The organism is Acidobacteriota bacterium (assembly GCA_034211275.1).
Taxonomy (GTDB): Bacteria; Acidobacteriota; Thermoanaerobaculia; order Multivoradales; family JAHZIX01; genus JAGQSE01.
Genome location: JAXHTF010000035.1, coordinates 1 through 42951 on the forward strand (window position 1 = coordinate 1; position 42951 = coordinate 42951).

Annotated in this window: 30 protein-coding genes and 1 other RNA gene; 18 read left to right on the forward strand and 13 right to left on the reverse strand. The window is 63.5% G+C overall.

The annotated features are described in order from the left end of the window. Positions 1 to 419, forward strand: a 419-nt coding sequence (locus tag SX243_08180) for a hypothetical protein (protein ID MDY7092934.1), incomplete at its 5' end; no start/stop codon positions are given. Positions 420 to 860: 441 nt separating this feature from the next. Here the strand turns inward: SX243_08180 and SX243_08185 are convergent. From SX243_08185 to SX243_08225, 9 genes are all read right to left on the reverse strand, one after another. Further along, on the reverse strand, positions 861 to 1643 hold the full coding sequence (locus tag SX243_08185; protein ID MDY7092935.1) for a serine protease: 783 nt from the start codon (positions 1641 to 1643) through the stop codon (positions 861 to 863). A gap of 45 nt (positions 1644 to 1688) precedes the next feature. After that, on the reverse strand, positions 1689 to 5639 hold the full coding sequence (locus SX243_08190; GenBank protein MDY7092936.1) for a tubulin-like doman-containing protein: 3951 nt from the start codon (positions 5637 to 5639) through the stop codon (positions 1689 to 1691). 28 nt (positions 5640 to 5667) lie between these two features. Next, complete coding sequence (locus tag SX243_08195; GenBank protein MDY7092937.1) at positions 5668 to 6087, reverse strand: hypothetical protein; 420 nt, start codon at positions 6085 to 6087, stop codon at positions 5668 to 5670. Positions 6088 to 6105: 18 nt separating this feature from the next. After that, positions 6106 to 7944: a hypothetical protein gene (locus tag SX243_08200; GenBank protein MDY7092938.1), complete on the reverse strand. Its 1839-nt coding sequence runs from the start codon at positions 7942 to 7944 to the stop codon at positions 6106 to 6108. Next, positions 7941 to 8285, reverse strand: a complete 345-nt coding sequence (locus SX243_08205; protein MDY7092939.1) for a hypothetical protein — start codon at positions 8283 to 8285, stop codon at positions 7941 to 7943. The genes SX243_08200 and SX243_08205 overlap by 4 nt, the downstream gene beginning before the upstream one ends. A 947-nt stretch (positions 8286 to 9232) precedes the next feature. Then, positions 9233 to 11218 (reverse strand): hypothetical protein, encoded by a 1986-nt coding sequence (locus tag SX243_08210; GenBank protein ID MDY7092940.1) that lies wholly within the window; start codon positions 11216 to 11218, stop codon positions 9233 to 9235. Next, positions 11215 to 14103 (reverse strand): Hsp70 family protein, encoded by a 2889-nt coding sequence (locus SX243_08215; protein MDY7092941.1) that lies wholly within the window; start codon positions 14101 to 14103, stop codon positions 11215 to 11217. Before SX243_08215 ends, SX243_08210 begins: the two co-directional genes overlap by 4 nt. A gap of 201 nt (positions 14104 to 14304) precedes the next feature. Further along, positions 14305 to 16764, reverse strand: a complete 2460-nt coding sequence (locus SX243_08220) for a serine/threonine-protein kinase (GenBank protein MDY7092942.1) — start codon at positions 16762 to 16764, stop codon at positions 14305 to 14307. Between the two features lie 62 nt (positions 16765 to 16826). Then, the gene (locus tag SX243_08225; protein ID MDY7092943.1) at positions 16827 to 17423 is read right to left on the reverse strand and encodes an ECF-type sigma factor; all 597 of its coding nucleotides are present in this window, start codon (positions 17421 to 17423) and stop codon (positions 16827 to 16829) included. A 214-nt stretch (positions 17424 to 17637) separates the two neighbouring features. Between SX243_08225 and SX243_08230 the strand changes: the two genes are divergently transcribed. Next, positions 17638 to 19014, forward strand: coding sequence for a hypothetical protein (locus SX243_08230; GenBank protein MDY7092944.1), 1377 nt, complete (start codon positions 17638 to 17640; stop codon positions 19012 to 19014). A 77-nt stretch (positions 19015 to 19091) separates the two neighbouring features. Here SX243_08230 and SX243_08235 read toward each other — a convergent pair whose 3' ends face one another. Next, a complete protein-coding gene (locus SX243_08235) occupies positions 19092 to 21167 on the reverse strand; it encodes a hypothetical protein (protein MDY7092945.1) in 2076 nt (691 codons plus the stop codon). Positions 21168 to 21239: 72 nt separating this feature from the next. Next, on the reverse strand, positions 21240 to 22994 hold the full coding sequence (locus SX243_08240) for a CHAT domain-containing protein (protein MDY7092946.1): 1755 nt from the start codon (positions 22992 to 22994) through the stop codon (positions 21240 to 21242). Here SX243_08240 and SX243_08245 point away from each other — a divergent pair. The 11 genes from SX243_08245 (at position 22890) to SX243_08295 (ending at position 35999) form a co-directional block, all read left to right on the forward strand. Beyond that, entirely contained in the window at positions 22890 to 23246 is a 357-nt protein-coding gene (locus SX243_08245; GenBank protein MDY7092947.1) for a hypothetical protein, read from the forward strand. The two genes, SX243_08240 and SX243_08245, sit on opposite strands and share 105 nt — an antisense overlap. A 248-nt stretch (positions 23247 to 23494) precedes the next feature. After that, on the forward strand, positions 23495 to 25486 hold the full coding sequence (gene uvrB / locus SX243_08250; protein ID MDY7092948.1) for an excinuclease ABC subunit UvrB: 1992 nt from the start codon (positions 23495 to 23497) through the stop codon (positions 25484 to 25486). Between the two features lie 318 nt (positions 25487 to 25804). Continuing rightward, positions 25805 to 27601, forward strand: coding sequence for an excinuclease ABC subunit UvrC (gene uvrC, locus SX243_08255; GenBank protein MDY7092949.1), 1797 nt, complete (start codon positions 25805 to 25807; stop codon positions 27599 to 27601). A gap of 70 nt (positions 27602 to 27671) precedes the next feature. Then, on the forward strand, positions 27672 to 29234 hold the full coding sequence (locus SX243_08260; protein ID MDY7092950.1) for a DnaJ domain-containing protein: 1563 nt from the start codon (positions 27672 to 27674) through the stop codon (positions 29232 to 29234). A 43-nt stretch (positions 29235 to 29277) separates the two neighbouring features. After that, positions 29278 to 29682, forward strand: an RNA gene (rnpB, locus tag SX243_08265) — RNase P RNA component class A. Positions 29683 to 29761: 79 nt separating this feature from the next. Continuing rightward, a complete protein-coding gene (locus SX243_08270) occupies positions 29762 to 30625 on the forward strand; it encodes an LD-carboxypeptidase (GenBank protein MDY7092951.1) in 864 nt (287 codons plus the stop codon). Between the two features lie 46 nt (positions 30626 to 30671). Next, complete coding sequence (locus tag SX243_08275) at positions 30672 to 31460, forward strand: cyclic nucleotide-binding domain-containing protein (protein ID MDY7092952.1); 789 nt, start codon at positions 30672 to 30674, stop codon at positions 31458 to 31460. A gap of 38 nt (positions 31461 to 31498) precedes the next feature. Next, positions 31499 to 33562: a helicase-related protein gene (locus tag SX243_08280; GenBank protein ID MDY7092953.1), complete on the forward strand. Its 2064-nt coding sequence runs from the start codon at positions 31499 to 31501 to the stop codon at positions 33560 to 33562. Further along, entirely contained in the window at positions 33559 to 34824 is a 1266-nt protein-coding gene (locus SX243_08285) for a glycosyltransferase family 4 protein (GenBank protein MDY7092954.1), read from the forward strand. Before SX243_08280 ends, SX243_08285 begins: the two co-directional genes overlap by 4 nt. Before the next feature lie 16 nt (positions 34825 to 34840). Then, complete coding sequence (locus SX243_08290; protein ID MDY7092955.1) at positions 34841 to 35320, forward strand: hypothetical protein; 480 nt, start codon at positions 34841 to 34843, stop codon at positions 35318 to 35320. 382 nt (positions 35321 to 35702) lie between these two features. Continuing rightward, a complete protein-coding gene (locus SX243_08295) occupies positions 35703 to 35999 on the forward strand; it encodes a hypothetical protein (GenBank protein ID MDY7092956.1) in 297 nt (98 codons plus the stop codon). Positions 36000 to 36046: 47 nt separating this feature from the next. On the opposite strand, the gene SX243_08300 is transcribed toward SX243_08295, so the two are convergent. After that, on the reverse strand, positions 36047 to 37423 hold the full coding sequence (locus SX243_08300) for a lysine 2,3-aminomutase (protein MDY7092957.1): 1377 nt from the start codon (positions 37421 to 37423) through the stop codon (positions 36047 to 36049). A 262-nt stretch (positions 37424 to 37685) separates the two neighbouring features. On the opposite strand from SX243_08300, the gene SX243_08305 reads away from it, so the two are divergent. Genes SX243_08305 through cmk form a run of 5 tightly spaced genes read left to right on the forward strand, consistent with a single transcriptional unit; the run spans position 37686 to position 42113 of the window. Then, positions 37686 to 38636, forward strand: coding sequence for a glycosyltransferase family 2 protein (locus tag SX243_08305; protein MDY7092958.1), 951 nt, complete (start codon positions 37686 to 37688; stop codon positions 38634 to 38636). A gap of 25 nt (positions 38637 to 38661) precedes the next feature. Then, positions 38662 to 39450 (forward strand): segregation/condensation protein A, encoded by a 789-nt coding sequence (locus SX243_08310; protein ID MDY7092959.1) that lies wholly within the window; start codon positions 38662 to 38664, stop codon positions 39448 to 39450. Next, the gene (scpB, locus tag SX243_08315) at positions 39447 to 40352 is read left to right on the forward strand and encodes an SMC-Scp complex subunit ScpB (protein MDY7092960.1); all 906 of its coding nucleotides are present in this window, start codon (positions 39447 to 39449) and stop codon (positions 40350 to 40352) included. Before SX243_08310 ends, scpB begins: the two co-directional genes overlap by 4 nt. Continuing rightward, entirely contained in the window at positions 40345 to 41427 is a 1083-nt protein-coding gene (locus tag SX243_08320) for a pseudouridine synthase (protein ID MDY7092961.1), read from the forward strand. Before scpB ends, SX243_08320 begins: the two co-directional genes overlap by 8 nt. Then, a complete protein-coding gene (cmk, locus tag SX243_08325) occupies positions 41424 to 42113 on the forward strand; it encodes a (d)CMP kinase (GenBank protein ID MDY7092962.1) in 690 nt (229 codons plus the stop codon). Before SX243_08320 ends, cmk begins: the two co-directional genes overlap by 4 nt. A 28-nt stretch (positions 42114 to 42141) precedes the next feature. Here cmk and SX243_08330 read toward each other — a convergent pair whose 3' ends face one another. Continuing rightward, the gene (locus SX243_08330; protein ID MDY7092963.1) at positions 42142 to 42831 is read right to left on the reverse strand and encodes a CADD family putative folate metabolism protein; all 690 of its coding nucleotides are present in this window, start codon (positions 42829 to 42831) and stop codon (positions 42142 to 42144) included. Between the last annotated feature and the right edge of the window lie 120 nt (positions 42832 to 42951).

Consider the following 42951-nt stretch of genomic DNA (forward strand, 5'->3'; position numbering starts at 1 on the left):
ACGAAGTAGCGGTAAGTGCTCGGGGAGCTGTTGTAGAGTGTTGTGGTCTCAAAGCCTTCGGAGTGGAGATAGTCGATGTCCAGCTCCGCGAGCAGGGTACCGGCATCGCTCTCGACCTGTTTGTGTCCGAAATAAGCATGAGGTTTCGAAACCTCGGCATCGGAAAGCTCGAGGAGGGTATGCGCATCGAGGTCTCGTGGGTTTTCGCCCCAGTCAAGAATCAGGCGGGCAGCCTCGCCGGCCGTCAGAACTGGGGAGAGGGGGAGCTGGAGCCGGATGGTCTGCCCGGGGGCGGTAGCGAGAGTTCGCTCGCCTCGGCAATAGCCTGGTGCCTCGCCGGCCAGCTGGTAGTCTCCCTCGGGCAGGAGCAGTTCATATCCTGTCTCGATGGAGCGTGGGGAGGCCGGGGGCTGATCTAGCCGGGCTTCGCGCAAGGGGTCGCCCGTGCGCCCGTCTACGACTTCCACCAACACTCGAGTGTGTAAGGACTCCAAGGCCACCTCCTGGCGGGTGAGCTCTAAGGGGGCGGCTAGGAATTCTGTCGTCGCGGGGCGGAAGCCCTGAATTTGGACTTTCAGAGACTGCGGGCCGCTCTGGATGCGGTCGATCCAGACGCGTTGGGAGCCCCCCTGCGATGTCACCGGTTGAGAGAGAGCGGTCCCACGGCGTTGATCGGTAATCGTCGCCACGGCTCCAGTGAGATCCTGCCCGAAGGTAGAATCTGCCACCACGAGCTCGATCTGAGCGGGCTCGGGAAGAAACAAAGGCACCACAGTCGCGACAACGGCCACGAGCCACAGAGCTAAGAGTAACCAGCGCACATCTATCCCCCCTTACTAGTTCCTAGCGTGCTTCTGTGCTCAAAGGGGTCGTCCGATGCGGTCCTCATAGAATTGAGCGAGCACTGAGCTGGGTACCACGAGCCCCAAGCCCTCGCCCCCTTGGGCCGCGTCGCCCTTTTTGCTGGCGACTCCCAGTACTGTCCAGTCCGTCATGATGAACACGGGGCCACCGCTGTTGCCAGGGTTGAGGTCCATGCCGGAGGTGAAGAAGACTCCGTCGCGGAAGCTTGAGATCAATCCTGCCCCGGAGATCGCGGATTCGTCCACCGTAGAGGCCCCAGGGGGATAGCCGATGGTGATCACCTCGACGGCGCCGGCGGCTTGCTCGAAGAGAGAGGAGTTGGAGAGGGGTAGGGAAGCCAAGTCCTGGTCGCCGAAGGAGAGGAGGGCTAGGTCCAGCTGGGTCTCGTCGGAGTAGCCAGCAAGCTCGGCCGGGTATTCGAGACCTCGATAGTCCACTAAGACCATCTCGCTGCTGCAGGCTTGGTGATCCTTGACCACATGAGCCGCTGTCGCGACATATCCTGGGGCCACAACGAAGGCCGTTCCGGAGGACAGCCCGGTGCCGTCACAGTTTGGCACACGGATGTTAAGGATACTCTGCTTAAGTCGCTGGAGATTCTCCGGTTGGATCGGGATGTTGTCGGAGGGGGTGTCCGTGGGTGAAGCTGCTCCTGGGGGAATGAGCACATAGTGCCAGCGAGTGGCGTCGAGCCAGGCCAGTACCGTTGTGACGGGAGCAAGCAGCAGGAGTACGACCAAAAGGATGGTCAGAGGGGTTCGGGATTCTTGGCGATGCATCTGGTTTTCCTCCGAGAGCGAGACGAAGTCCATACGAAGTCAGATTCAAAGTAACCCGTCACACACAGAACATTTAGGACCGGGGTCGACCATGGAATAGCAGGTTGGGCACTCCACTTTTTCGGTGTCCGGAGAGGAGGCCATGACTTCTGCTTCAGCAGGTGGAGAGGGGGGATGCTCCTGGGTATTGGAAACAGTAGCTGCGGTCGTGGAACCATTGGCCTTTTCCATGCTGCTTGTTACAGGCTCTGGAGCGGGGGCTGCGAGGTCATATCCGCACACCTGACAAGGAAAGTCCTCCTTGTAACCCGACCAACTGAAGCACTGGGGACATTCGATCTTGGAGTCTTGGCGCATGGGTGTACCACAGCTCCAGCAATGGCTTAGATCATCGGGGACCCTTTGCTCGCCGCAGTGCTCGCAGGGCACATGGCTCGCGATGGTTTGGCTGCAGTGAGTACAGAAGACTGCCCGAATATCGAGGATCTCGCTGCAGTTCGGGCAGGGACGTTCGCCTTCGGGGCGAAGATTTTCTTGGGAGCTCGGTGCCGCGGGTGCCGGATAGGATCGATCTGCACCCATCAGTTTCTGGCGGTCGAGAACCGGCGCTTCGAGGAAGGCCCGCTGGTCCACTACGACGCTCTCGGTCTGAACTTCGAAGCGGCCGGCCATGCGCACGTGGGGTCCGAGAGCCTGCAGATACTCCTCATAGGTCATTTCCTCTCCTTGCTTGCCACGGCGCTTGGCATCCAGGGCCTCCCGGAGCTTCCGCCGCTCCACCTCGGAGGGAAAGATGTTCTGAAGCTCATCCCGGGCGCTTGCCAGTACCGCATACTCTGGCGAGTAACGCATGAGGGTCAGGTTGGAAACCCAGCCCTCGTCTCGGAGAGGCGGATAGACGTGGTAGAGGTAAAAGTCCAGGAGGAGTCCATAGACCCACAGCAGACTTTGGGAGCGCAAGGCCTGGAGGCTCTCCTCCGCAGCCAGGAGGAGCTGGCGCCGATCCGTTTCGTGGGCATCCCGAGCATCACGGAACAGGGCATCGATGGCCTGGTTCTCTGTGCCCAGATGCACATCTTCATAGCCCAGAGCTATCTGCCGACTGTAGCTATAGTGCAAAGTCGACTGGTTGCTTCGATCAGGGATTTCCTTGATTTTCAGCAAGCCGAGCACGCGAGCCAAAACAAAGGCCTTGACAGAGTTGGCATACCGCTTCGCCTCCGCCGCTGTCTTCGGCAGTAGATCGCCGAATTGGAAGCGATTCTTGTCGAAGTGCAGATCGTCTTTGTCTTCAGTGCCCAGATAGGCACTACGCATGCCTCCGGGCCGGGTAATAGCACCAGGATAGAAGATCGGCACTCCAGCCAACTCGTTGTAGAAGAGGATGGCGTTGCCGTTGGATTTGCCGGTGTTCTGAAAGCTTGGCGGCGAGTCACCGGAGGATCGAATCGTGTCGATCAACTGGCGGAATTCGGGAAACCGTAGAGTGTTGTCCTTATCGACACCGATGATGCACGGGCGCTGGTCGGCAACTACGGGACGAATTCCTACGTGATCAACGCCTGTACCTGCGGGCTCAAGCCACACCTTCGCCAATTCGTAGGCATTGCGCACCAGGCGCTCTCGACGTCCGTCATAGCGCTTATCCATCAAGATCTCTAGGGCTTGTGGTTGTTCTTCCTGGGAGATGAAGTAGTCCTTACATTGAGCGAGGATCAGGTCCTCAAGCTCTGCCGGTGAGGTGTGCTGGATCTGCGCTATGGCAGCGCTCACGGTGTCGACCTTGAAGACTCTTTGGAGCAATTGGTTCCCCACCGATTGCAGAGTGTCTTGGTGCTTTGCTCCCTCACCGGTCCACCGCTGGAACCATTGGTCGAAATCGCTTCGTTGATAGAGGCTCACAACAAGCTCTGACTTACGCTCCGCCGCAAAGTATTCCTCCTTCTTGCGAAACCTCTCCTCGAGTTGAGCGAATCCGGAAAGGAGCTTCCAATACCGTCCGAGCAGACCATTCCCCGTGACATCGTCCTTGCCTAGGAAGTCGTCGACGGCTTCGCAGATCGACTTGCCACGCTTGGCAATCTGCTTCTTGGTCCGCGAGTAGTAGTAGCCGTAGAGAGCTCCCGGTGGTGCCTCTTCGTCGGCCCCGGCCAGCTGGTCCAGATCCCAGCTCAGATTAGCTTTCCGGAAGAGGGTCTGCTGCTCGTGACGGTTCATATCGAGTTTGAGCTGTTCCAGCCGGTACCCTTGCCGCTGGATTTCGTCGCGCCACGTCTCGATCTCGGTCTCGAAGTGTGAGAGGTAGGGGAAGTTGTCGCTACGCAACAAGCTCTTGAGCTCGCGGAGTAGCGAGAGAGTGTAGGCGACTCCATGCTTGGGGTTGTCCGCGGTTGCTCGAGCAAGCTTGTCGATTCCGCCGGTGACTCGCTCCAAGTACTCGCGGCGGTTTGTTTCGAGTTGCCGAATGGCCAAGCCCCACTCGTCTGAATCTTCGCTGTCTTCCCGGGCATAGAGTTTGTCGAGTTCCTCCAGTTGCTGCTCGAGGACTCTGCTCTTCTGGCCCACGGGAGTGGCTTCCAGCAGCTGACGGATCTTCTGAGCCTTGCTCCAGAGGAAGCTGTTGAAGGTCCGCCCGCCTTCCTCCTGGTAGACCGAAAGAGCATCTTCGATGTCGGATCGTTCGATAACCCCTCCACCGTCCCGGCGTTCCAGCCGCCCTTGAGCGAACCGTACGTCCTCGTTCGTAAGAAAGCGGGTGAACAGACGCTCCAGCGGATCTTCCAGCAGGTTCTTCTGCCAGAAATCGAGAATCTGGATGGCCAAGCGGGCACCGCAGGCGCTCTGGAGCCGATCCGTGGGGAATTCGATGCTGGCATAGCCAAAGGAGCCGAAGCGGGTGGGGAAAGTGTCTCCAACCACATTGCGCTGATCGCCGCCTCGCTTGCTACGCAAGGCCTCGTTGAGAAAGTTGTGAGAGTAGACGTCGAGGGAAAAGTTCACCAAGTTGATGCGGGTAGCCCTCTTGACTCCGGCGAAGGTTCCTATCGAGTATTCTTGGAACAGAACATCGGCGATCATCTGGTAGGCGTCCATCTCGCCGCCGTTGGACGGGATTCCGATGCCCCCCTCGTTGGTGCCGTCCACCAAGTAGGTGACATCGAAGGGAGGAGGCTGGAGAGATTCCGGAGAGTTTCCATCCCAGTTGGCGGTAAATGTGTGGCCGAAGCAGTAGTGGTTGAGCTCCATTAGGGCTGCGTATCCGTTGCCTTGGACGCGGTTGCCCCCGGCGTAACCGGCAAAGAAGCTGGGGAGCATCAAGATGCCTGCCAGCGTACTCTTGCCGAAGAATCTCTTGAGCAGGAAGCCCATATCGAGGAAGGTGCCGCCGCCGGTTCCGCCCGCTAAAGAGCAAACGACGAAGATGTCCATTCCGTTGGGCTCAAACTCGAAGCCCAAATCGCCGACTTGGTTGAGGATGGCAGGATCGCTCAAGTGGCGGCGGGCTCGATCCAGGCTGGATGAGATCTTGTTGAAGTTGGGAGCATGGTAGAAGGCTAGACGACTGGCAACCCGTACCTGGCCGGCTCCATCGCCCAAGTTGCCAAGGTCGGCGATCTTGCCGCTGCTGGGGAACCAACGCTTAATGTGAGGGTAGGTATGAAGGTGCTCTACATATTTGCCCGTGCCGCCATCGATGGTGAGATCGATGCGCTCGGAGGGGCGAAAGCGGACATCTTCGTGGAGGGGATCATCACTCGCTGGGAGATCGTATTGTTGGCGGGCGTTTAGGGTGCCGTCAGTATCCAAATGCAGATACTGGATGAAGGGCAAGGCCGAAAGGCTCCCATAGCGCTCCACGATAGAGCGTCGGAGGCGAAGCAGCACTTCCTTACCGGTGCCGCCAAGCCCTACCATCAGTGTCGGGCCAACAGGCTTGCTGTCGTCTTTCTTGGCGGCCGGAGCCGCCTGCAGGATGTGGTCGAGAGCTTGAGTCATTGCATTCTCCTCAGGGGTTGGCTGAGCTTCAGCGACGCCGTACGAAACTGATCAGGAACCAGATCGAGAGCAGGCCGAGCAGAGCCAGGGAAGACCACTGCAGCCACAGGTAGTAGAAGCCGTAGGTGAAAAAGGTGTAAGTGCTGAGGTGCCACCAGGTAAAGAAGTAGAGCAACACACCGGGCCAGAAAATGGCGCGGCTGCCAATCTCTCCAAAATGGGGCAGGAGGCGCGGGTAAAGAAAGCTGTAGAAGAAGAACCAGATGATGGCCGTGCCGAGGAGTACCCAGAACCAATTGAGGAACGGGTTGCCCGAAGCGAATAAGCTTTGGCCACTGGCAGGAGGAGGTATCAATAGGTGCAGGATGGCACAGAGAAGTCCAGTCTGAGTTCCGGGAGTTCTCAATGGTGGGGCGAATCGGCGGAAGAGGGAGAGCTCTGGAGTCATGAGACGATTCCTCTCGGTTTAGGGTCTGGAGATGGTTGGCCTGCGGATAGACGACGAGTCGATTTTTGAGGCTACGCTGGGCTGACGCGCTGGAGAGGGACTGTCGGGAGAGCCTCCGGGAGGCCCGGGCCGTGGAGGTTCTTGCGTTTTGTGCTGCACGGGCCCCCCGCCCACGTGCAGGATTTCGAGTACTTCTAATACTTGTTGGTCAGGCTTGCGGAGGATGATGTCGTATCGGCCTTCGGATCTAGAGGGCTGGACACTGACCGCGGCGGAGCTCTGGTTGGGCTCGAAACGCCCAGGGTCGGTCATGCCACGGCGGAGGCGGCCGAGGGCATGCCCCCGAAATTGAATGTTCGTGAAGGTGAGCCGGCGGAGCGAGAGGATAGTCTCTTCGCCAGCGATCAGGACTCGATAGCTTCGCCGGTCGGCGAAGAACCAGAATAGAAGTCCGACTATGCCGAGAAGCACCAGGAAGAGGAGGGCGAAGAGAAGCATTCGGCCGTAGCCAGTCGTGAGCTCGAAGGCTACCGGCTCGGGATTGGATACTTCGCTCGGAATACGGATCCGCTGCTGGATTCCGAAGATCTCCGGTGCGGCATCAGCACCGAAGATGCCGTCCATCTGGCTGCGGTCGAAGATCGCTTCAAGGTTCGAGAACCGTGCCACCACCTGCCCCTTGTAGGGGACGGTTAGGCCTCGGGAGGCTGATCGAAACCAAGCCGAGAGGCCACGAGTTTCCAGGGGAATGGCTCGGTTTGAAGTGAGCGTTGCTTGGAGCGGAGTCCACTTGCGAGGTGCGATTGGCTGCAGCCTGGCGTGGTGCGGATCGAAAAACTCTGGAGGAATCGGTTCAAGTCCGAAGTCTTCCTCAGCCTCCCCGACGGGCCGAAAATCTCCCTCCGGTAGGAGCGTAAACTCGCCGCCGACTACACGATGCTGGGTCAGTCGGCTGGAGACGCTGCCACGCAGGATCAGCTTGACGATTTGCCGCTCGCGGAAGAGCCTGTGCTCTTGCTGAACGATCTCCACATCGAGCTTGGGCTTGAGCTCCAACTCCAGAGCACCAAAGCTCAGATCCTTTAGCTTCCAGTAGGCCCGGTCAGGGAAGAGGGCGCCCCCTCCGGCGCGTCGTGCCTCTAGCAACGCACTGCGGAACTTGTTGTCGTAGTACCGTAAGACCGCCGGTGAGACCTCTTGCTTAGAGATGAGGATGCCGTAGACCGCCAGGCTTCCCTGCTTGTTGGCTACGAGCCGATCAAAGGAGAGCTTGTAGAGGTGAACGGCTCGGTAGCGCTCGGTACCGGCGAGCTGGCGAAAGAATCGCTGCACGCCCTCGTCTGGAACGCCTCGGCGCTCTTCGACGATATTGTCGGTGATGAGCCAGACGATTCCTTCGAAGCCTCGGGTGCCCACCTCTAGGCTTTCCGAGATGTACGTCTGGAGGCCCTGCCGTGGGAGCTTGTCGACGAGGCGTTGAAATCTGAAGGAAGTCAGTGGGACCGAAGGTTGGAGGGTGCGAACGTCTCCGGGGGAGAAGGCGTGGCCCGAGGTGAAGGTGGCGAGGGAAACCTCAGAACCGCCGAGGACCGTCTGCGCTTTCACAAAGTCGTCGAGCCAACTTCCAAACTCCGGGTATTGCGCGAAGAAACGGCCCCCGGACTGCGCTAGGCTGGCGTGAGGCGTTCCCGGCGGTTGGTATCCGGGGTACATGCTGGCGGAGTTGTCCAGGAGAATGCGAATCGAGAGATCGGCGTTGAGGGTGATCTCTCCTTCAGTCGACATCCCTAGACAAAGGGTTAGGAGGAAGAAGCAAGCTCCTCCAAGGAATCTTGCTGTGGGGAAGAGCTGTTTCATGAAGGCATGACCTCATAAAGGGCCACCGTGCCTTGGGAAGTGCCGGCAGCTAGGTAAGGCCCGAAGGAGGCTAGGGCAGTGACGGCATGGCCTGCCTCACCAACCCGTAGCTCGCGATGGGCATGAGAGCCTTCGAGGTCGAAGAGGCGAACCCGGCCGTCCTGGAAGCCCAAGGCGACGGCGCGGTCGCGAAAGATGACCGGTTGGCCTACGACACGTGAGCCTTGAGGAAGGTCCTCGTGCTCTGCGACATGAGCAAACCGGAGAGATGTAGTGCTCACCTCGATGCGTTCATCCAGCGTGTTGAGAGCAAAGACCTTCACGTCCTCGCTCAGTTTCATGGGGTCCTGGGGGGGGTGGATGCGGCAGAGTAGGTCCTGGGAACCAAAGGTCGCAAAGAGCTGATCGCGCCAGAAAGCGATGGGCTTGTGCCCGAGGTCCGAAGCGGGCAGCTTGGGTACTCGCTGGCTGCTCACGGATAGTGCTGGGTCGTTCAGGCGGATCTGGTGGTGGAAGACCCGGTCCCCTTGTTGGGAGAGAAAGAAGAGAAGACCCCGGTGCCGTTCTGCGGCTAGAGGGCTGATTCGATCTGCGACCAACAGACGACGAGTGAGCAACGGCTCTCGGCTCGATATCCGACTGAGGCATGCGAGTTCCTGCTGGCCCGAAGACTGCGCCAGGTGGAAGAAGAGCCTGTTGTGTAGAGCGAGAAGAGCATCCGTGGGACGTCCCGGCACTTCGATGACCCATCGCGGTTGGCGCTTGGGCTCGTGCAAGCTCAAAGCGCAGAGAGAGAAGGCAGTGAGAGCCCCTGCGCGGCCGACGAAAAGGGTGGAGGCGTCGATACAGGGATGACAGCTCAATGGACCATCGGCTTTGAGTCGTTCGGCGAATCTGTGCCGTGGAGCCACGATCTCGATGCGACCGGACTGAGCTACGGCAACCAGGTGGTCATCCCATGAGAGCAGAGACAGGCATGTTTCTCCCAGTTTGAGCATGCCTCGTTCCACGGGTAGGAGCTTGGATTGCAGCAAGGGCTTTGGCAGTCGGTGGGGGTTGAGGCCGAGCCGCTGTGGGCCACCCCGGAACCCGGACCAATGGAACTCGGCCTGCGCCAAAGGAACTCCACACCGATGGCAAAAGTTGGCGAAGGGCCGGTTGTAGGAACGGCAAGAGGTCTCGCCACATCGTTTCAGTGGGTGGCGGCACGAGGGGCAGCTGGTCAGCCCTTCGTCCAGCTCAGGACTCGTGCATTCGGGGTAGGGACAACGCATAAGGCTCGACCTCTTCACCGTCGGTTGACCACGACTTCAGGTTGCTGAATGACTTGATTCTTCTTCGCGTCTCGGAAGCCCACCCGCAGGACAGAGACGATCACTCCGTCCTCGTGGTGCTGAGAGGACTCGGCGGAACGGCCGATATGCTGGGACCGATCAAAGCGCGTTCTGCCGGGCACCGTGGGGATAACCTCGATACCTCCCTGTACCAGAATCTCTTCGACAAGGCGCTTCGCGTCCTCCAGATCCGGAGAACGCCCCAGGAACTGGCCTTCCCAGTACTCGCGGAAGAATTGGTCAGCAAATTCTCGGAACTGCTGGCGAATCCACTGCCTCAAATCGAACTCGCGCAGGCGCCGGCCTTCTTCTGTATTGAGGAGGTGGAATAGGTGCAGAGAGTAATCACGAAGGCGGAATAACTCTCGCTCACTTGAACCTTCTTGTTGGGGAGTCTCTTCTGTCGAGGGTCTGGGTAGTAAGCTCGCGCGTATCGCATTCATCTTCGCTTGGCTGTGCTTGAGTCGGATCGCCGGAGCAGAGATTCTTTCGAGGTTCTCCTTGAGTCCTGGGTGCTTCAGCAGGTTGCGGGGAAGGTCCCTGCAAACAATATCAAGAGATCGGCTCCATGATGGCCCGCCTTGATCTTGGTCTGTGGGCGCAGCTTCTCTGCTCAAGGTTGACTTTGCCTGCTTCCAGAGTTGCGCTAGAAAGTTCCTTTCAAGCTGTATTAGGGCCTCGTCTGATTTATGCTCGTTATTTGCTTCATTTGGCGGACGACTTAACTCCACTTTTATGGCATCGACTCTTTTGTTGGTGTCGCTCAGGAAGTCCTCGACACGGTTTATCCTCCTCAGAATGGTCTGGCTCGGGGTTGCTCTCGTGTCCGGGGTGGGGTTGCTTGGGGCTTGCCAGTGCGATGTGGGAGTCTTGGTCCCAGTCGTCCGTTCTCTGAGACTGGGGGCAATTTCTTTTTGATTATCTGTCAAGACCTGTCGGAGGCTGGTTAGTTCTTGCTGCATTTTCTTGAGGTCGGACTTATCGCTCGCTAGTCGTTCTGCTTGGGCTAGGCGGCTGAGCAAGTCGCTCACCTTCTTTCTCGTTGTCGAGAGCCCCTTCTTGAGTCTGGCTATTTCTTCTTTAGCCAATCTTCCCTCGTCGGGGTCTGCTCGCCTTCTTAGTCCTGGTATTCGCACCAAGTGAAGCAACACCGCTAAGATCGTGAGTAGGATGCAGGCTAGGAGGGCTCCTCGAGTCCAGGGCGGCGAGGGTTCCCAGCCGGAGTCAAAAAGCTTCTTGAACAGACTAAGTTGTTTTGGGTCCAGGAACTCACTCGGAGAATGCCGATGACTTCCTACTGATGTCTCTACTGATGTCTGACGGTCTCTTGACGATTGGATCACTGCGGAGGTCTGTAGGAGCCTCACGACCTTGTCCAAGGAACCCATGCGCTCGTTGTCGTCATTGGGGCTTGTTCTGACTTCCCTCAGTGCCTGCAGGAGTTCGAATTGGGCAGTGCTCTCTTCATCAGAATTTGCGGCTTCCTGTGCAGCCATGACTATCTCGTGGAAGCTTTTGGGTCTTTTTTCGGTCTTGTAGAACTCTCGTATTGCTATTAGAAAGGCGGCTGCGCTGTCTAAATTTTCGGCTTGGGATGCTTGGGCTCTGGTGCTTTCATCATTCACTTTTGGGAGTTTTGTAAGGAACTGGTAGAGGTGGCGCCCAATCATTCTCGATTTAGTGTTCCATTCCGTGCGACTCGCCTGGTTCGAGAGGTATCTAGGCAGCGCTTTGCTCGCTCCCTCAGGAGGCACCTGTCCCTCTTCGAGGGGCTCTAGCCAGGCTTCCAAAGACTCATCGGCTGCCAGGGAAGCATTGGGTAGTTGCCAGAGGAGTAGGGCGACAAAGAAAATCAGTAGTGTTGTCATCTTCCCTTTTTGGCTTCGGGCAAGTCTGACCACTGGTGGAGTTGTCTTTGAGGTTGATTCCAGCATTTTCATCCCATCCAGTCCATGTCGTCTGTTACTTGGAGGGGGCGCAGCTCAACGGGCTCACCATCGAGGTGAACGAGGAGCCGCCGGTTGATGTCGACGGCGAGGCGGAGGTCTAGGGGGTCTTTACGGTCAGTCGAGACTTCCTGTTCGAGTTCTCCGAGCTTCCGAATTTCAGGATTGTTCTTGATCTGAGAGCTCAAGCCACCGTTTTGGTAGAGCTGGACGCGTAAGCGCCCCGATTTGGGTATCTCCTGGCGTTTGTACCGCTTGGTTTTCTCGACCGGGTAAGTCTCTCCCTGGGCAATGATCTCTTCCAGTTCGAATCGTCCGAAGCCCATATGGCGAGCAACCCCATAGGAATGTGGAAGGCGTCGTTTCTGGATGAGTCGGATCTTGCCCGAGCCTTCCGGCTGATCTCGCAGGCGTCCATAGAGAGCAGCGCCTTTGGCCACGCAGACCTTGAGCAGACTCTCGTCCAGCACGATCCGATTTGCTTCGTGGGCCTGTGGGAAGAGTTGAGCGACCCGCTCTCGGACTGCTGGCATGAAACTTTGCCGTCCTGCATGGAACACAAAGTCGATCTGATCGGGGGTGAGCTCTGCGAGATGGAGGGTCTTCTCCAAGAGCGGTCGAATCCCTTCCAGGGCCTCGTGGAGGCGCTCCTCGAGCTGATTCCGAGTGCGGGTGATCAGGAGGGGTTCGGAAGTGGAGACCAACTCGTTGCCCCTCAGGTGGCAGAGGGCTTCTGGGGGCAGCTCGACAGTGATTGGGTCATCATTGCCGAGGGTTGGATCAGCCAGGGCAATCTTGAGCTTCTCGGCCGCATCCTTCCAAGTTCGGCGAGCCCTTTCGATTTGATCCCAGACCTGATTAGGCCAGTTTTCCGAGGCGCGACGCTTCTCGATTTGGGCGTGATTGGCTCGAATGAGGGAGTCGTCAAAATCCTCAAAAGCTAGGGAGGCCTGAGCCAGAAAGTCCCGGATCAGGAGAATATCTAGATGGTCCCCGCCGAGGCGGTTGTCGCCGAAGTTGGCGAGTACGCTCAGGCCGATGCTGTCGTCTTGCAGAGCCGCTACCTGAGCTATTGAGATGTCCAGCGTGCCGCCACCGTAGTCGAAGACCAACAGATGCATCCCTTGATCGCGGGCGATCAATTCTTCCAAGTCGCTGTGTAGGCTCCGATGGTCCGCTAGATAGTGGAGGAAATACAGGGCAGCTGCTGAGGGCTCATCGAGGATCATGCCCTCGCTCACTTCGTTGCCAAGTTGGTCTCGGAGCTCCCGGGCGACCGTCTCGTCCAGGTTGTTCTCGGCTTCCAGGCCCGCCAGCTCGCAGGCTCGGAGGATGCTCTGGATCTGTGGACCATAGAAGTCGGCGGGCACGGTCACAATGGCGCGACGGATGTCGAAATAGGATCCGGTCAATTCTTGGAGCTTCTTGCTTGCCAGTGCAGTCAGCTGGCGAAGAATGAGCGCTGCCAGCTCCTCGGGCTGGTAAACGCGATCAAATGCAAGCCAGCCCTCGTCGTAGCCCATGATCCGTTTGACCGACCGCACGGTGGGGCCTTCGCTAACGCGGATCTCGGATCTCGCCTCATAGCCGATCAAGTGCGAGCCGTCGGGACCGGTGAAGGTGAGAACGCTCGGAATCAGGGGTGAGGGCTCCTGATTCTCGTTCTCCACCTCGACCAGTACGGCGCTGTCGCTATGCGGATCGAAGACCGAGACCACCGAGTTGGTGGTACCGAAGTCGATGCCGATGTACTCGGTGTACTTCTGCAGCTCGAAGACCTGGACCTCGATTGGGATTTGTAGATTCTCTTGTTCCCCTTGCACCTTTACGTCGACCGAGCCCTCATGCGCCCCGGGAGTAAGCTCTTCAGCGGAGCAGACGACCTCAAGGGGAAGGATCGAGTCTGCGGTCTTTTCTTGTCCGCCTCCCGATGCGGATCGCTTGTCGGGAGCAGCTAGAGAAACGGAGGTTTCCAGCTTGGGTACATGAATCCAGGGTTGCTCCGTGTGGATGTCTTCGACCTCGATGTCCACCGTGCCCTGGTTGCGGAGCTCGATCTCAGCGCGGTGCCGGTCTCGAGACGAGCCCTCGAGGCGGATCCGTTTCGGCGAGGCGACCAGGCGGTAGCGATAGAGAGAGACCCGGGCCGGTACGAAGAGCTCATCGTGATTGGAGAAGAGGAGACGAAATCCTGCAGCTTTAGAGTCACCAGGATCTGGTTGGTTCGTGTCCCAAGAGACTGGGAAGGTCATAGCGCTCTTGGGACCGATGCGGGCCGGCAGTTCTACAGCACCAAGCACTAGCTGACTGCTTCCCTCGGCGGAAATCTGCTGCACTGACAAGGGCATGGCACCGTCATTGCGAAGGATCAGTTCTCTGTGTTCTACGCCACCTTCGCGAAGCTCTCCGAACTGCACCGGAGCCACAATGGGTTTGGGGCCAGCCTTGACCGAGACAGGGAAAGGCAAGAAGCGGCGCGGGTCTTCGTCGACTACGAGGCGGCAATCGAGGTGTTGGTCTTGACCACCTTTGGGTAAACGATCCGGAAGAACCTGGAGCTGGATGCAGCCTTTGTCACCTGCGGCAATGGTCAGTTTTTCCGGCTGGATCCGTATCCAAGAGACTCTGGAGCTCCGCACCTCGATCTGGAGAGTCCGGTCCTCCCGGTTGAACAGGAGCAACTGTTTCTGCCGAGCTCTGGCGAGAGAAGCCAAGAAGACCAGTGAGGCCGGCTTGATCTCTAGGGCGAGCTGGAGCTGACCGCAGGCGCAGCAGTAGTTGTCTTCGGGGCGAACGAGCCATTCGCCACAGGTGGCGCACGGAGTGCTCTGGGCAATAGAGACTTCGGCGGGCTTAGATGCAGTGGTCTTCGGAGCCATCCTTGATCGTCCTCGAGCAGGCACCGGGTGGGATACCTTCGAACCCATTCGGGCTTCGACGGAAATCTCCCCACCCCGTCATGCTTCGTTTCTACAGAAAGCGAAGAGACGGTGACTCAGGGGTCAGATCTGGAGGATTCTTTTTGGATTAGGGGGGGGAGGAAGGCAAGCTAGCGCTCGAGGTGAGCGGAAGTATCGGTATCAAGCGCCGTGGTCTGTATCCGCCTGGTGGCCTACCCACTCCCCCCACCGCTCCCACGCCTCCCGCGCCGGCCGCGCATCCTCCCCGCGCGCCTCGGCGATCACCTCCGCGGCCCCTTCGAGGTAGGGGCGGGCGGCGGTGCGTTGGCCTTGGGCTAGGAGGGTGGCGCCGAGGAGGCTGCGGGCGTCGGCGATGCGCCAGGCGTTGACGGTGTTTTTCCAGGTGGCCTGGCGGTCGAGGATGCTGCGGAGGAGGGATTCTGTGCGTTGGAGCTCGCCGCGGCGGAGTAAAACGCCGGCGAGGTAGGTCTGGAAGAGAAGGGTGTCGGAGTGGTCCGGCCCTTGGGTCTGGAGGCTGGTTGCGATGGCGGGCTCGAGGAGGGATTGGGCTTCCTCGAGATCGCGTTGGGAGCCGCGGCCGGAGAGTGCGTAGCCGAGGTAGGCGGCGGCGCTGGCGACTTTGATGTTGGAGGTGTCGAAGGTCGCTTCCCGGAGGGCGAGGGCCTCGCGGTAGTGGGCGATGGCTTCGTTGGTCTTGCCGCGGGCGTCGAGGAATGCGGCGAAGTTGATCAGGCCCGTCGAAACCTTCTCGTGGGTGGGGCCCAGCACCTTCCGGCGCAGCTCGAGGGACTCCCGTAGGAGCGGCTCGGCCTCTTCGAGGCGGCCGGCGCCATAGAGCATGACGCCGAAGCCGCCGACAATCTTGGCTAGCTCAGCGGGCTTGGCGTCCTCGCTGGATCGGTAGCCGGCGATGGCCTGGCGATAGCGGGCCTCCGCCTCCTCGTTTCGTCCCTGTTCGCGGTATACGCCGGCCAGGTTGGCGGTGATCTCGTAGGTCTCGAGCTTGTCCACATCCGGATGCTGGGCGTGGATGGCCAGCGCCTGCTCGACCAGCTCGGCGGCTCGATCCAAGTCTTTCTCGGCGAGATAGAAGAGCGCCAGATTGTTCAGGCTCGAGGCGAGCTCTCCGGGAGTGGTTCGCGCATCCTCCCGTCGCAGGGCCAGCGATCGGTCGACCATCTCGTGGCCGCGCTCGAAAAAGCCCAAGCGGTAGAACTGGCGCCCGATGCGGTCATAGATCAGAGCTTGATCTTCGTTCGGGACAAAGCGTTCGTTGGCCAGCAGCTCCTGCATGGCGGTACGCACCGCTTCGGCAGCGGAATCGGTACTGGTGGGGTCGTAGACCTCGAGGAGCTCCAGGTAGGCGTCTCGGATACCCAGGGCGCGGGTCTCCTGGGCTTCGGCGCGAATCTGTTGGGTGAGGGCGATGACCCCGGCGGTGAGAAGTAGGACAAGGATCACGGCGGCGATGGAGAGCTCGCGCCGCCGCCGGCGGACAAACCGGCTGAAGACGTAGGACCAGCTGTAGGGCTGGGCTTTGACCGGATGCCCCCCGAGGTGGCGGCGGAGATCCTCGGCGAGAGCCGCAGCGGAGGAGTAGCGCAGGTCCGGATCCGCCGCCATGGCCTTGAGGGTGATGGCGTCGAGGTCACCGCGCAGCTCATTGGGCTCCAGGTAAGAGTCGTCGAGCTCGAGGTCCGGGCTGGCGGCGCGGGCTCCCTCCAGCACCTTGGAGGGGACTTGTAGGGGCGCGCCGGGATCGTCCGGGGCCTTGGGGGCGCGGCCGGTGAGGAGCAGGAAGAGCAGAGCGCCCAGGGAGTAGACGTCGTTGGCCGAGGTCACCGCCTCGCCGCGAGCCTGCTCCGGGCTGGCGTAGGGCGGCGTGCCGAGGCGTAGACCGAGGCTTTGGGTGGCGCCGTCGGTGCCCTGCTGCAAGACTTTGGCGATGCCGAAGTCCAGCAGCTTGGGCTCCCCCTCGCCGGTGACCAGGATGTTGGAGGGTTTGAGGTCGCAGTGCACCACCATGTGCTGGTGCGCTACGTGGACGGCGTCGCAGACCTTCAGGAAAAGCTCCAGGAGCCCCTGCAAGTCCGGTCGCAGGACCCGACGGTAGGCGTCGAGGCGTGTGCCCTCCACGGATTCCATCACCAGATAGGGAAGCCCGTCGTCGGTGGCTCCACCGTCGAGCAGGCGGACGATATTGGGATGGTCCAGATCCGCCAGGATTTGCTGCTCGGTGCGGAAGCGGCGGACGAAGTCGCCGGTGTCGAAGCCCCGCTTCAAGACCTTGATGGCCACTTCCTGGTGGAATCCGCCCTGAACCCGGCTGGCTTTGTACACCACCCCCATGCCGCCGCGGGCGATCTCTCCATCGAGACGATAGGGACCGATGCGCTCCCCGGCCCGATACTCCGGCGGCCGGCCGGCGATGAGGTCGACGATGGGGGTCTCGAAGAGCTCTTCCGCCTCGTCTTCCAGGTCCAAGTAGGCCCGGAGCTCGGTAATCAGCTCTTCATCTTGTTGGCAATGGCTCGCCAGATAGGGTTCGCGCTCGTCCGGTGGAAGGTCGAGGACTTGATCGAGGAGAGTTTTGATCTCCGGCCAGCGTTCCGTATTCATAGTACCTAGTTCTTGAGCCTGAGCGCTCTTACTTAGGTAGCGTGGCGGTGAAGGATCGGGGGTCAATCGTCCCGGGTCGGGGGAGCGAGATCTCCCAAACGCCGGCGGAGCCACAGCTTGGCGGTGCGCCACTCGCGCTTGACCGTGGACTCGGAGATGTCCATCAGGTCGGCGATCTCGGCGACGTGGAGGCCGAGGAAGAAGCGCAGGGTGACGATGTGGGCCTGGCGTTTTTCGATCCTCTCCAACTCCTCCAGGGCGTGGTGGAGATCCAGCAGCCGCGCGTTGGTGGGGGTGTCGGAGAGCAGGTAGGCGATGCCCGACTCCAACGAGATGTCCGACACCCCGCCGCCCCGCTTGGCCGCCTTGCGCTTGCGGGCGTAGTCCACCAGGAAATGCCGCATCACCTCCGCGGCGAAGTTGAAGAAGTCCACCCGGCTGTCCAGCCGCACTTTTTTCTGACCGCGCATCCGGAAGTAGACCTCGCTCACCAGCGCGGTGGGCTGGAGGGTGTGGGTGTTGGATTCGCGGTGGAAGAAGAAACGAGCCATGCGATGCAGGTCGTCGAAGACCAGCGGTACCAGCTCGTCTAAGGCCGACAGGTCGCCGGCGCTCCAGGCCTCCAGGAGACCCGTGATCTCACTCGGTTGTCGAAGCATTTCAGCGACTCAGTATAGCGCAGCCCACAGGGAATTCCAGGCCGTCTGCGAATTCTCGGCGGGTTCTTTTCCCATTTCCAGCCACTGACCCGCCTTTGCCCGTTAGGTGTGGGTGAAGGCAAACCCATGACGCGTCATGGCCTTCCCGTGAACGTGGCCCGGCTCGATGCCGGGCCTTTTTTCACCCCGGGGCTTCCCGCCCCAAGGAGGCATCATGAACGCATCGTTCTCGAAATTTGGACTTTCCCTCGCCCTGATCCTGGGCGTTCTCGCATCGTTTTTCCCCTCGACGGTTACGGCAGACTCGGCAGCCTGCGACCAGGCTCAGTGGCTCGACGCCGGCGAAATCTGGTCGTCTACCGGCGCGCCGGACATCGCCTCGGAGGTGCTGGCGGTTCGAATTCCAGCGGCCGGTTGGCTCGCCGTCCAGGCGTCGGCGGACTTTGCCGCTGCCGGCGACTCCTTTTGGCTGCAATTCCTCTCCCCCGACTGCGATGACTCCAGTCTCGTCACCGCCAGCCCTGGCACCTATTTGGGCCGCGGCGTGGTGCGGGTGGAGGAGCCCGGAACGTTGTTCTTGCGCATCGGCGCAGTGGCGCCCCGTGCTGCGGTGGAAGGATTGGATCTGCGGGTGAGCACCTACCTCTTCCCTGCCGCCGAGGAGCTCTTCTTCCAGGCCAAGGATGGTGGTCCCGGGGACGGCACGGAAGTGGAGGACCCGGAGGCCCAGCCGATTCTCTACTCAGGAGCCGCTCGGCTGAGCCGGATCATCGGCCAGGACGGCGGTCCCGGGGACGGCACGGAAGTGGAAGATCCGGAGATCCAGCCCATCTTGGGTCCTCGGGACTCCTGCCTCGCCGCAGCCTATTCGACCGGAACCTTCCTCAATCTGATCGGCCAGGACGGTGATCCCGGAGACGGCACGGAAGTGGAGGACCCGGAAGCTCAGCCGCTGGTGTACTCCGGTCGCCAGAGGGCCGGCGGGATGCAGAACGTCATCGGCCAGGACGGCGGTCCCGGGGACGGCACGGAGGTGGAAGACCCGGAAGCCCAGCCCATTCTGCTGCCGCGCCCCGGCTGCCAAATGGAGTCCTACCGCCTCGCCGTTACGGTGGAGTCCGACCGCGGCGGCTGGAGCTTCGACTCCAAGGATGGCGGTCCCGGTGACGGCACGGAGGTGGAGGATCCGGAAGCCCAGCCGGTCCGTGGAGCTGGCAACGGCCTGTCAGTGCAGGCGATTCCCTGCGCCGCCGGCGAGCCCGCCAACGACCTGATCTTCTGCGCCGCCGACTTTGGTGCCGATCAGATCGTCGAAGGCCGCTTCGACGACGCCAGCCTCGCCGTGGACCAGGATTACTACTCCTTCCGCGTCGACGGTTTGGAGGGAATCCGCTTCGACATCGAGGCCTCCGGGGCTTTCCTCGGAACCCTCTTTGACAGCAGCGGGCGCAGTCTCCAGAACTGGGCTCACGGTGGCCGGACCTCGACGCTGGAGGTGATCCTCGTCCCCGGTCGCTACTACCTGCGCCTGGAGGGTGCCGATGGCGGTGCCTATCGCATCCGGCTGACTCGGAGTGACTCGGGGATCTGAGGCTCTCTGTCCATCACCAAGGTGGGACCCCGGTTCCGTCCATCGCGGGCGGGACCGGGGTTTGTTCGCTTCCGCTGTCAGTCTTCCTCGGATCGTACGAGGAGAACCTCCCGCTCGCTCAACAGGGTCTCCTCGCCCTCCTCGTCGATCCCATAGACCTCGAAGCTCAGCTTGGAGTAGCCCTCGATCTCAGCAGAGAGGAGAGGCAGGGTGAAGGAGTCGTGGGCTTCGAGACCGGTATAGCGGCGAATGAGCTGGCCATCGGGGGCGAGGAGGTCGATGCGGTATGCGGCCGGCACCGGGTCGATGCTGGAGAGAATGAGACCTACCTCGATCCGCGGGCTTCCGGTTCGAATCTTCAGCTGGTCAGTGCCGCGAGAGCCCATCTCGAATTTGACCTCACCGTAGGGCGGGTTGAAGATGGGCATAGTGAGTTGGTCCACCGTGGTCTGAAGCTGATAGACCTGCACGCCGAGGCCCACCGCTACCAGCGCCAGGATCGCCGCCACCCATTGCAGCCACGGCCTTGAGAACCGCTGCTTTTCGGACGGCCGGTCATCGGACGGCCGCCGGAAGGGCAAGGGCTGTTGTCGGAGTGTTCGGTGAGCTTCGGCCGGGCCCTCTTCGAGCCATTCGCGGTAGGTGGGGTCGTCTTCTTCTGAAACCAACCGGCCTTCGGCATCGGGGCTCGCCAGGGCTGCGTGGAGCAGTGGGAGATCCACCTGGGAGACGAGACGAGCCTGGTCGAGGAGGTGCCGGGCCGCCGGCAGCCGGTAGCCGTTGCGGAGAACCCAGGGCTCGTCGGAAGCTTCCTCCGGCAGGGGCAGATCGTCAGGGCCGAGGAGCGGCACGGTATCCACCGGCGCACACAAGAAGGTTTCGCTGTTCGCCGCCAGCTCGAGGATCAGCCAGGACACTCCCGGGACGTCGGCCTCGGGCAGGTACACGATGTCGCCGGGGCGCCGCGGAGCATCGGACTCGCCCTCCCGCTCCTGCGCCAGGGCGGCGCGTAGAGCGGCCTGGGCGCGTTGGCGGGGCGAGTTGTCCGAGGATGGATCGTGCATCGGCGTCTCCTGAGGCGGCGTCTCCTGAGGCAATGAGTCCATTGTCTCCCGACATTCCCGCAATCGCTCACCCAGAGTCTCCAAAAGTCCCGGAATGCGCTCCCGCGGGATCTGCAGCAGGCTGGAAAGCTCCCGATAGGAGGGTAGCTCGCTGTCGTCCGTCTTCAGCTCCTTCACTTCAGGGCTTTCGGCGGCGAAGCTCTCCAGGAACTTCCACAGCCGCTCGAAGTAGCGTCGGGTCTTGGCTCGAAGCTGCAGGTGCTGTAGAGCCTTCTGCACGCATTGGCTCAGCCAAATGAAGCGGCGTTGGGCTTCCGCGGCCTTGGCTGGATCCTCCGGAATGGCTCGATCCATGCTGAACACCGTTTCCGCCAGCCGCCCAGCCCACCCCTCGCGGACTTTCTGCTTGAGGGGCGCCGCGAGGTCCCCGAACCGGAAGCCCGGCCGTTCCGGTTCCAGCCAATCCTTGAGCTCGTCGCCCAGGGTCTGGACGAGATCGGAGAGCTCACGGTGGGAGGCGGTGACCAGGGGATCGAGATAGGCACCGCTCCAGCGCTCCGCCAGCGGGCTGGGATCCACCGCCAGCATCAGGTCCGGCGTCAATCCCGGAACCCGCGCCAGCAGCGAGTCGTTGCGCACCCGCGGATCGCCCTGCACCAGCACCAGCCCGCCCCCTTCGAGCTGGTGCTGGACCACCCGCCGCAGGACCTCGAAGACTCGGAAGCCCAGGGGATCGTTGTCCCGTTGGACTTCGAGCAGGAAGTGGCGGATGTTGAGGGCCACGATGCCGTCGATGGTGTCTTTGACCTCCGCCTGCTTGCGCAGGCTTTTGAGGCGTTTGACAAAGATGAACTCGAAGCATTGGGCCGCCAGCTCATCGAGGGCGTCGGCGTCGCTTCTCAGGGAAGTCCATTGGTCGTAGCCCACGATGCCCAAGTAACTCGGCGGCGCGGTCCAGCTGCCCCGCCGCTTGAGCTCTCGCACCAACATTCCCCGCAGCGCGCTCCAGACCTCCTCGAAAAGCTCCGAGCTAGCCTCGGCGGCCTCGGGGGTGAGCTGGCGGACGAAGGTGGTGAGGGGGGTGGTCATGGGGTGTTCTCCGGCTGTAGTTCCTAGAGCTGGAGTGCGCTGGCTCCGAGGGGTGCCCGTCCTGGCGGCCCCTCAGGCGTCTCCTGGTGAAAGGTAGGGGAGCATGGGCCGAAGAGCTGCTTCAGCGGCCATGATCAGAGCATCGTCTAGGCTGACGTCGGTTCCTGTGGTGGTTTGTCGTTGTTGGACCACTACGGCTTGATCGCGAATGGCCCGCAACTCTAAAGACAAGGTCAAGCTAACTTCGTAGTAGTCCTGGGAAGCTCCGGACAACTCCCGGTAGTCGCCAGCGGCAACGAGCAAGAACTCCGCTCCCCATGGGGTCTCCCCGTCTCGAGCATTCGGTGCTCGGTAGCCGTTGATCAGGTCTTGCGCGAGGGAGGTCGTCAACGGGGCTTCAATCGGGGTCGAAGCTGCCGAACCGGCCAGGGCGGCTCGCACGGCAGTCCGGAGCTTCTCGCTGACCTGGCCGCTGTGCTGGTCGAGGGCCACGAGGACGACCTTGCCGGGGATCAGGGGCTTGGATTCGAAGGTCGAGAAGGGAGAGGTATTGGCCTGAGGCTGTTCCGAGGCGTTGGGAAGCTCGGGGCTGCTCGCGCTCTCGTTGGGGGTGGGCTGTTTCTCTGTTGCTTCGTCAACAGGATCGGAAGCCTCTTCCGAGACCGGTCCTTGCTGGATTGATCCGGGGTCCCAGTCATCGGGCTGAACGCTCAGGTAGACGACGACAGCGCCGAGAAGCACGATCGCCCAGGCGGCGATGAGAATCGGAGGGCGCCGCCACATGGCCCGCGCTGGCGAGGGCCTCGAGGTGTCGCCCGGGCTGCGCTGTGGTTTGGGCGGTGCATCGGGTGGGCGAGCCGGCTCTGGGAGCTGGGCGGAGGCGGTTGGCGGCGAACCGACAACCCTCTCTGGGGCGCTTTGCGCTACCTTTTCGGCCGCTAGCTCTGGTTGTCTGGGCAGGCTTCCGAGGACGATCTGAGCATTCAGCGAACCATAGAGACGATAGGCCAGCCAGGCGAGGTTGCCGGGATCCTTTTCGTGGAGCGTCCTACGAGCCTGCAAGACGGCTTCGCCGAGGAGCTGGCCTGCTTGCAGACTGCTGTAAAAGGCCTTGATGAAGGCCAGGGCGCTCTGGTCACCGACGGACCAGGCCGGAGCCAGGAAGGCGCTGCAGCCGCACCGCTGGATCCAGCGGTGGGCCCAGCCGTCGAGCTCGGTGAGGGATTGGCCGATCTGGCCTACCTGGCAGGCGTTGAAGACGACCAGCGGACGATTCTTTTCGAGCTTGGCTTGTACCGAAGAGGTGAGCTGGCGGGCGCGGAAGGATCCGTCGAAGAGGAGGATCTTGGCCTCGCTAGGGCGCTTGGGGTCGTGCTGGCCGTGGCCGGCAAAGTGGAGGAGGTCGAAGCTCTGGCTCTGGAGAAGGTCGATGAGTTGAGACGAATCCTGCGCGGTGGCTGGGGAGAAGTGCAGGCCGTCGATCTCTTGGGCGAAATCTTCGAGGAACTGACGTTCTGATCCTGTGCCCTGGAGCTGCTCGTCATCGCCACCCTGGATGAAGAGTAGATTCTCGATCTGCCGATCCGGAGCCAGGGGCCGCTCCCCGGCGAGCCAGCGACCGAAGACATGCCGCAGGCACAAAAAGGAGTCGCCTTCATCCGGAGGATGCACCATCTCCCAGTGGATCCAAGGCTCGTCGGAAACCACGAGGAGCGTCCTCACTTGGTCTCGAACGCTTCGATAGATGGTCTGGAGCTCTCTAGGAAAGAGCTGGTGGTAGAGGTCTTGGCCCAGACCAACGAGGTCGCGAGCAATCTCTTCTCCGATCCGCGGATCGCCATCTACGTCGTAGCCCCGGTTGAGCAGCTCCAATTGCTCGAAGTGGTGCCGTCGGAAGGCCTCGGGATCGTGGATGGGCTTGCCTCGAATGGGTTCTCGATAGAAGCCAACCCTGCCGGAAGGGGAGTTGAGGGTGAATTCGAAGTAGCGCTGTCCTCGGCCCCAAGGAGTGGCGACGTGAATCTCCAGGTCTACTGGCTGGAGTTGGGGAGCAGGCACTGGTTTCGGCGGCATAGGTGAATCCTTCTCGTAAGAGAGCGAGAAATGGGCTCAAGAGGGCTCATTCGGATCCTCGGCTGAACCGAAAAGAAGTCACCGGGAATCTCAACTCGGATAAGTAGTGATTCAAGAATACAACAGCTACAAATATTCCGGCTCATGGCCCGGCCGAGATGGGGGAGGAGCTGAACGATGGTCCGGGGAGGCGGGATCCGGGGAGCCCGACTCGAGGTGGTGGGGAAAGTCGGAGCGAGGTAGAATCGACCGCTATGCCGAATTTCGAGCTGATCTCATCGTTTACTCCCCAAGGCGACCAACCGCAGGCCATCGAATCCCTGGTGGAGGGGCTCGAAAGAGGAGACAAAGAACAAGTGCTGTTGGGGGTGACGGGGTCGGGAAAGACCTACACCATCGCCAAGATGGTGGAGGCGGTGAACCGGCCGACCCTGGTGCTCTCCCACAACAAGACACTGGCGGCGCAGCTTTTCCAGGAGTTCCGCAGCTTTTTCCCCAACAACGCGGTGGAGTATTTCGTCTCGTACTACGACTATTACCAGCCGGAGGCCTACGTTCCGGCCAGCGATACGTACATCGAGAAGGAAACCAGCATCAACGATGAGATCGACCGTCTGCGCTTGCGGGCGACGAAGGCGCTCTTCGACCGTCGGGACGTGCTCATCGTGGCGTCGGTGTCGTGCATCTACGGCCTGGGCTCGCCGGAGGCGTTCTTCGGCATGCTGCATTTTTTCGAGCGGGGCCAGGAGGAAGGGCTGGAGGTGGCGCTGTCGAAGCTGGTGGCGATGCAATACGAGCGCACCAACATGGATCTCTACCACGGCAGCTTTCGGGTCCGTGGGGACGTGCTGGAGATCCAGCCGGCCTACGAGGACGTGGGGATACGGGTGGAGTATTTCGGCGACGAGATCGAGCGCATCCAGCGTTTTGATCTGCTCCGGGGGGAGGCGCTGGAGGAGCTGGACAAGGTCTCGATCTTCCCCAAGACCCACTATGTGACTCCCAAAGACCGCCTGCAAAGGGCCATCGAGACGATCCGGCTGGAGTTGGCAGAGCGGCTGGCGCAGCTCAGTGACGAGGGCAAGCTCCTGGAGTTCCAGCGGCTGGAGCAGCGGACTCGCTTCGATCTGGAGATGCTGCAGGAGATCGGCTATTGCCACGGCATCGAGAACTACTCGCGTCACCTGAGCGGCCGGGCTGCGGGGGAGGCTCCACCGACCTTGCTGGATTATCTGCCCGACGATTTCCTCCTGGTGGTGGACGAGAGCCACCAGACGATTCCGCAGGTGCGGGCGATGTACCACGGGGACCGCTCCCGCAAGCAGACGCTGGTGGATTATGGATTCCGGCTGCCCAGCGCGCTGGACAATCGGCCGCTGCAATTCGAAGAGTTCGACCAGCGGGTAGGGCAGCGCATCTATGTCTCGGCGACGCCGGCGCCGTGGGAGTTGGAGCGCACGGAGGGGGTGGTGGTGGAGCAGGTGATCCGGCCTACGGGGCTGCTCGATCCGGAGATCGTGGTGCGGCCGGCGCAGGGGCAGGTGGACGATCTGGTGGGAGAGATTCGCCGGGTGGTGGATCGCCGGGAGCGGGTCTTGGTGACCACGCTGACCAAGCGCATGGCGGAGGAGTTGTCGCAATACCTGACGGAGTTGGGCTTCCGGGTGCGCTACATGCACAGCGATGTGGACACGCTGGAACGGGTGGAGATCGTGACTTCCTTGCGGCGGGGAGAGTTCGACGTGCTGGTGGGGATCAATCTCTTGCGCGAGGGGTTGGATATCCCAGAGGTCTCGTTGGTGGCGATCCTCGACGCGGACAAGGAAGGCTTCCTACGCTCGGAGACCTCTCTGGTGCAGACCTCCGGCCGCGCCGCGCGCAATGTGCATGGGCAGGTGATTTTCTATGGGGATCGGGTGACGCGGTCGATGCAGGCGGCGATGGATGAGACCCAGCGGCGGCGGGAGCTGCAGCAGGAGTTCAATGAGGAGCACGGCATCGAGCCGGCGACGATCCTGAAGGACATTCACAGTCCGCTGGTGGCCATGGCCAATCTCGATTACTACCCGGTCCAGCGGCCGGCGTTGTTGGAGGTGGCGGAGGGCTCGGAGCTGCCGTTGGCGCAGCAGATCGAGATGTTGGAGAAGAAGATGAAGGAAGCCGCCAAGAAGCTCGAATTCGAGCAGGCGGCGGCGTTGCGGGACAAGGTCAAGGAGCTGCGGGAGCTGCAGATTTATGCGGGCTGAAGGTTGAGCCCGTTCCCGACTGGCTCCGTCGATTCTGCGCGCGATGCTCGTCCGCTACTCCGCCCTGCGCCGGATGGAACGATTCTGCGCGCGGCGCTCATCTCTTGCCCTCCCTCCGCCGGCCTCGTCGTTTCTGCGCGCGGCGCTCTAACGTTCCGCTCCCTGCGGTCGCTCCTCGCCCTTCGGGTTGCTCAAGCGCTCGTGCTCGAATCGACGAGGCCGGCTCCGGGTGATGCCCCGATGGGCGGCCGGCTCCTCACCAAGAATATGAAGAGGCATGGGTATCAAGCCTTTGAGAGTTGGAAGGGGTAGAGAACCGTGGTCGCTGAGAAAGTCGAAGAGAGAATCCGCGAGCTGCCGGACCGGCCGGGGATTTACATCTTCAAGAACGCCCGGGGCAAGGTGCTCTATGTCGGCAAGGCCAAGTCGCTAAGGAAGCGGGCGGCGAATTATCTGGCGCGGGATCACGAGCCGCGGCTGGAGGTGATGCTCGCCGAGGCGGCGGAGTTGGATTGTCTGATCACCGACACCGAGGCCGAGGCGCTGCTGCTGGAAAACAACTGGATCAAGAACAAGCGGCCGCGCTACAACGTCCTGCTGCGAGACGACAAGACCTATCCGTACCTCAAGCTCACCGACGACCCCTATCCGCGTCTCGCCTTCACTCGCCGGATCTTCGACGATGGAGCGCAGTATTTCGGACCATTCCTTCCTGGGGGATTGGCGCGGAAGGCCATCAAGCTGGTGCAGAAGCTCTTCCAGGTACGGGTTTGCCGCATCGAGATCGACGGAAAGATGCCGCGGCCGTGCCTGTACTACGACATGCACCGCTGTCTCGGACCCTGCGTCGACGGGTTGACCACGCCGGAGGCCTACAAGGAGGCGGTGGAGGAGACCCGGCTCTTCCTCTCCGGGCGCACCGACCCGCTGCTCAAACGGCTCAAGGAGCGCATGTGGCAGGCGGCGGAGAAGGAGGAGTTCGAGGATGCGGCGCAGCTGCGGGACACGTTGGCGGAAGTGGAGGTGCTGAGCCAGCGGCGCAAGCTCTCGTCCACCCAGGGCGAGGATCTGGACGCTTATGGAGTCCATGTCGCCAGCGGCAACGCCGCGGTGACCGTGTTGGTGATGCGCGGCGGGCAGGTCCTGGACCGCCGGGAGCTCTTCTGGGAAGGCATCGGCGACATCTCCACCGGTGCGCTGCTGGACGAGGTGCTGCCACAGATCTACGACCGCACCACCTCCATTCCCAAGGAGATCCACCTGCCGGCGCCCATTGAGGGGGACGAGGCCCTCCTCGACTGGCTGTCCCAGCGCAAGGGGGAGAAGGTCTACCTGCGGCTGCCGGTGCGGGGCCCCAAGGCTCATCGGGTGGACCTGGCCCAGCGCAACGCCGAGCTCGCCCACGGGCGGAGGTTTCGCTTGGGGGATCTTCACGGGCCGGCGGTGGCCAGTCTGCGGGAGAATCTCGATCTTCCGGAGAGCCCGCGGCGCATCGAGGGCTTCGACATCTCCAATTTCCAGGGCCGGGAAATGGTGGCGTCGCTGGTGGTGTGGGAGGAGGGGAAGATGCAGAAGAAGGACTACCGCAGCTTCAATATCCGCGGCCTGAGGGACCAGGATGACTTCGCCGCCATGGCCCAGGCGGTGGAGCGGCGCTATCGGCGTTGGCTGGACGAGGTGGGGGAAATGCCGGATTTGATTCTCATCGACGGGGGCCGGGGGCAGCTCAACGCCGCCCTGGAGTCGTTGGCCCTGTTGGGGGTGGAGGAGACGCCGGTGGTGGGATTGGCCAAGCGGGAGGAAGAGGTCTACCTCCCTCAGCGTCCGGAGCCGCTGCGGTTGGAGCGCTCTGACCCTGGTCTGCGGTTGCTCCAACAGGTGCGGGACGAGGCCCATCGTTTCGCCGTGTCCCGCCACCGCCGCCGGCGCAAGGCACGCACCCTCACCAGCTCGTTGGACTCCTTGGAGGGGATCGGCCCGACCCGCCGCAAGCGGCTGCTGCGGCACTTCGGCAGCCTCCGGGAGGTGCGGGAGGCGAGCCGAGAGGAGCTGCAGGCGGTGCTCGGACCGGCGGTGGGAGAGAAGGTCTTCGAGCAGCTGCGGCAGGAGAGCTGATCCGCCACGCCATCGTGCGAATCGAGGCGGGCCTCGGCATCGCCGGCCGCTGCTGATAAAATCCTCCCCAATGGTCCTGCCATCCCCTCCTTCTGCTGCCCGTGCGGGCAATCCTTCCCTGCTGGAATTCCTCCGCACGCTGTACCAGAAACGCCAGTCCGGAATCCTGGAAGTCTTCCAGGGGGAGCAAGTTCGACGCTTCTACTTCAAGAACGGCGAGCTGCATCTGATTCAAGGGCATCCTTTGGCCCAGCGCATGTCGGCTTTTCTGAAGGGACCCGGCGAAGGCGGTGAGAGCCTCTCCTCGTTGTTGCGCGAGGGGCCACGCTCCGGGGAGGACAACCCGGTGGCCCAGGCGGCGCAGGAGTTGCGCTGGCTGCTCCGGCGCATCGCCAAATTCCTGCATCAGCTGGAAGGGGAGAAGTTCGGCTTCCAGGAGGGGGAGGATCAGCTGCCGGAGCAGCTGGTTGGACCGCTGCCTACCGGGTTCTTGATCATGGAGTCGGCGGTCATGGATCGCACCGTGGAGAGCCTCTTGGCGGACCTCGGGGGCGAGACCTCGCGGTGGGTGGCGGTGTCGGAGGGCCAAGTCTCCCAGGAGCTCACCTGGTTGGAGCCGGAGGAAGCCTTCCTCCTTTCCCGCCTCGAGTCGCCCATGGCGGTGGGGGAGCTGGCCCGCCAGGTAGGGCAGACTCCAGGACCGGTGGTGCGGCTCGCCCGATTGCGCTCCCTGGGCCTGGTGCAAACCCCGGAGGATCCCGTTCCCCGGGGCGCCAGAACCCCCACCCCGGATGCTCGACGGGTGCATCCGGACGTGGTGGGCCGGTTCCTGGATCGGGTAGGGCGGGAACTCGAGGCCAAGCCCGTGACGCTGGAGGTGGAAGATCACCGGGAGCGCATCGGCGAACTCTTCGCCAGCCTCGGGGAGAAGAATTTCTACGAGCTCCTGAGTGTGCGGCCGGATGCCACCTTGGAGAAGGTCCTGGTGGGCTACAACGAGCTCGCGCGGCTGGTGCATCCGCAGCACAAGGGGCGCCTCCAGCTGGCCGGAGGGCCGGTGGTCTTGGATCTGCTCTTCGAGCGCGCCACAGAGGCCTACCTGACCCTCAGTGATCCTTCCCGGCGGGGACGTTACAACGCCGAGAATCTGGTGAGCTTGATCCCCGAGGACGAGTCTCCTGAGCAATCCCAGGAGCGGGAGCAGGAGCTGGCGCGGGAGTATTTCGAGCGCGCCCGCCAGATGGTGGCCAATCAGCAGTACCACGCAGCGCATGAATTGTTGCGGGAAGCCGCTCGCCGGGAGCCCAAGGCTGAGCACTATGCGATGCTGGCGCAGGTGCAGACCAAGAATCCCAATTGGGTGCGGCAGGCGGTGGACAACTACCGCAAGGCGGTGGATCTGGAGCCCCACGCGGTGGAACATCGGCTGAGCCTTGCGCTGACCTGCGAGGAGGCGGGGTATCTACAGGAAGCCAAGCTGCAGTTCGAGAAAGTCCTGGAGCATTCGCCGGACCATCCCATCGCCGGTGCCGGTCTCAAGCGCATCGAGCATCAGGAGGAGCCGGAGAAGGGGCCTGGCCTGATGGAGCGCATCCGCGCGGCCCTTGCCACCCTGATGGGCAAGGACTCGTGATCGACGCTCTCGTTTCGACTGGGAGCTGCTAGACTCCTCCATCGGAGAGCTCCGGGTGGTCGCTCCCCGCTAGGCGCTAGGCGCCAGGGCGGGGGGAGGAAAGTCCGAACTCCCACGGGCAGCATGCTCGCTAACGGCGAGGCGCGGCGACGCGACGGAAAGTGCAACAGAGAGTAGACCGCCGGCAGCCTTCGGGCAGCCGGTAAGGGTGAAAGGGTGCGGTAAGAGCGCACCGCTCCGCCGGCGACGGCGCGAGGCACGGTAAACCCCATGCGGAGCAAGACCAAATAGGGAGGCGGAGCGCGGGTCGTCCGTCCCGCTCATGGGCTCGTCCCATGGCCGTCTCCGGGTAGGTTGCTCGAGGCCGTCGGCAACGGCGGTCCTAGAGGAATGACCACGAACCCGGTTCGCCGGGGAGACAGAATTCGGCTTATGGAGCTCTCCGCTTCACATCTCTTCAACACCGGTTCCCAATGGCCAGCTTAGTGTCCCCCCAGCTACCTCCTCCAGTCCGGCCCGGAGATCGGGTGGGCATCGCCGCTCTGTCCGGACCGGTGAATCCGGAGCGGCTGAACGCGGGGGTCGAGGCGTTGCGCGGCCTCGGCTTCGAGCCGGTGTTGGGCTCCAACCTGGACTGCCGCTGTGGCCTCTTCTCCGGGGACGACGAGCAGCGTCTCGAGGCCTTCCATGCGCTGATCCGGGATCCCGACTTGAAGGCCATTGTCTTCGCCCGTGGGGGATATGGTCTGCAGCGTCTGCTGCCGCGGCTGGATTGGGATCTCCTGGCAGCCCACCCCCGCGCCTACGTCGGCTACTCGGACCTCACTCCCTTTCTCAATCTGGTGGTGCAACGGCTGGGCCTGGTGGCCTTCCACGGCCCCATGGTGGCAGCGGACCTAGCTCGGGGCCTGGAGCCGGAGGAGGAAGCTTCCTTCCTGGGCTGTCTGGCGGGGGAGATTCCCGAGCGCTACCCCCTGCCTCATTGGAGCCGTGCCGGCGAGGTGGAAGGCCCACTCTTGGGCGGCTGTCTGAGCTTGCTGGCGGCGAGCCTGGGCACTCCCTTTGCCCCGGATTTGGAGGGTGCCGTCCTCTTCTGGGAGGAGGTGGCGGAGCCCCTCTACCGGATCGATCGAATGTTGACCCACTTGCGCCTCTCGGGTAGTCTGCGGGCATTAGCTGGAATGGCCGTGGGGCATATTCGTTGGGCGGATAGCGAACGAGTTCCCGATCTTGCTTGGCAACAGCTGGAAGAGATCAACTTGCACCAGGTACCGGGCCCCGTCGGCGCGGGGCTGGCCAGCGGTCATAGCGCACCGAACCTGACCCTACCCCTGGGGCTGCGCGCGCGGCTGAGCTCAGACGAGGCGAGTCTGATCTTCGGCCCGGGCTAGTGACAGCGTTTCACGACGAAGGGTTCACGACGAAGGAAAACGCCTGATGAATAAGCCCGTGTTTCGTGCCACCGGAAAGAGCTCGCCGGCCAAGCACACCATCGATGTACCCGCCGGCCAGTTCATCTTCCACCAGAACGACCTCGGTACCGAGATGTACATCGTGCACGAGGGCAAGGTGGAGATCCTGCAGGAGGTGGGGGGCGAGCAGAAGCGCCTGGCGGTGATGGAGAAGGGGGATTTCTTCGGCGAGATGTCCCTGCTCGACGACATGCCCCGCAACGCCGGCGCCCGGGCCGCCACCGACGCCCGCCTGCTGCGCATCAACGGCTCCACCTTCGTCCAGATGCTGCGCAAGGAGCCGGAGATCGCCATTCGCATCATGCGCAAATTCTCCCGCCGCTTGCGGGACGCGGATCGCTTGCTCAAGCAGACCTTGGGCGATACCGGCAGCCGGGCGTCCATGGCTTCGGATCTGGCGGCGGCGGACAACGAGATGAATCGGGAGCTGGGCACCGAGCGGCTGATCCACGACAAGTCCGGGATGGAGTTCTTCCTGCTCCTGGGGGACGAGACCACCGTCGGCCGCAAGGATCCGGTGACCGGTATCTACCCCGGCATCGACCTCACGCCGGTGGACAGCCAGCGCTCCACCAGCCGCCGCCACGCCAAGGTGTACCGCAAGGGCGACAAATTCTATGTCGTCGAAGGCATCGGCACCATGAACGGCACCTTCGTCAACGGTCGGCGTCTGGAGACCGGCGTCCCTACCGAGGTCAAGGACGGCGACGAGCTGCGTTTCGGCATGGTGAACACCTCCTTCAAAGCCTCCTGAGCCCGTTCCGGGGCTTTCCTAGCATCGCCATCGACATCGTGTCCGGTCTCGACCTCGAGGATGAACCGCTCGAGGTGCTGCCCGGCGTTGGTCCCAAGACCGCCGGCAAGCTCGCTGGAGGGGGCCTCGAACGGATCGCCGACCTGCTCACCGTGGTGCCCGCCGGCTATCGGGACCGCCGCCGTCCCCTGGCTCCTGGCGCCGTCGAGATCGAAGGCCCGCTGGCGGTGAGGGGCACTCTTGAAGCGCCGCGGCTGATCCATCCCCGGGGCCGCGGCCGGCGGCGCAGTCTGCTGCTGGCCCGGGTGACCGGCGGCGGGGGGAGCGTCGACGTGCGCTGGCACAATCAACCCTATCTGATGCAGCGATTGGAAGAGGGGAGCGAAGTACTCCTATGCGGCGACGTGCGCCAGGGCCGCGGCGGTTTCGAGATGCTCAACCCCGCCTTGGAGGACCCCGAGGGGGAGGGGCCGGCGGTGACCCCGGTCTATCCCCGTACTGCGGATCTGGGACCGGCGCGCATGGCCACGCTGATGGAGGCTGTCCTGGACCGCCTGAAGCCCCTTCCGAAGCTCCCGGACCCCTTGCCGGAGAATCTGCTCAAGCGCCGGGAGCTCCCGGCCCTCGGAGCCGCTTTGGAGGAAGTACACCGGCCGTCGGAGAGCTGCGAGGTCGAGCTCCTGCGCCGCCGCGGTACCCCGGGCTGGTACCGTTTGGTTTATGGTGAGCTGGTGGAACGGCAGCTGGCTTTGGAGGAGCTGCGACAGCGTCGGCGCGAGCTCGAAAAGCGTCGTTCGCCGGGGCTCGATGAGGCCTCGCGGCGCGACCGGCGGCTGGATCTCAGGAATCTGGCTCCCTTCTCTCTGACCTCACCCCAGGAGACTGCACTGGAAGAGATTCTCGACGATCTGGAACGCCCGTTTCCCATGGTTCGGCTGCTCCAGGGGGATGTGGCCAGCGGCAAGACCGCGGTGGCCCTGCTGACGGCGGCGGCGGTCTTGCGACAGGGCTGTTCGGTGGCCCTGATGGCTCCCACCGAGCTACTGGCGGAGCAGCACCATGCCACCGCCCAGCGCTGGCTGGCGGGGATGGCGGAGGTGATGCTGGTCACCGCCGCCGAGGCGGGGGCGCTGCCCACCTCGGACGCTCCGCGGCTCTTCGTGGGCACCCACGCCTTGATCCATCGCGATGATCTGCCAAGCTTCGGTCTGGTGATCATCGACGAGCAACATCGCTTCGGAGTCGACCAGCGCCGACGCCTGGTGGAAGGAGAGGATCGTCCCGACCTGCTGCTGATGAGCGCGACTCCCATTCCCCGATCGCTGGCGCTGGCCCTCCATGGAGATGTGGAGATCTCGGTCTTGGACCATGGCCCGCCGGGGCGGAGCCCGGTGACCACCGAGCTATGGCCCCGCCGGCAACGCCGAACCTTGTTGCGCCGGTTGAAGGCTCGCTTGGACGAGGGAGCCCAGATCTACGCGGTTTTTCCCACCATCGAAGGCGGGCGGGGGGAGAGCCGGCTGATGACGGCGTTGGAGCGATTGGAGAAAGCCTGGACCCCGCATGCCGGCGCGGTGCTCCACGGCCGCTTGAGCCGGGAGGAGCAACGCCGGGCGGTGCAAGGCTTTGCCAGCGGTGAGGTGCGCTGGCTGGCGGCCACTACGGTGGTGGAAGTGGGGCTGGATGTGGAGTCGGCGACGGTGATGCTCATCGAAGCGGCGGAGAGCTTTGGTCTCGCCCAGCTGCACCAGTTGCGGGGCCGGGTCGGCCGGGGTGCGGAGCCGGGGTTCTGCTACGCCGTCCACGGCCCGTTGCAGGAGAACGCTCGCCGGCGCCTGGAGGCCTTTGCGGGCACCGGCGACGGCTTCGAGCTGGCGCGGCTGGATCTCGAGCAGCGAGGCCCCGGGGATCTGCTGGGGGCTCGCCAGGCGGGGCGGGAGGGCTTGCGGGCGGCGGATCTGGGCAGAGACCAGCGTTGGCTGGAACGGGCGGCGGAGGATGCCCCGGAGCTGCGGGCGCGGCTGGCGGCGGGAGAGTTGCCGGCGTTGGCTCGGCGGGTGGCGGCACGGCTGGAGCGTTTGGGCGCGGAGATCGCGGCATGACCCGAGTTCTGCTCATCGCCAACACGCTGCCGCCGCAGGACATCTCCGGCGTCGGCGAGCAGGTGCTGCAGCTGGCGGCGGGACTGCGCCGGCGGGGTCTGGAGGTCGAGGTTCTGGGGCGGGGCGCCGGCGGAGCCCGCGGCCCCAAGGTACTCTTTCCCCTCGCGGTGGTTCCCGCCACCGCCCGCCGGCTGTGGAGCTTCCGGCCCGACGTGGTGCAGGTGCACGAGAGCGACGGTGCCCTGGCGGCGCTGCTCACGGTCCTGTTGCGGCCGCTCTTGGCCCTGCTCCGGCGGCCGCGGCCGAAGCTGGTGGCGTTGCTCCAGGTGAGCTACGTGCGGGAGCGCCGTGCGGTGCGGCCACTTGTGGATCACTCACCGGGGGATGACTCACCGGAGGGGACGAGACAGATCGGCGAGCCGGGCTCGGAGGAGATTCATTTCCGCCGTTTCAAGGCGCCGTTACAGATCTTCCTGGGGCGACTGACGGCTCGGTTGGCGGATCAGGTTCTGGCGCCCAGCGCCCGTACGGTGGAGGAATTGCGGGAGGACTATGGTGTGACCTCGGCGGCGGTACTGCCCAACGTTACCGGGGGCCTGGAGGTCGCCCCGGAACCGTGCCCCGGCTTGGAGGGGGAGACCTCGGGATATCTCCTCTTCGTCGGCCGCTTGCGCATCCGCAAGGGAGTGGAGACGCTCCTGGAGGCGCTGGCGGCACTGCGGGACCGGTCTCCCGAGGGCGACTCCCCCCGGCCTCGCCTGCTCATCGCCGGCGACGGCGAGCACCGGGCGGCTTTGGAGGCGGTGGTGCGGCGTTTGGAGCTCCAGGAGCAGGTACGCTTCCTGGGTCGCTGCGGCGCCGGCGAGGTGCGCACCTTGTTGGCGGACGCCCTGGCTCTGGTGGTGCCGTCCACCTACGAGGGGATGCCGCTGGTGATCCTGGAGGCCATGGAGGCGGCGGTGCCGGTGATCGCCAGCCGGGTGAGCGGGATCCCGGAGGTTGTAGTGGACGGTGAGACCGGCTGGGTGGTCCCGGCGGAGAATGTCTCGGCGTTGGCGGAGGCTTTGGACCATGCCCTAGGCGATGCCCAGGAAGCCTGGTTTCGAGGTCGCGCCGGCCGCACCCGCCTCGACCATCACTATCGTCCCCGGCACGCCGCGAAGCTGTGGCAACATCGGGTCCTGGAAACGCCGGTCCTGGGAACGCCGGTCCTGGAAACAGGAGTAGAAACCGAGTCCGAGTCCGAGCCGGAAGAGCCGTAGAAGGAAGGATGGGAAGATGAAGGATCGATTCGGCCGCATCGTGTTGATTCTCAGCGTGCTGGGAACGCTGGGCCTGGTCTGGGTGGGCATCGACGGCTACCGGGTCGGCGACACGCGCCCGGAGCTGCAGCGGCACCTGGCCCAGTCCATGGCGGTGATCCTGGCTCTCTTCTTCGGTCATAGCTGGATCGCCCTCTATCTGACCTTCCTGTCCAAGACCCTCCGCCGCGGCGCCGAGGCGGGGGGCCTGACGGAAGCCCCCTGGAGCTGGCGCAGCCACCGGCCGGTGACCTGGGCGGTGGCGACCTCGCTCATCCTGCTCCTGGTGCTCTTCCTCCTGGGGCCGGCGGCGATGTTGGAGATGGCGCCACCGTGGACCCATGCCGTGGCCTTCTTCGCAGCCTTGGCGGCCCAGATCCTCGCCCTCGTCCTCGAGACTCGTTCGCTACGCTTGGCGGATGGGCAGCTGGCGGAGTTGAATGACCGCCTCGATTGACCCACAGCTACCGCCTGCGACCTGACAAGAGATCCAGCTACCCCCCGTCATGCCCGCGGACGCGGGCATCCACGCGGTTGTGGAACCGCATCCCTCCCTCCGCCGGTGGGGTCGAACTCCGCGCGGCGCTCAAACGTTCCGCTCCCTACGGTCGCTCCTCGCCCTTCGGGTTGGGTTCGCGCCGTGCTCGATTCGACCCCACCGGCTCCGGGTAGCTTGCTGAACGAGACTTGCTGATCGGCTTTCTGGGTGGAATTGCTCAATATAAAAAGGTACAATTAGAGCTGAAAAAAGAGCGATATATCAGGCCGCGGCGAGGCGGCTGTTGTCTTTCGTCAGTGTCCCTCGAAACCGATGAACAACTACAAAGAGGAGGCTGACCATGACACGTCTAGACCCGAGAAACTCGAGAGAGTGGGACGTCCAAGAGAGCAAGTACACGGGCGAGTGGACCCGCACGAGCGGCGAAGGCGAGGATGTACAACATTTCAAGCACTATGCCGGTGATGAGATGAAGGTCCACTACGCAGGAGATCACGTCTACGTCGAGCGGTACAAGCCCGGTGATCTTCACTACTACCACGGGACCGTGTCAGAAGATGGGCGTACGGTCGATGGAAAGTATCTCATCGCCAACTGGGATGGTGAGAAGACCTGGTCTGCCCAGCTTCATTACTAACAGCTCGGGGTGAACAAGCCCTGTTGGCACCTGTTCTCATCACGATCTCAGAGACTTCTTAGACGAGTAGGAGGAGGGGGACCCGCCCCAGGGGAGACGCCCTCCGTTTCGAAGAAGAAGCACTCCTCCCCAAAGGCCGGCTGGAGCTGGTCGAGCCAGGTGGCGTGGGGATCGTAGCGGGCGAAGAAGGTGCGGCCGGCCCAGTCCGGGGAGCGGCCCTGGAGCATTTCTAGGACGAAGGCCCGTTCGCCATGGATCGTTTCCACCCCCGCAATGCGCACCTTGCCGGGGAAGGCCGACATCACCGGTCCCCGTACCGTGCGGGCGAGGCCCGAGACCCGGCGGTGGGCTTGCTGGAAGATCTCCAGAGTACGGGCCAACGGTACCTCGAAATACCGCTTCGGCCCGGTGTCCCGTTCGATGAAGAGGTAGTACGGCACCATCCCCAGCTGAACGCCTTCCCGCCACAGCTCCGCCCAGGGCTCGGGGGCGTCGTTGACCCGCCGCACCACCGGCGCCTGCATGCGGATCTGCGCTCCCGTGCCGCGCAGCCGAGAGATTGCCCGACGGGCGATGGAAGGCTGCAGCTCCACCGGGTGACTGGCGTGGGCCATGATCGCCCCGTGGCGGCCGGCGGCTTCGATCTCTTCCAGCAGGCGCAGCAGATCGTCCGCATCCTCGTCGGTGACGAATCGTTGAGGCCAGTAGGCAAGGGCCTTGGTGCCGAAGCGAATATTCTGTACGTGCTCCAACTCCGGGGCCAGCAGCGGCTCGACGATGCGCCGTAGGAGCCGGGCCTTGAGGATCATGGCGTCGCCGCCGGTGATCAATACGTCGGTGACCTCGGGATGGAGCCGCAGGTAGCTCACCAGATCCTCGACCTCTCGGCCGCCGAAGCGCATCTCCGCCGGGCCGACGAATTGAGCCCAGCGGAAGCAATAGGTGCAATAGGCGTGGCAGGTCTGACCGGCGGCGGGGAAGAAGAGCACCGTTTCCCGGTACTTGTGCTGAAGTCCCTGCAGCCGCCGGCCGTCCAGCGTCGGCACGTTGTGGCTCAGCTGGCCCGCCGGCTGGGGGTTGAGCCGCTGCCGGATCTCCTGGGCCGCCGCCTCGACTTCCCGGGGGCCGGCACCCTGATGCAGCAGTCGCCGGATGCGCTGGAAGTCCTGCGGCTCGAGCATTCCGGGCTGGGGAAAGGTGAGCTGAAAGAGCGGATCCTCCGGCACCCGCTGCCAGTCGATGAGGTGCTCCACCACGTAGCGGTTGGAGCGAAAAGGGAGCACCCGGGCCACCACATCCACCGCCTCCCGCAGAGGCTCCGGCAACGAAGACCACTGGGGCAGCCGATGAACGTTGCGGCGGGTCACCGCCTGGAAGCGTTGAGAGGGAGGGGAAGAAGGGGCTAGGGACAAAGGAGTCGTCATCAATCGGGTGTCCTCGGGAGGAATCGTTACGGTCGCATACTTATTCTGTGAGCCGGCCGGGCTGGTAGGGTAGCAAAATCATCGAGTTTGGGCCTCCGGGGCCAGGACGCTCCCGAGCAGCGAAACATGGTTGGGCACGGCCCGCGGCTGCGCTATACTCCCTCTTTATGATTGCCGCCGGCCCTCTGTGGACGGAGTCGGCTGCACCTACCACCACCCGAGCATCATCCCCGTGTACCGTTCCTCGGAGCTTCCTTAGCTCATGCGCGATCCTGCTGCCCGAATCGCCGTCGTCCTGGTCAACTGGAACGGCGCCGGCGATACCCTCGACACCCTGAAATCCCTCGACCGGGTACAGGGCCACGACCTATGGCCACTGCTGGTGGACAACGGCTCCACCGACGATTCGGTGCAGCGGATCCGGGGGCAGCGTCCCAACCTCGACATTCTCGAAACCGGCGCCAACCTCGGCTTCGCCGGCGGCAACGAGGTGGGGATTCGGCGGGCTCTCGAGGATCCCGAGGTGGGCTGGATTCTGCTCCTCAACACGGATGTCGACGTCGATCCCGACTTTCTCCAGCCGCTCCTGGAGGCCTGTGCCGATCCCGCCGTCGCCGCCGCCGGGCCCAAGATCTTCTACGCCGATCCGGCGGACCGGCTGTGGGCCGCGGGTGGAAGATTACGGCTGCGGGAGACCGTCACCCAGGAATTTGGCCGCGGCGAGCCTGATGGACCGCGCTGGAGCCAGCCCCGGGACGTCACCTACCTGACCACCTGCTGTCTGCTCGTGCCCCGGGACGCCATGGAGGCCGTCGGGCCTTTGGACCCCGCCTACTTCATCAATGTCGACGACGCCGACTGGTGCCGCCGAGCTCTGGACGCCGGATATCGTCTGCGCTACGAGCCTGCCAGCGTGCTTTGGCACAAGGTGGCGGCCTCCACCGCCGGTTCCTACACTCCTCTGAAAACCTTCCACACCGGCCGCAGCAACGCCATCTACGTGCGTCGTCACGAGGGAATGGGGGGAATCCTCGCCTTTGCTCTCGCCAACCTGGTGACCTTGCCGGCAGCGGCGTTGCGGGAGCTCTTCCGCGGCAATCTGCGCTCCGTGATCTCCAAGGCTCGAGGCGTGCTGCGGGGCCTCCGCGACCCGCTGCCGCCGGTACCTTCTCTCACCGCTGGCGCGCCCGCCGGCCCGGATTCCTCCCGTTGAGACGCTTCCCGTTGAGGTTCCGAGCGTGAAGAAGCCCGCGGTCAGCCTGCTGCCGGAGGAGTGGAAGGTTCAGCTGCCGGTCTTCGAAGGGCCGCTGGACCTCCTCCTGCACCTGGTCAAGGTCAATGAGGTGGAGATCTACGACATCCCGGTGCTCACGGTCTGCGACCAATTCCATGAGTACCTGAGCCTGATGGAGGAGCTCAACCTCGACATTGCCGCGGAGTTCATCTACGAGGCGGCGCTGCTCATCCAGCTCAAGTCCCGGCTGCTGCTGCCCAAGGTCAAGACCGAAGACGGCGAGCCGGAGGAGGACCCACGGGAGGTGCTGGTACAGCGGCTGCTGGAATACCGGCGGCTCAAGGAGGCGGCTCAGGAGCTGGCGGAAGTGGAGCGCCTACGCTTGGGCATGTGGACCCGCCAGGCCCGCCCGCCGCGCCTCGACCCCCTGGCCGAGGACGAGATGGAGCTGGGAGATATCTCCCTCTACGATCTGCTGGCGGCGTTCAAGCAGGTGCTGGTGCGCTATGACAAGGAGCACCCACCGCCGATCCATCTGCGCGGCGAGGTCTATTCCGTGCGCGATCAGCTACGGCGCCTGCTGGATCGGCTGGAACCGGCCCGGCCGCTGGACTTCCTCGACGACCTGCGCCTGCTATCCTGCCGCGCCGAGGCCATCGCCGCCTTCTTGGCGGTGTTGGAGATGGCCAAGCTGAGCCTGGTGCGGCTGCACCAGACCGAGACCGGGGAGATCCTGCTCTACCGGACCACCCGCGAGATCCAGGAGCAGGAGTTGGAGACCATCCAAGGATGAGCGAATCGAAAGAAATGGAGGCGGCCCTGGAGGCCGTGCTCTTCGTATCTCCGGAACCGGTGTCCCGGGCCCGTCTGCTGGGGCTCTTCGACGAGGAGGAGCAGGACGCCGCCAAGGAAGCTCTCGCCACGGTATTGGAGCGCTATACCCCCACCGCCGAGTCCGGCGAGGATGGCCGCGGCGTGATGGTGGAGGAAGTGGCCGGCGGCGTGCGGTTGATCACCCGACCGGAGATGAACGACTGGCTACGGCGCTTTTTCGAGTCCGGCGCCTCCAAGAAGCTCTCCATGGGCGCCTTGGAGACCCTCGCCATCGTCGCCTACCGCCAGCCCATTACCGCCCCGGAGATCCAGGAGCTGCGCAGCGTCAATCCCTCCGGCGTGCTCAAGACGCTCCTGGAGCGCCGCATGGTACGCATCGCCGGCCGCAAGGAGGTGGTGGGGCGCCCCTTCCTCTACGCCACCACCCAGCATTTCCTCTTGCACTTCGGCCTCAAGAGCCTGAAGGACCTGCCGCCGCTGGAGGAGTTCGAAGAGGCCCTCGCCGGCGAGGGCTTGGGCGAGCTTCTCGGCGGTACCGATCTCGAAGAGGAAGTGCTGCGGGAAGCGGCGGAGATCGAGGAGCGGGACGAGGAACGGGAAGACCGGGCGGAGGAGCTGGCGGAGGCTCTGGAGCACGAGGCGGCGGAAGCGGAAGAAGAAGACGACGAAGAAGGTTCGGAGGCTCCGGATGGCGAGGGTCCCCCGGAGGGTGACTTCGCAGACGATGATCTCGCAGATGGGGACACCGAGCCGGAGGAGCTGGAAGAGAGCGAAGAACTCGACGACGAGTCCGAAGACTCCGACGAGCCCGAGGACCTGGAAGATCCCGAGGATCCCGAGGAAGGAACCACCCATGAGTGAGGAACGCCTGCAAAAGGTATTGGCCCGGGCCGGTGTCGCCTCGCGGCGCAAGGTCGAGGAGATGATTCGCCAGGGCTTGGTGACGGTCAACGGCCAGGTTGCCACCCTCGGGGACCGGGCGGACCTGGAGAAGGACGCGGTGAAGGTGGACGGCAAGCGCATCCATCCCATGACCGCCCCCCATCTCTATCTGCTCCTGCACAAACCTTCCGGGGTGATGAGCACCGTCTCGGATCCGGAGGGGCGGGAAACCCTCCTCGACCTGGTACCGCCGGCGCTGCACAAGGGGTTGGTGCCGGTGGGGCGGCTAGATTTCATGACCACCGGCCTGATCCTCCTCACCACCGACGGCGAGTTCGCCCACCGCGTCGCCCACCCCCGCTACGGCTGCACCAAGACCTACGAGGTCAAGGTCAAGGGACAACCCGACGCCATCGCCCTGCGGCGGCTACGGGAGGGGATCGCCATCGAGGGGCGCAAGACCGCGCCGGCGGAGGTGGAGCACCGGCCCCTGCCCAAGGCCGTGGCCAGCGACGAGAACACCTGGTGGACGGTGAGCCTCACCGAGGGCCGCACGCGCCAGATTCGCGAGATGTTCCTACGCGTGGGGCATCCGGTGCTCAAGCTTCGCCGGGTGGCCATCGGCACCGTGCGGGACGATCATCTGCCCCAGGGCAAGCTGCGGGAGCTCACCGAAAAGGAAGTCGAGAGCCTGCGCAAGGGCGTGCGGGAGCGCCCGGCGAAACAACGGGGGAGCGGTGGAAAACGAGGCCGCCCGCCGAAGCCCAAGGACGATCGGGAGCGCGGTGGCAAGAAGACCGGCAAAGCCCCCGGCCAGCGATCCGGTGGGGGCAAGCCCGGTGGCGCCAAGCCTCGAGGGGGTAGGCCCTCTGGGAGCAAGCCCGGCGGGAAGGGACCCGGAGGGCGCGGCCCCTCCGGAAAGGGCCCCGCCAGGAAAGGACCTGCCAGGAGGGGGACGGGTAGCCAGGGGCCTGGCGGTAAGGGCTCGGGCGGCAAGGGCTCGGGAGGGAAAGGCTCCGGAGGCCGGCGCCCGGGAGGCAAAGGACGGCGATGAGCGGGGGCGAGCAACTCGTCGTGGCCATCGACGGGCCCTCCGGCGTCGGCAAGAGCACCGCCGCCCGGGAGTTGGCCCGGCGCCTCGGCGTGCCCTATCTGGACACCGGGGCGATGTATCGCTCCCTGGGGCTCAAGGCGCTCCGGGAGGGGTTGGATCCGGCGGATCGTCCGGCGGTGGAGGCGCTGGCGGAGCAGACCGACATCGGGCTCCGGCGGGGGCCCGACGGCTCCTACGAGGTCCTACTGGACGGTGAGCCGGTGGGGGAGGCCATTCGTACCCCGGAGGTATCCACCGCCGCCTCCGCCGTGGCGGTGCATCCCGGCGTCCGCCGGCGCATGGTGGCGCTGCAGCGGGCCACCGCCGAACGCCACGGGGGAGTGCTGGAAGGCCGGGATATCGGTACCCGGGTCTTTCCCGAGACCCCATTCAAATTCTTCCTAGAAGCCGATCCCCAGGTGCGGGCGGAGCGGCGCTTTCTCCAGCTCCAAGAAAAGAGCGGCGGCGACGCACCGTCGCGGCAGAAGGTGGCCGAAGAGCTGGCGGAGCGGGACCATCAGGACAGCAGCCGCGGCGATTCACCCCTCACCTGCGATGCCAGCTACCACCGGGTAGATAGCACAAGCGCCACCGCCGAGGAGGTGGTGGCGCAAATGCTGGCGGTGGTTCGCCACCGCCGGGGTTAGCAGCTGGAGCGGCTAGCGAAGGCTTCGATCAGCAGACGTTCTCCACGCCGGCTTCCTCACAGACTCCGTCCAGCAGTCCCCAATAGGCATCCAGAGCCTGGTCCGCGGCGGCCAGCACGGCCTCGCCGTCGGCGCCGTTCTCCAGGCAGCGCAGCAGCGAGCGACGCTCGCCCTCACGGTGGCGCACATCCGCCTCCTGGTGGACCGTGAAGTACTCGACGGTCTGCTCGTCGGCGATGCCGTAGAAGCGCTCCAGCCCCTGGGCCTTGGTGTGGGAGACCTCCGGCTGCTGGCTCTCGTAGCAGTACAGAGCAGCCAGCGCCTGGGCGGTGTCGCTGGTGCACAGGCGTCGGAAGGTGTCGACGGTGGCCTGGGCTGCCGGCGCCGCGTCGGCCTGGGTCACCGAATCCTTGTCCAAGCCCAGTCCCGCAGCAAAGTCCAGCCAGATCTCCGGGTGGGCCCGCGGCTCGCTACGCTCCTCGCGCAGATTGTCCAGCAGCTCCGCCCGCACCACTGCGTCGTCGGTGCGCTCCGCCGCAGCCTCCAGATGTCCCGGGAAGGCCTCCACATGGGGATAGTAGAAGCGGGCGTAGACGGCCAGTTGGTCGCGAGTCAGCTCGCCGGCATTCCACGCCTGATAGAAGGGGTGCTGGAGGATCGAGCGCTCGGCGATGCGGCGCTCCAGCTGCTCGAGAACGGAGTTGGGGCTGAGGCTCATATGGAATCTCCCTATCGTCGCGGTCCTGGTGTTCGTTCTTCGGGGTCGTTAGACTGACCGGAGTATACCCTCAGAAAGGTGCATTGTTCATCCGCTTCCGAGGTCTGCGCTAGTCTCGAC

Coding starts and splice junctions, on each gene's coding strand:
- SX243_08185 (MDY7092935.1), bottom strand. CDS start 1,643: ATGCATCGCCAAGAATCCCGAACCCCTCTGACCATCCTTTTGGTCGTA.
- SX243_08190 (MDY7092936.1), bottom strand. CDS start 5,639: ATGACTCAAGCTCTCGACCACATCCTGCAGGCGGCTCCGGCCGCCAAG.
- SX243_08195 (MDY7092937.1), bottom strand. CDS start 6,087: ATGACTCCAGAGCTCTCCCTCTTCCGCCGATTCGCCCCACCATTGAGA.
- SX243_08200 (MDY7092938.1), bottom strand. CDS start 7,944: ATGAAACAGCTCTTCCCCACAGCAAGATTCCTTGGAGGAGCTTGCTTC.
- SX243_08205 (MDY7092939.1), bottom strand. CDS start 8,285: ATGAAACTGAGCGAGGACGTGAAGGTCTTTGCTCTCAACACGCTGGAT.
- SX243_08210 (MDY7092940.1), bottom strand. CDS start 11,218: ATGAAAATGCTGGAATCAACCTCAAAGACAACTCCACCAGTGGTCAGA.
- SX243_08215 (MDY7092941.1), bottom strand. CDS start 14,103: ATGGCTCCGAAGACCACTGCATCTAAGCCCGCCGAAGTCTCTATTGCC.
- SX243_08220 (MDY7092942.1), bottom strand. CDS start 16,764: ATGAATACGGAACGCTGGCCGGAGATCAAAACTCTCCTCGATCAAGTC.
- SX243_08225 (MDY7092943.1), bottom strand. CDS start 17,423: ATGCTTCGACAACCGAGTGAGATCACGGGTCTCCTGGAGGCCTGGAGC.
- SX243_08230 (MDY7092944.1), top strand. CDS start 17,638: ATGAACGCATCGTTCTCGAAATTTGGACTTTCCCTCGCCCTGATCCTG.
- SX243_08235 (MDY7092945.1), bottom strand. CDS start 21,167: ATGACCACCCCCCTCACCACCTTCGTCCGCCAGCTCACCCCCGAGGCC.
- uvrB (MDY7092948.1), top strand. CDS start 23,495: ATGCCGAATTTCGAGCTGATCTCATCGTTTACTCCCCAAGGCGACCAA.
- SX243_08260 (MDY7092950.1), top strand. CDS start 27,672: ATGGTCCTGCCATCCCCTCCTTCTGCTGCCCGTGCGGGCAATCCTTCC.
- SX243_08275 (MDY7092952.1), top strand. CDS start 30,672: ATGAATAAGCCCGTGTTTCGTGCCACCGGAAAGAGCTCGCCGGCCAAG.
- SX243_08285 (MDY7092954.1), top strand. CDS start 33,559: ATGACCCGAGTTCTGCTCATCGCCAACACGCTGCCGCCGCAGGACATC.
- SX243_08290 (MDY7092955.1), top strand. CDS start 34,841: ATGAAGGATCGATTCGGCCGCATCGTGTTGATTCTCAGCGTGCTGGGA.
- SX243_08295 (MDY7092956.1), top strand. CDS start 35,703: ATGACACGTCTAGACCCGAGAAACTCGAGAGAGTGGGACGTCCAAGAG.
- SX243_08300 (MDY7092957.1), bottom strand. CDS start 37,423: ATGACGACTCCTTTGTCCCTAGCCCCTTCTTCCCCTCCCTCTCAACGC.
- SX243_08305 (MDY7092958.1), top strand. CDS start 37,686: ATGCGCGATCCTGCTGCCCGAATCGCCGTCGTCCTGGTCAACTGGAAC.
- scpB (MDY7092960.1), top strand. CDS start 39,447: ATGAGCGAATCGAAAGAAATGGAGGCGGCCCTGGAGGCCGTGCTCTTC.
- SX243_08320 (MDY7092961.1), top strand. CDS start 40,345: ATGAGTGAGGAACGCCTGCAAAAGGTATTGGCCCGGGCCGGTGTCGCC.
- cmk (MDY7092962.1), top strand. CDS start 41,424: ATGAGCGGGGGCGAGCAACTCGTCGTGGCCATCGACGGGCCCTCCGGC.
- SX243_08330 (MDY7092963.1), bottom strand. CDS start 42,831: ATGAGCCTCAGCCCCAACTCCGTTCTCGAGCAGCTGGAGCGCCGCATC.